At 46.6% G+C, this 43,569-nt stretch carries 44 protein-coding genes, 2 tRNA genes and 1 pseudogene; 30 read left to right on the top strand and 17 right to left on the bottom strand.

The window, feature by feature from the left end; translation table 11 throughout:
- Nucleotides 1–86: 86 nt before the first annotated feature.
- Nucleotides 87–1,766 (bottom strand): Mu transposase C-terminal domain-containing protein, encoded by a 1,680-nt coding sequence (locus ACEW9I_RS08545; protein ID WP_373539925.1) that lies wholly within the window; start codon nucleotides 1,764–1,766, stop codon nucleotides 87–89.
- A gap of 263 nt (nucleotides 1,767–2,029) precedes the next feature.
- On the opposite strand from ACEW9I_RS08545, the gene ACEW9I_RS08540 reads away from it, so the two are divergent.
- Nucleotides 2,030–2,818, top strand: coding sequence for an ABC transporter permease (locus tag ACEW9I_RS08540; protein ID WP_373539924.1), 789 nt, complete (start codon nucleotides 2,030–2,032; stop codon nucleotides 2,816–2,818).
- A gap of 109 nt (nucleotides 2,819–2,927) precedes the next feature.
- The gene (locus tag ACEW9I_RS08535; protein ID WP_373539923.1) at nucleotides 2,928–3,710 is read left to right on the top strand and encodes an ABC transporter permease; all 783 of its coding nucleotides are present in this window, start codon (nucleotides 2,928–2,930) and stop codon (nucleotides 3,708–3,710) included.
- A 115-nt stretch (nucleotides 3,711–3,825) separates the two neighbouring features.
- On the opposite strand, the gene ACEW9I_RS08530 is transcribed toward ACEW9I_RS08535, so the two are convergent.
- On the bottom strand, nucleotides 3,826–4,185 hold the full coding sequence (locus ACEW9I_RS08530) for a 4a-hydroxytetrahydrobiopterin dehydratase (protein WP_373539922.1): 360 nt from the start codon (nucleotides 4,183–4,185) through the stop codon (nucleotides 3,826–3,828).
- 121 nt (nucleotides 4,186–4,306) lie between these two features.
- Complete coding sequence (locus ACEW9I_RS08525) at nucleotides 4,307–5,182, bottom strand: polysaccharide deacetylase family protein (protein ID WP_373539921.1); 876 nt, start codon at nucleotides 5,180–5,182, stop codon at nucleotides 4,307–4,309.
- A 465-nt stretch (nucleotides 5,183–5,647) separates the two neighbouring features.
- On the opposite strand from ACEW9I_RS08525, the gene ACEW9I_RS08520 reads away from it, so the two are divergent.
- Together ACEW9I_RS08520 and ACEW9I_RS08515 are read left to right on the top strand one after the other, a co-directional pair.
- Entirely contained in the window at nucleotides 5,648–6,394 is a 747-nt protein-coding gene (locus ACEW9I_RS08520; RefSeq protein ID WP_373539920.1) for a dienelactone hydrolase family protein, read from the top strand.
- Between the two features lie 88 nt (nucleotides 6,395–6,482).
- The gene (locus ACEW9I_RS08515) at nucleotides 6,483–7,376 is read left to right on the top strand and encodes a S1 RNA-binding domain-containing protein (RefSeq protein ID WP_373539919.1); all 894 of its coding nucleotides are present in this window, start codon (nucleotides 6,483–6,485) and stop codon (nucleotides 7,374–7,376) included.
- 832 nt (nucleotides 7,377–8,208) lie between these two features.
- Here the strand turns inward: ACEW9I_RS08515 and hflX are convergent.
- The 3 genes from hflX to ACEW9I_RS08500 form a co-directional block, all read right to left on the bottom strand.
- Entirely contained in the window at nucleotides 8,209–9,894 is a 1,686-nt protein-coding gene (hflX, locus tag ACEW9I_RS08510; protein WP_373539927.1) for a GTPase HflX, read from the bottom strand.
- A 112-nt stretch (nucleotides 9,895–10,006) separates the two neighbouring features.
- A complete protein-coding gene (locus ACEW9I_RS08505; RefSeq protein ID WP_373539918.1) occupies nucleotides 10,007–10,402 on the bottom strand; it encodes a type II toxin-antitoxin system VapC family toxin in 396 nt (131 codons plus the stop codon).
- On the bottom strand, nucleotides 10,399–10,629 hold the full coding sequence (locus ACEW9I_RS08500) for a DUF2281 domain-containing protein (RefSeq protein ID WP_373539917.1): 231 nt from the start codon (nucleotides 10,627–10,629) through the stop codon (nucleotides 10,399–10,401). Before ACEW9I_RS08500 ends, ACEW9I_RS08505 begins: the two co-directional genes overlap by 4 nt.
- A 203-nt stretch (nucleotides 10,630–10,832) precedes the next feature.
- Between ACEW9I_RS08500 and ACEW9I_RS08495 the strand changes: the two genes are divergently transcribed.
- From ACEW9I_RS08495 to ACEW9I_RS08475, 5 genes are all read left to right on the top strand, one after another.
- Complete coding sequence (locus tag ACEW9I_RS08495) at nucleotides 10,833–11,258, top strand: hypothetical protein (RefSeq protein ID WP_373539916.1); 426 nt, start codon at nucleotides 10,833–10,835, stop codon at nucleotides 11,256–11,258.
- A gap of 97 nt (nucleotides 11,259–11,355) precedes the next feature.
- Entirely contained in the window at nucleotides 11,356–11,790 is a 435-nt protein-coding gene (locus ACEW9I_RS08490) for a hypothetical protein (RefSeq protein WP_373539915.1), read from the top strand.
- An 86-nt stretch (nucleotides 11,791–11,876) separates the two neighbouring features.
- A complete protein-coding gene (locus tag ACEW9I_RS08485) occupies nucleotides 11,877–12,128 on the top strand; it encodes a hypothetical protein (RefSeq protein ID WP_373539914.1) in 252 nt (83 codons plus the stop codon).
- Between the two features lie 5 nt (nucleotides 12,129–12,133).
- On the top strand, nucleotides 12,134–13,618 hold the full coding sequence (gltD, locus tag ACEW9I_RS08480) for a glutamate synthase small subunit (RefSeq protein ID WP_373539913.1): 1,485 nt from the start codon (nucleotides 12,134–12,136) through the stop codon (nucleotides 13,616–13,618).
- Nucleotides 13,619–13,684: 66 nt separating this feature from the next.
- Nucleotides 13,685–13,894: a hypothetical protein gene (locus ACEW9I_RS08475; protein WP_373539912.1), complete on the top strand. Its 210-nt coding sequence runs from the start codon at nucleotides 13,685–13,687 to the stop codon at nucleotides 13,892–13,894.
- Nucleotides 13,895–14,079: 185 nt separating this feature from the next.
- Here the strand turns inward: ACEW9I_RS08475 and ACEW9I_RS08470 are convergent, their stop codons facing one another.
- Entirely contained in the window at nucleotides 14,080–14,763 is a 684-nt protein-coding gene (locus ACEW9I_RS08470) for a Uma2 family endonuclease (RefSeq protein WP_373539911.1), read from the bottom strand.
- Nucleotides 14,764–14,875: 112 nt separating this feature from the next.
- Between ACEW9I_RS08470 and ACEW9I_RS08465 the strand changes: the two genes are divergently transcribed.
- From ACEW9I_RS08465 to ACEW9I_RS08415, 11 genes are all read left to right on the top strand, one after another.
- On the top strand, nucleotides 14,876–15,250 hold the full coding sequence (locus ACEW9I_RS08465; RefSeq protein WP_373539910.1) for an SDR family NAD(P)-dependent oxidoreductase: 375 nt from the start codon (nucleotides 14,876–14,878) through the stop codon (nucleotides 15,248–15,250).
- Between the two features lie 219 nt (nucleotides 15,251–15,469).
- On the top strand, nucleotides 15,470–16,036 hold the full coding sequence (locus tag ACEW9I_RS08460; RefSeq protein WP_373539909.1) for an SDR family oxidoreductase: 567 nt from the start codon (nucleotides 15,470–15,472) through the stop codon (nucleotides 16,034–16,036).
- 145 nt (nucleotides 16,037–16,181) lie between these two features.
- A complete protein-coding gene (locus tag ACEW9I_RS08455) occupies nucleotides 16,182–17,489 on the top strand; it encodes a leucine-rich repeat domain-containing protein (RefSeq protein ID WP_373539926.1) in 1,308 nt (435 codons plus the stop codon).
- 4 nt (nucleotides 17,490–17,493) lie between these two features.
- Nucleotides 17,494–17,634, top strand: a complete 141-nt coding sequence (locus ACEW9I_RS08450) for a hypothetical protein (RefSeq protein WP_373539908.1) — start codon at nucleotides 17,494–17,496, stop codon at nucleotides 17,632–17,634.
- A 51-nt stretch (nucleotides 17,635–17,685) separates the two neighbouring features.
- A tRNA-Ser gene (locus tag ACEW9I_RS08445) sits at nucleotides 17,686–17,758 on the top strand.
- A gap of 202 nt (nucleotides 17,759–17,960) precedes the next feature.
- Nucleotides 17,961–18,326, top strand: coding sequence for a transposase family protein (locus tag ACEW9I_RS08440; RefSeq protein WP_373539907.1), 366 nt, complete (start codon nucleotides 17,961–17,963; stop codon nucleotides 18,324–18,326).
- Nucleotides 18,221–19,021: a hypothetical protein gene (locus ACEW9I_RS08435; protein WP_373539906.1), complete on the top strand. Its 801-nt coding sequence runs from the start codon at nucleotides 18,221–18,223 to the stop codon at nucleotides 19,019–19,021. Before ACEW9I_RS08440 ends, ACEW9I_RS08435 begins: the two co-directional genes overlap by 106 nt.
- 393 nt (nucleotides 19,022–19,414) lie before the next feature.
- Nucleotides 19,415–19,942, top strand: coding sequence for a PIN domain-containing protein (locus ACEW9I_RS08430; RefSeq protein WP_373539905.1), 528 nt, complete (start codon nucleotides 19,415–19,417; stop codon nucleotides 19,940–19,942).
- Between the two features lie 130 nt (nucleotides 19,943–20,072).
- Nucleotides 20,073–20,759, top strand: coding sequence for a hypothetical protein (locus ACEW9I_RS08425; protein WP_373539904.1), 687 nt, complete (start codon nucleotides 20,073–20,075; stop codon nucleotides 20,757–20,759).
- A 104-nt stretch (nucleotides 20,760–20,863) separates the two neighbouring features.
- The gene (locus ACEW9I_RS08420) at nucleotides 20,864–21,286 is read left to right on the top strand and encodes a putative toxin-antitoxin system toxin component, PIN family (RefSeq protein ID WP_373539903.1); all 423 of its coding nucleotides are present in this window, start codon (nucleotides 20,864–20,866) and stop codon (nucleotides 21,284–21,286) included.
- Nucleotides 21,287–21,290: 4 nt separating this feature from the next.
- Entirely contained in the window at nucleotides 21,291–21,512 is a 222-nt protein-coding gene (locus tag ACEW9I_RS08415; protein ID WP_373539902.1) for a toxin-antitoxin system HicB family antitoxin, read from the top strand.
- Between the two features lie 94 nt (nucleotides 21,513–21,606).
- Here the strand turns inward: ACEW9I_RS08415 and rsmG are convergent, their stop codons facing one another.
- Nucleotides 21,607–22,350 carry a 16S rRNA (guanine(527)-N(7))-methyltransferase RsmG gene (gene rsmG, locus ACEW9I_RS08410; RefSeq protein ID WP_373539901.1) on the bottom strand — a complete coding sequence of 248 codons (744 nt, stop codon included), beginning with the start codon at nucleotides 22,348–22,350 and terminating at the stop codon, nucleotides 21,607–21,609.
- Between the two features lie 134 nt (nucleotides 22,351–22,484).
- On the bottom strand, nucleotides 22,485–23,123 hold the full coding sequence (locus ACEW9I_RS08405; protein ID WP_373539900.1) for an ABC transporter ATP-binding protein: 639 nt from the start codon (nucleotides 23,121–23,123) through the stop codon (nucleotides 22,485–22,487).
- Between the two features lie 331 nt (nucleotides 23,124–23,454).
- On the opposite strand from ACEW9I_RS08405, the gene ACEW9I_RS08400 reads away from it, so the two are divergent.
- Nucleotides 23,455–24,501, top strand: coding sequence for a Sll0314/Alr1548 family TPR repeat-containing protein (locus ACEW9I_RS08400; RefSeq protein ID WP_373539899.1), 1,047 nt, complete (start codon nucleotides 23,455–23,457; stop codon nucleotides 24,499–24,501).
- A gap of 78 nt (nucleotides 24,502–24,579) precedes the next feature.
- Here ACEW9I_RS08400 and ACEW9I_RS08395 read toward each other — a convergent pair whose 3' ends face one another.
- The 3 genes from ACEW9I_RS08395 to ACEW9I_RS08385 all read right to left on the bottom strand — a co-directional run bounded on the left by ACEW9I_RS08395 (nucleotide 24,580) and on the right by ACEW9I_RS08385 (nucleotide 27,680).
- Entirely contained in the window at nucleotides 24,580–25,923 is a 1,344-nt protein-coding gene (locus tag ACEW9I_RS08395; protein ID WP_373539898.1) for a helix-turn-helix domain-containing protein, read from the bottom strand.
- A gap of 2 nt (nucleotides 25,924–25,925) precedes the next feature.
- Nucleotides 25,926–26,924, bottom strand: a complete 999-nt coding sequence (locus tag ACEW9I_RS08390) for a hypothetical protein (protein ID WP_373539897.1) — start codon at nucleotides 26,922–26,924, stop codon at nucleotides 25,926–25,928.
- 72 nt (nucleotides 26,925–26,996) lie between these two features.
- Complete coding sequence (locus tag ACEW9I_RS08385) at nucleotides 26,997–27,680, bottom strand: hypothetical protein (protein ID WP_373539896.1); 684 nt, start codon at nucleotides 27,678–27,680, stop codon at nucleotides 26,997–26,999.
- 196 nt (nucleotides 27,681–27,876) lie between these two features.
- Here ACEW9I_RS08385 and ACEW9I_RS08380 point away from each other — a divergent pair.
- The 4 genes and pseudogenes from ACEW9I_RS08380 (at nucleotide 27,877) to ACEW9I_RS08365 (ending at nucleotide 31,170) form a co-directional block, all read left to right on the top strand.
- Nucleotides 27,877–27,950: transfer RNA gene (locus ACEW9I_RS08380), tRNA-Arg, on the top strand.
- 295 nt (nucleotides 27,951–28,245) lie between these two features.
- Nucleotides 28,246–28,398, top strand: a pseudogene (locus ACEW9I_RS08375) (papain fold toxin domain-containing protein); the annotation flags it as partial.
- Between the two features lie 5 nt (nucleotides 28,399–28,403).
- Complete coding sequence (locus ACEW9I_RS08370; protein ID WP_373539895.1) at nucleotides 28,404–28,760, top strand: hypothetical protein; 357 nt, start codon at nucleotides 28,404–28,406, stop codon at nucleotides 28,758–28,760.
- A gap of 154 nt (nucleotides 28,761–28,914) precedes the next feature.
- Nucleotides 28,915–31,170 carry a ComEC/Rec2 family competence protein gene (locus ACEW9I_RS08365; RefSeq protein WP_373539894.1) on the top strand — a complete coding sequence of 752 codons (2,256 nt, stop codon included), beginning with the start codon at nucleotides 28,915–28,917 and terminating at the stop codon, nucleotides 31,168–31,170.
- 126 nt (nucleotides 31,171–31,296) lie between these two features.
- On the opposite strand, the gene ACEW9I_RS08360 is transcribed toward ACEW9I_RS08365, so the two are convergent.
- The 3 genes from ACEW9I_RS08360 to ACEW9I_RS08350 all read right to left on the bottom strand — a co-directional run bounded on the left by ACEW9I_RS08360 (nucleotide 31,297) and on the right by ACEW9I_RS08350 (nucleotide 33,611).
- The gene (locus ACEW9I_RS08360) at nucleotides 31,297–31,797 is read right to left on the bottom strand and encodes a DUF1622 domain-containing protein (protein ID WP_373539893.1); all 501 of its coding nucleotides are present in this window, start codon (nucleotides 31,795–31,797) and stop codon (nucleotides 31,297–31,299) included.
- On the bottom strand, nucleotides 31,794–32,702 hold the full coding sequence (locus ACEW9I_RS08355) for an alpha/beta fold hydrolase (RefSeq protein ID WP_373539892.1): 909 nt from the start codon (nucleotides 32,700–32,702) through the stop codon (nucleotides 31,794–31,796). The genes ACEW9I_RS08360 and ACEW9I_RS08355 overlap by 4 nt, the downstream gene beginning before the upstream one ends.
- A 336-nt stretch (nucleotides 32,703–33,038) precedes the next feature.
- Nucleotides 33,039–33,611, bottom strand: a complete 573-nt coding sequence (locus ACEW9I_RS08350; protein WP_373539891.1) for a cytochrome b — start codon at nucleotides 33,609–33,611, stop codon at nucleotides 33,039–33,041.
- A gap of 214 nt (nucleotides 33,612–33,825) precedes the next feature.
- Here ACEW9I_RS08350 and ACEW9I_RS08345 point away from each other — a divergent pair, with 214 nt between their 5' ends.
- Nucleotides 33,826–35,442: a DUF3352 domain-containing protein gene (locus ACEW9I_RS08345; protein WP_373539890.1), complete on the top strand. Its 1,617-nt coding sequence runs from the start codon at nucleotides 33,826–33,828 to the stop codon at nucleotides 35,440–35,442.
- Between the two features lie 324 nt (nucleotides 35,443–35,766).
- Here ACEW9I_RS08345 and htpG read toward each other — a convergent pair whose 3' ends face one another.
- Entirely contained in the window at nucleotides 35,767–37,755 is a 1,989-nt protein-coding gene (gene htpG / locus ACEW9I_RS08340) for a molecular chaperone HtpG (RefSeq protein WP_373539889.1), read from the bottom strand.
- Between the two features lie 235 nt (nucleotides 37,756–37,990).
- Here htpG and ACEW9I_RS08335 point away from each other — a divergent pair, with 235 nt between their 5' ends.
- The 4 genes from ACEW9I_RS08335 to ACEW9I_RS08320 all read left to right on the top strand — a co-directional run bounded on the left by ACEW9I_RS08335 (nucleotide 37,991) and on the right by ACEW9I_RS08320 (nucleotide 42,270).
- Entirely contained in the window at nucleotides 37,991–38,248 is a 258-nt protein-coding gene (locus ACEW9I_RS08335; RefSeq protein WP_373539888.1) for a hypothetical protein, read from the top strand.
- 98 nt (nucleotides 38,249–38,346) lie between these two features.
- On the top strand, nucleotides 38,347–39,969 hold the full coding sequence (locus ACEW9I_RS08330) for an HD domain-containing protein (RefSeq protein ID WP_373539887.1): 1,623 nt from the start codon (nucleotides 38,347–38,349) through the stop codon (nucleotides 39,967–39,969).
- Nucleotides 39,970–40,107: 138 nt separating this feature from the next.
- Nucleotides 40,108–41,250 carry an alanine racemase gene (alr, locus tag ACEW9I_RS08325; RefSeq protein ID WP_373539886.1) on the top strand — a complete coding sequence of 381 codons (1,143 nt, stop codon included), beginning with the start codon at nucleotides 40,108–40,110 and terminating at the stop codon, nucleotides 41,248–41,250.
- A 234-nt stretch (nucleotides 41,251–41,484) separates the two neighbouring features.
- Nucleotides 41,485–42,270, top strand: coding sequence for a DUF1868 domain-containing protein (locus ACEW9I_RS08320; protein ID WP_373539885.1), 786 nt, complete (start codon nucleotides 41,485–41,487; stop codon nucleotides 42,268–42,270).
- 65 nt (nucleotides 42,271–42,335) lie between these two features.
- On the opposite strand, the gene ACEW9I_RS08315 is transcribed toward ACEW9I_RS08320, so the two are convergent.
- Entirely contained in the window at nucleotides 42,336–43,184 is an 849-nt protein-coding gene (locus tag ACEW9I_RS08315; RefSeq protein WP_373539884.1) for a HEAT repeat domain-containing protein, read from the bottom strand.
- Between the last annotated feature and the right edge of the window lie 385 nt (nucleotides 43,185–43,569).

Below are 43,569 nucleotides of genomic sequence, written 5' to 3'. Positions count from 1 at the left end.
AGCTCTAACAGCGTGTAGAGTATTAATTGGGCGTAAGGGAGAATGGTGTTCACTGTTCTCATCAATGTTTTTCCACGCCCTTTTTCTCATATTTTCAACCCCTTGAATAGTAGAGCTAATATACTAGTGCAAGATGTGAGTTTTCTTATTTGTTTTTCCCGTTCCTTCCATTCTCTCAATGAAAGCCGAGATTCCTTTAAATCTCTGGAACGAATAACTCCTAAATACCTCGATGGTTGACCATCCTGTTCGAGAGTATAGACTAGTACTTTGACAATGTTGCTCGGATCGTACCTGATCGTTACTTTGCCATCATATTTGTCCAGGAAATTAATACTTTTATCATTGTATTGATAGCCATTCTCATCACGTTTAAACCCAGCACCATATATCAAATTTTCAAAGACAATACATCCATGTTGGTGAACTGTTTTCTCTTTGCCCTTCATCAGGCAAACATCTAACTTTCGATCATCTTCTATGCGTCGAGGTTCACCACCAGGAAGCCCATTCCACCACCGATTTAGGGATGTTTGATTTTTAATTCTCGGATACAAATGTTGGTTATGATTATCGACAAAAAAGCGTACTAATTTTCGATCGTATTCCTCATACATCATGCAGGCATATTTTTCAGCATTTTCTGGACGCTCCTTAATGGTGCCACCTTTGTATCCTGGCAGTAGTGATGAGAATTCATCCTTAATTCCACGAAAAAGTCTCTCAACAATCCCACCCTGTTCCTTATGTAAGCGCAACCGAAGTTTAAACCCTAGCTCCATCGCAACTCGTCTGAAATGCCCAGAATTAAATTCCTTGGCTCGATCGGTCACAATATATTCTGGTAAGCCACAAACTTCCCATTCCTTTTGGAGTTCATACTCAGCTCCATATTGTTTCGGTAAAATAGCATGACGCAAAGCTAAAGCCACCTCATGAGAACCTGCCGACATAAAACTGAGATAGTAACCCATGATGCAACTGGAGTAGCTATCAATTACAGAAGTAATCCAGACACAGCCCACAACATTATCATCAGCGTCTACTAGTAAGTTGTCTAATTTGGTATGGTCTATTTGCCAAACTTGATTGCTTCGCTCAACTACAATATCTTCTTGAACATTATCCTTATCGATAGTTTTGATAACGATACCTGGCCCTTGTCCTAGATTCTTTTTCGGCTTTTTCTTCTCTACTAAAGGATTGAGAACACTGTATACGAATCCGATCGATGGATATTCACCCTTATCCTTTGCCAATCCTAGCTCGTCCACCGCATGACCCTTCACCTGATTGAATGTCTGGCTACGACTCATTCGTCTGCCATTTTTATTGCCGCGCTTATAGGTCGTAAGAATGAAGTCAGTCCATTCAGCAACACTTTTCCCCTGCCACTGCTTAGATCCTCTCTGCTCACCTGCATCAATGCGTGTAAATCTAACTAATGAAGCTAATCCTTCTTGCTCCACTCGTTCGAGCAGTCGTGTCACTGTGCGCGGATGCACTTCTAATCGATCGGCCCAGAGTTTGATTTTCTCCCTACGTTTGTGTGTCGGAGCTTGTTTAATATCCTCGACGGCCTGGACGCGCCGCATTATTTTCTCTCGATCTTCTAAATCTTCTAACAGACTCTCAAGAATGAGTCGCTCCGGTGTATTGGCTGACTCGATCGCAATTGCATCGCTGCTTTTGGAATACCGCTCAACGGAGGTTTGTTCTTTACTAGGAAATTCATCCTGTGCTTCTGGTGTATGCTGTAATGACATAGCAGTTTGCAGGGAAAAGGCATTTATCTATGTTAGAACTTTTCCATCACTTTTGGGAAAAAGGCAAATATCTATTTAATTTTCTAAGTAGAGAAACAGGCGATCTTCAATCGCTACAATCCTTTGCTGACTTGTCTTTGAGCCATTATTTATGGCGTGGCAGTAATTATGTAATGTGGACAAATAGCTCTGAAATGTACAGATGTTCATCATCATCTCTTGACATCAAAACTGTGCCGCTGAGGATTTGTATAATTGGAGTTATGAAACGATTATTTAAAATCTCCAGATCGCTCCTAGTGACCTACTACGCCTACATGTTAGAGTATCGGGCGGAATTGCTGTTGTGGGCACTTTCAGGGTCGTTACCGTTCATTCTGATGGGCGTGTGGACTGAAGCTGCACAGCAGGCTGACTTTGGGTTGTCTTCGATCGAGTTTGCTCGGTATTTTCTCGCTGTCTATTTAGTGCGACAACTTACTGTTGTCTGGGTAATTTGGGACTTTGAGCGCGAGATTGTCGATGGGAAGCTGTCATTTCGATTGTTGCAACCGTTAGATCCAGTTTGGCATCATATTTGGTCGCATGTTGGCGAACGGTTTGCCCGCTTGCCATTTATTTTTGGATTGGTTGCTTTATTTTTCTGCTTGTATCCAAGTGCCTTTTGGTTGCCAAGTTTGGGTACTTTAGGACTATTTACAATCGCGAGTGTTTGTGCATTTGCGCTGACTTTTCTGATTCAATATACTTTAGCGATGTTTGCATTCTGGACTGAAAAAGCTAGCTCGATTCAGGAGGTAGTATTTTTAGTCAATCTCTTTTTGTCAGGGGCAATCGCTCCACTGGAACTATTTCCCCCAGAAATTAGATCGATCGCCTTTTGGACGCCATTTCCCTATATTATCAACTTCCCCGCTAGTATTTTGACTGGGCTAAAAGTCGATATCACTCAAAACTTTGCAGTGATATTTGGGTGGATGGTAGTCTTGGCGATCGTCAATCGCTGGCTATGGCGCAAGGGTTTGCGACAGTATTCAGGAATGGGAGCATGATAGTTGATAGTTGATAGTTGATAGTTGATAGTTGATAGTTGACTAAATAAGTGTCGATCTCAAAAAGCCTAAAACCTCAAGCCTAAAACCTCAAACCTCAAGCCTAATTATGTATAGATATGTAAATATAGTTCAGCTTTTTTGGAGAACGGCGATCGCGGCAGAGTTGGAGTACCGACTCAATTTTGTCTTTGCAGCGTTGAGTAGTTTGGGTGGGCTGGCTGGTAGTTTATTCAGTCTGTTTTTGTTTTATCAAAAAGGCTATAACTTTCGAGGCTGGACATGGCAGGAAGCATTAATTGTAGTGGGGATTTTCACGTTTTTAGAGGGGTTTTCTAGCACGTTTTTAGCTAGCAATCTCAATCGAATTGTCAAGCACGTTCAGGATGGAACGCTGGATTTTGTGTTGCTCAAGCCGATTAGTTCCCAATTTTGGCTCTCTTTCCATAGTTTCTCATTGTGGGGACTGCCAGATATGCTGTTTGGCTTAGCGATTGTCTTATATGCTGGCAGTCTGCTGGGTGTCGGGGTAGGTGCTTATCTATTGAGCGCGATTCCGATCCTATTTGGCGTGACGATTATTTACAGCCTGTGGTTTATTCTGGGTGCCACAAGTATTTGGTTTACCAAGATTTATAATATCACTGAGGTATTGCGGGGTTTGCTGGCGGCGGGACGGTTTCCGATCGGGGCTTATCCAGCGACGTACCGCTTCTTTTTTACATTTGTGATTCCGGTGGCATTTTTGACAACGGTGCCAGCGCAGACGCTGCTCGGACGGGGAGAGCTGGTGTGGATTGCGGCTGGAGGCTGTTTGGCGGTGGTGTTGTTGGTGGTGTCCAATTACTTTTGGCGATTTGCACTCAGGTTTTATACCAGTGCTTCTAGTTAAATTAATTGATAATTGATAATTGGGTTTTTAGGATGAGGATTCAAGCCCCCATCCCAAAAATCTCGCTCTCTTGATTCGCTAAACCCTCGGCAGAGCCGAGGAGCGCGAATCGCTGTCAACTGTCAACTGTCAACTGTTTAAAGATCGCGTCGGTCTTGGTTGCCATAATGAGATCGTTAAGATGCAAACCACCGACGGTATGCGTCCACCATGTCACCGTTACTTTGCCCCATTCTGTCAAGATGGCGGGGTGATGTGATTGGGCTTCGGCTAGCTCACCGATAGCGTTAGTAAATGCAAGTGCAGTCTGAAAATCTTTAAATTGATACAGTCTTTCGATCCGTTGTTCGCCGTTGACTTCAAACTGACACCAATCGGGAATTTGGGGTTGGAAGGCGTCGATTTCTGATTGAGAAATCGCCACTTCGCCGCCACCGCAGGGGACACACTTTTGTTGAGTTAAATCGGTCGCCATCAAACTCTCCCTAATGCTTTTACTATATGATAGTCGATCGATTTAGCGGCTGTTTGATAGGATTGTTATCTACTCTCCCCGCCGCCTCGATCCTCATCGCCACTAGCAATCGGGACGATGCTCAACTAGCGGCTAGGGGTGCTGAGACGGCTGATGACAGTACTAGTAGTTCGGGGACTGTTACAAACTGATAGCCTTGGGCGCGAAGTTGGGCGATGATTTGTGGGACGGCTCGGGCGGTATTGGCGTGAGAGCCACCACCATCGTGCATGAGGACGATGCCCCCAGGGGTTGCCCCCGCCAGGATGGTTTTGACCATGGCTTCTGGCGATGGACGCTGAGGGTGACTATCACCGGAATCGACAGACCACATATTAATCGACTTATTTTGTGTTTGGGCGTATGCTACCAGACCGTTGGTGAGGACGCCACCTGGTGGTCTGAAGTAGTCAGTTTCGACATTGAGCACTTCTTTGATGATTTTGGCGGTATCTTCGATTTCGCGTTGAGCCACTAGAGGACTCATCTGTTTGTACCAATGGTGGAGCGTATGGTTGGCGATGACATGACCGTCAGCCAACACCTTTTTCCCGATTTCAGGGAAAGATTTGAGCGGCTGACCGACCATATAAAAAGTTGCTTTGACGTTTTCTTGCTTGAGAGTTGCTAAGATTTGCTCGGTAGTCTCGGGCCAGGGACCGTCATCGAAGGTCAGCGCAATTACTTTTTCAGCACCAGGCATCGCCGCAGCTTTAATTGTCTTGGCTTGAAAGTTTTTGGGGACATCAAAATTCAGCGGAATGCTAGTAGCAATCGCTGCTGTCACATCGACAGTTTGGGCAATGCCTGTACTAGCAACCAATGTCGTCATGGATATACTACTAAGAATAGTATGTAGTAACAAAAATCCGGCGCAAGAGACTGCGGCAATCGCCACCCACAACACATTCCCCGCTAGTAGTCGCTTCGTGCGATCGAAATACTCACCGTTAGCCAATTTAATAACTCCTGAAATCTATAAAAGGGTCAAAGCTGAATTTGTAATGCTCAGATCGGGACTATCCAGCAGCTCGAATAGTGAATCGGATCTAATTCTCGCGCATCTAGAGTCGCAATATTTGCAGGTACTAAAAATTTCTATTTATGCAAGAGTTATTATGCCCCCGGCGGCTAAATTTAGCTCACTTGTCCTCAGCGATGCCAACTATAGCAATAGCCTAGACAGTTGAGACACTCTGCATTTTAGTCTGCGGCGGCAGACTTGGCACCACGAGCGACGACTTCCAGTCGTTGTCATCTCCTAAGCACTGTGGCGGTTGCTATACATATCAGCCCCAGAGTGTAACTAAAGGCGATCGCTCAAATTGACGATCGGGGGTCGCTCGGCTCAAAGTATCTAGAATAGATGTATGTATTATTATTATTCTTTAGTTCCCGATCGCCAATAGCTAGCTTAATCAAGATGGATCTACTCCCAGTTGTCACCCAACAAGTCCAGATCGAGTCCCAATCCGCCGAAATCTCTGCTTATCTAGCTATCCCTGCTAGAGCTGGTCGATTTCCCGGTATCATAGTACTTCAAGAAATATTTGGGGTCAATACCCATATTCGCGCGGTCACCGAGCGCATCGCCAGCCTGGGCTATGTGGCGATTGCACCTGCTGTGTTCGATCGGACAGCACCAGACCTCAATCTCGGCTACACGGCTGCTGAGGTAGAATTAGGACGTACCTATGCTGGGCAAACTAGTGCGCCACAATTGTTGTCAGACATCCAAGCCGCAATCGACCACCTCAAGACTTTGCCCCAAATTACACCCCATTTTGGCTGTATCGGCTTTTGTTTTGGCGGACATGTTGCCTATTTAGCGGCGACCTTGCCCGATATCGCGGTGACGGCTTCCTTTTATGGGGCGGGGATTACTACCTACACTCCAGGCGGCGGCGAGCCATCTGTGAGTCGGACAGGCGCGATCGCAGGTACGATGTATATGTTCTTTGGTATGGATGATGCTAGTATTCCCCCCGCACAAATCGCCCAAATTGATGCTGCTCTGACCCAAAATAATATTCCCCATCAGATTTGGCAGTATCCAGATGCCCAACATGGCTTCAATTGCGATTTGCGGGAGAGCTACAACTCCACTGCTGCTGAGTCAGCTTGGCAACATGTCGAAGAATTATTTCAACAACTAACTGCGACTCAGTAGATAAATTCAACAAGATCTCCTGAAACTTCGCTGGTGAGCAATTTTTGCCAATGCAACTCACCTTAAACCTATCTCCCTCTCAACTCAAATGAATAAGACTACAAGTACCTCAGCCGAAATTTTTTCAATGGACGACTTCGCCAAAGCTCTAGATGCTGAGGTGGTCAGTTTTGAAAAAGACCAATTAGTGCGAGGTAAAATTCATAGTTATGATAGCGATGGTGTCTATGTAGATATCAATGGTAAGTCGCTAGCATTTGTCCCAGCGGCGGAAGTTGCCGCCGATGAATCAGCAGATTTATCGACATTATTACCCATCGGTGACGACCAGGAATTTCTGATCATTCGCGAACAAAATGCTGACGGCCAAGTTACTTTGTCTAAGCTCCAATTGCAGATGAAATATGCCTGGAACCAAGTTGACGACCTCCAAAGCAATAAAGAATCAATCCAACTCCGAGTCACAGGTATCAATAAAGGTGGTGTAACTGTGAACTTCCAAGGGATTCGCGGTTTTGTGCCGCGATCGCAATTAGTCGAAAAAGATTTAGAGTCGCTAGTTGGCACCAGCATTCCAGGGATTATTATCGAAGCCGACAAGGATAAAAACAAGCTCGTCTTTTCTCAGCGTCAAGCTACACGGACAGCTAATTTTAGTCAACTCGAACGCGGACAGTTAGTAACAGGTACGATCGTCGGCATCAAACCCTTTGGTGCTTTCGTGGAATTTGATGGTAATACTGGGTTGATTTATATCAAACAAATCAGTCAAAATCGGGTAGAAGCCTGTGAGAAGCTATTCGCGATCGGTCAAGAAATTAAAGCGATGATTATCGATTTGGATGAAGGTAATGGTAAGATTTCTCTATCCACCAGAGTGCTCGAAAATCACCCTGGCGAAATGTTGGAAAACATGCCGGAAGTGATGGCATCTGCTGAAGCCAGAAGCGAACGTGCTGCTAAGAAGTTGTTTGGTAATTAAACAGTTGACAGTTGACAGTTGACAGTTGACAGTTGCGGATGCAATCACGCGGAGGATACCTGGCGCATGTGTTGCACCAGCGGCTCGCGCTCCTCGGCTCTGCCGAGGGTTTAGCGAGACAAGACAAGCAGACAGTTGACAGCACGCGACTAAACACATAGTGATTACAATACTTCTCGATTAATCTAAAAACTAGTTAGTCCGCGTAGGCGGACTTTGCACCACTAGCGGCGACTTCAGTCGCTAGCAGTTCTTAAACGAGAAGTATTGATAGCGATTATTCAGATAAAAATACCAGCAGACCGATCTGCTGGTAAATGAGCTGTGTTGGGAGGAGAAAACTCGTTCCTTAGACTCTGACAAAAACTGGTGCCGGGTCGCAATCGACCTCTGTAATGGCGGTTAGTGCTGGATTTAAAGCTTGTTGTTGTTCTCTTATTAAGAATTGTAACAAACATCTTGCGAAAACGCAACAAATTTCCCCTAAACTTAATTTAGGCGATCGGGAATGGTGGATGGTGGATGGTGGATGGTGGATGGTGGTGAGAACGGAGCATCATCGCTCAGATCGGCACCGCCTGAAATTTAGAAATACTTATTTATAGTAAAAAAGTAGAGGAGTCGATTGTCAAACTTCTATGCTTACCGACTCCTACACTCTCAAAGAAACCACCCTGTATGCTCTTCGGAAACTACATGAATTAGTGTCCTGTCAAGTACAGATGACAATAGCTTAACCTTTATGGTCATCATTCCAAAGCGTAAAAGGTAACTAAAAAGTTAGCTTTCAAGGTGTGTAGCTAGTGTATCTGCGGGGGGTACTGACAACTCTTCAACCAGGTACCGTATAGGCGATTAACTGTCCGAGCCGTTGGCGTAGTGTCTCTAGACTCAGCCGCTCGGAGGCAGAGATAAACACCGCATTGGGAAATTCTTCCGCAGCTTGAGTGAGTCTGTCACTATCCACTCGATCGATCTTATTAAACACGATCAGGGATGGTCCTGGGGCGATCGGCATCTCACTCAATATCCCCATTACCGAGCGAATGTGGCTGTGCCAAGCAGGATGGGAAAGATCGATCAGATGAATCAGCGCATCGGCTTCGGTCACTTCCTCTAGTGTGGCACGGAAGGCATCCATCAACGGCGGTGGTAACTCATGGATAAAACCAACCGTATCGGTGAGTAATATTTGCCGCAAGTCTCCACTATTACTCGCTGGTACCTGGAAGCGACGAGTCGTCGGATCGAGGGTCGCGAATAGTTGGTCGGCGATGTAGACTTCGGAATTAGTCAGCGTATTGAGCAGGGTAGATTTGCCCGCATTTGTATAACCAACTAGTGCAACAGATGGGACATCATGATGCTGACGTTGGAGCCGCAGCCGCGAACGATGCGCTTGGAGCTGGTTCACGTCCTGCTGTAGCCGCGAAATCCGCTTTTGGATCGTCCGGCGTTCGGTCTCCAATTTGGTCTCTCCAGGACCTCTAGTGCCGATCCCACCACCTTGCCGAGACATGGCTTGACCCCGCCCAGTTAGACGCGGCATCATGTATTCTAGTTGGGCGAGTTCGACTTGCAATTTACCCGCTCCAGATTGAGCGCGTTGAGCGAAGATATCGAGGATTACTTCAGTTCGATCTACTACTCGAATCCCGATTTGAGTTTCGAGATTTCGCCCTTGACTGGGGGAGAGATTGCAATCAAAGACGATCAGATTTGCGCCGATTTTTTGAGCGGCGAGGGCGATTTCTTGGATTTTACCTTCCCCGACAACGGTTTGGGGATGGGGTTTCGATCGTTTTTGTTGGACGGTTTGGAGGACTTCCCCGCCAGCGGTTTGGACTAGTTTGACGATTTCTTCCAATCCATCGTTAAATCGCTGAGTAGTCACATAGTCGGTTTTGACACCAACTAATAATACGCGATCGGTTTCATCAGCGACATTTTGATTCGCGACATCTCGCTCGTATTCCCGCTCGATCCCATCGACCAGATCGAGAAAATCCTGGTCGCTAATGGCATCGAGGCTCAAAGGTGGCGAAATCGTCCAATTAATCTCTGGATGCGGTACCAAGTGAGCGAGATAGGTATCTTGAATATATCCCGTCGCACCACCACCACGCTTTTGAAAGCCGCTACCAGTAATATTCAAAATGACCAGCGCATCCAGTCGCTGGATCGCCATCGCGGTGAGCGCGCTCTCACTGGGGATTTCTGATTTGAGCTGAGTCGAAATACACCGAATCCCACTCAACCGTTCTGCACCATAACGGGGTAATTCTAACGGTGGAATTTGAGTTTGACCAGGGGTACCCACACCCAAACGGATAATCTGACCGCGCCGATTGACGTAGACGCTAACTGGGTCGCGGATTTCCGCACTAATTGCCGCTAACTTTTGAGCGAATTCTGGCGTAGTCAGTCGATCGCCTGGAAGCCTCTCATTATATAGCTTCCGCAGTTGTTTGATCTGATTGGATTTTAATCCTTGTAAGTTGCCGTAAATTGTCTCGATATGCTCTATTCCTAACGCATTATCTCTAGTGTAGTAGTTGGCACAGGGGTTTGACAGTGCTAGCTTGTAAAACTTTGTTAATCACCTAATCTGACGCTGGCAATTGTTGAGATTACCAAATGGTTTTTACATGAGCATATTTCAGAATATTATGGTCACAAGTAATCAGCGGGATATCATATCTTCTCGCCATAGCGACAATAATTCTGTCTGCGGGATCTTTATGAAAATCTCCAGGTAGTTGGGTACTAGAGATTGCATCTTCTGGATTTAGAGCTGCGATTACTATCCCTGAATGGCATTTAGCTAGAGCATACCAATCATCGATCGGCAATGGTAATGATAATTTACCAATGCTATATTTGACAGCTATCTCCCATACCGAAATAGCTGAAACTAAAATACCATTTTGAGGTTCTTCTCGATCGATATACTCTCGCGCAGCATTAGATAAGTGACTTGGTTCGTGCAATAGCCATAACCACACATGGGTATCGATAACAATCATTCACCCAAAGCCGTCCACAAGTCGGTCATCGGCTCGTCAAAATCAGACGCGATCTGAATCGGCATTCCTCGCAAAGGATAACTTTTTGTGGTTGTCTCAGTTACTTTCGCCGCTTGGCTAGCTGCTGAATCTTTACGATCGAGGGAACGAATAAAATCTAAAACGCTTAGTTGCAATGGTTCGGGGATCTTTTCTAGTTCCCGAACGATTGTATCGATCGTACTCATAAGTCTAGCTATCTGGATTAACGTAATTCAATTTTAACACTCTCACAGATGGGCGACTAGAGCTAAAATAACGCCAGCATTGACGATGGTAATTCGGCGTCGAGATTGTTACGGGGATTGAATTCGATCGCAGCAGGTATAATAAGGTAATCACTATTGTTGGTTCAGACAAATAGACTCGATCGATCCCCTATAGGTGCATTATGACTTTCACTCTATTTGGTCGCTGGCAAATTCGAGTTTTGTTATTAGCTACAGTTGGGCTACTATTAACCGTCCTGATGGTAGTCAAATCTAGTCCCGCGATCGCCGGACAAACTTTGCTAACCTTCATCTATCTGGGCTTATTCGGACTAGTCTGGGATTTTGGCTATCATCAGTCACAACGCTGGCGGTGGGATGGCGACTGGAACGGTTTGTTACAGTTTGGGGGTGCAGTGTGGGAAGGGCTGTTTTTGATAACGATTGTTAAGACAATCGGTTTACCTGGTATCGATCGAGCTAGCTTTAATATTCCTGGGTTCATCGGGTTTTATACTAGCTTCAGTCTACTTAGTGCGATCGTCACTCATTCACTCCTGCGGATTTTCTCACCCTATTCGCGCTTCAATGGGGGACAATGGTTTTAGATTAGGTCTTAGGCTTTAGGCTTTAGGCTTTAGGGGTGAAAACTGCGCTCTTAATTCTCACTCCCCGTCTTACCCTTCCTAACTTCCCCTCCTCCTCATGTTAATTCATACTTTTATCACATTTGCCACTGCGATCGTTTTATCGGTGTCTACGTTACTTTTTGCCCCCGCAGCATTAGCGGTTACGCCTATTCCCTTGACGGAGATCGGCTACAAAAATTGTTCGGCAGAAATGTCTAAAGGTGCGGTCAGTAGCGGTGGTGTGACACAAGATGCTGCTTGTTTTTTGATTACTGGTAAAGCTGAAAACAAGTCGGGTAAGACTGTCTACGATGCAGATGTCTACGGACGGATTTATGATGCGGACAATAATAATGTCTTGCCAAATCGGGGACGGGTAGGCTTAATCGAGCAGGTACCACCAGGAATTAATGATTTTGAGATGCGAATTACAGTGCCATCGAGTGCGACGCTGCCACTGCAATTAAAAAAATTTAAAGCTTCGGGATTTACAACTAAAATTAGACAGTAATTAAATTAATTGATAATTGATAATTGATAATTGGGTTGTTAGGGTCATTTTGAAATACCCACCCTAACAACAATCACCTAAAAGCGGTGAAATCCACCGCATGTCCTTCGTTAAAAGTAGCGATGGGGTTGATGACTGCGAGTGGCGATCGCACAGAGCGGCTCCAGTCTCCACAAGAATTATTACAGATCGGTACCTTTTACCAACCCTCATCGCTCGATCGGCTTAAAATTGTGAGCGGCAGTAACTTAAAGATCGCCGTAGTAAAACAGCCCGAGCCAGTTAAATTTCACGATCCAAACCAACCGACACAGATTATTCGATCGACTAGATCTTAACCCCTATGGGAAAACCAACCGGATTTATTGAATACCTGCGCGAAGTCGAAGGTGAACTCGCGCCACTCGATCGCATTCACAACTGGGACGAATTCCACCTCCCGCTGCACGATGAGCAGCTCCGCAACCAAGGGGCTAGGTGCATGGACTGTGGTACGCCCTTCTGCCACACTGGAAACATGGTCGCAGGCATGGCAAGCGGTTGCCCGATTGGCAATCTCATCCCCGAATGGAACGACCTCGTGTATCGCGGACTCTGGCGCGAAGCCCTCGACAGGCTGCACAAAACCAATAACTTCCCCGAATTCACAGGTAGAGTCTGCCCTGCACCCTGCGAAGGCTCCTGCGTACTGGGCATCCACAAAGACCCTGTGACCATCAAAAGCATCGAACACTCGATCGTCGATAAAGGCTGGGAAGAGGGCTGGATCGTCCCCCAACCCCCCGCCAACCGCACGGGTAAGCAGATCGCGATCGTCGGTTCTGGCCCCGCTGGACTCTGTGCCGCCGCCCAACTAAATCAAGCTGGGCACTGGGTAACAGTATTGGAACGTGCAGATCGTCCAGGTGGATTGCTGATGTACGGCATCCCCAATATGAAGCTCGAAAAAGAACAAGTCGTCCTCCGCCGGATCGAGCTACTCGAAGCCGAAGGCATCACCTTCAAATGCAACGTCGAAGTCGGTAAAGATCTCTCCACCGCCGACCTCTTAAACGACTACGATGCCGTCGTCCTCTGCACTGGAGCCACCAAACCCCGCGATTTACCGATCGCCGGACGCGAATTCAAGGGCATCCACTTTGCGATGGACTTCCTCACCGCCAATACCCAAGCGGTATTAGACGGTCAAGAAAATAGCAAATTCATCTCCGCCGCAGGCAAAGATGTCATCATCATCGGTGGTGGCGATACGGGTACAGATTGCGTGGGCACCTCCATCCGCCACGGCTGCAATAGCGTCGAGCAACTGGAAATCATGCCCACACCCCCACTCAAACGCGCCGCTGACAATCCTTGGCCGGAATGGCCCAAGGTCTACAAACTCGACTACGGACAAGCAGAAGCCGCCGCCAAATTTGGGCACGATCCCCGCGCCTATCTCACCACCGCCACCAAATTTGAAGGCGACGAAAACGGCAACGTCACCGCCGTACATACCGTTCAAGTCCAGTGGGAGCGCAACGAACAGGGACAATTTGCCCTCAAACATGTCCCTGGCACCGAGCAAGTCAATCCCGCCCAGCTCGTCCTCCTGGCAATGGGTTTCCTCGGCCCCGAACAGCCGCTCATCGATGCGCTGGGACTAGCGCAAGATCCGCGCAGCAATATCAAAGCCGAGCACGAAAAATACACCACCAATATTCCTGGTGTCTTCGCCGCTGGCGACTGTCGGCGCGGTCAAAGTCTAGTAGTCTGGGCGTTTAATGAAGGTCGCGGTGTAGCGCGTGAGTGCGATCTATATCTGATGGGAAGTACCAATCTGCCGTAGATATTGGATTGTTGTTACAGCAATAGTTATAAACGATCGATCGATAAATACATTGAGGTAAAAAATATGCAAATCTCACTGGAAACTGTGTACGATAATCTAGAAAAGATCGATCGAGTCGATCCGACTACTAGTGCGGTATATCGTCAATCAGCACAGGAAGTATTAGCAGATCCCACCATTAGTTTGGAGTGGCGCAAAGCAATATCCGATCGACTCAATCAAGTCAATCACGAGCTGACAGTTCACGCTCATGTTGATGATGATAGCTATTGAATTAATTGATAATTGATAATTGATAATTGATAATTAAATGTAGTAGCTTGTAGATTGGGTAGAGCGAAGTGAAACCCAACAGCACTAATATTTAAAATCAATAATATTATGCGATTGTTTGCGATCCTCGATCTTTGTGCTTCAGCCCAATCTATTATACTTCTAGAAGATCTACCTTGATGCTTTTAAAAAGACGCTAGACGATCGATTAACTCCTGATGCGCTGGTATGTTAAATTGAGACTGCAAAACCGTTAACACCCGTCCCAAATCTAGATCGATAGTTGCCTCTATATCCAATGCTAACCCAGGAAATATACAACTCTCAATAGTGCCCTGCTCATCTGGAGAGAGTTCGATATATTCCCCTTCTTCGAGACTGAACCAACTAATTCGGCGATCGTAAACTTGCCAGATAATATACTCTTGCACACCATTCCGGCGATAGACTCTTTTCTTTTCATAGAGATCGTAAGCCGCACTACTAGCGGCAATTTCGATAACTAATTCTGGCGCACCTTCTAGATAGTCATCGTCACTAATACTCGACTGTCCACCACGCGATCGATCGATCCTCAATACTGCATCTGGTTGAGGTTGATTATCTAGATCTAATCTCACTGTCGGATTATCTACAAATTCTACACCAGGAGTAGCCGACGCATAAACCCCCAACCACCCCATCATAATTCCATGCGGTTGAGCGTGAGAATGATATCTTACATCTGCTGCTAAGTAGACAACTCCTTCAATTAGTTCTACTTTCTGTGATTCTGGCAGCAAAGCCGAGCGTCGCTCGAATTCTGCGCTAGAAAGCCTATCGCCATTTTCCAAAAATAACGGGATCGATCGAGTTGGGGTCTTAACCATAGTTTTTTCCAGCAACACAATTCAATTGTACATGGACGCTAATGAAAAAACACGCGACAATTCATGCCCAGCTTATAATAAATGAACGATCGCCGCATATCTCAAAAAGTTAATGAGCAATAAATCCCCGCGTTGCGTTGTTTGTAAACAGATATTTAACGATCGACACTGGTATTATCATCAACTTTGCCAATCCTGCGGCGAATTCAATCATCACAAGCAACAAGCAACAGCCGATCTCAGTGGCAAAATTGCGGTAGTTACCGGAGCCAGAATGAATATCGGTTATGGCGTGTGTTTGCGATTATTGCGATCGGGTGCCACAGTAATTGCTACTACGAGATTTCCCTATCATGCAGCGCAGAAATATAGTCAGGAAATTGACTTTGAGGCGTGGCGCGATCGGTTACAGCTCTATCCCCTCGATCTGCGAGATTTAGCGAGAGTAGAAGCATTTACACAGTATCTGATTTGTGTGTATTCCTAGATAGATATTATCGTCAATAACGCCGCTCAAACTATCCGCCGTCCTCCCGCTTATTATCGACATTTAATCGAGCTAGAATCTCAACCTATAGCCAAATTAGCACCACAATTACAATCTCTAATCGCCACTCCCGAATCTAGTTTAGTTAGATCGAATATCGATACTAGTTTAGTACCAATCCAATCGATCGAGCTGGTAGCTGGATTATCTCAAATTTCGATGCTGCCTGAAGATGAGGTAGATCCAGCATTGTTTCCGATCGATAAATACGATCGCGATGGCAACCAAATCGACTTGCGATCGATTAATAGTTGGTTGCTTCGAGATGATGAAGTAAGTATCGTCGAATTATTGAAAGTTCATGTCGTCAATGCGATCGCACCATTCGTAATTAATAGTAGGTTGAAAGCAATGATGAATAGGCGATCGAATACTAATAAGTATATTATCAATGTATCATCCCAAGCAGGCAGATTTGAAGGTGTAGATAAACCCTGGCGATATCCACATACGAATATGGCAAAAGCCGCGCTCAATCAAATGACGCGCACCTGTGCCAAAGAATACGCCAAACATCGCATTTTTATGAACGCCGTCGATCCAGGTTGGGTTAGTTTTCAACATCCACATCCGATCTCTACTGAAATGATCGATCGAGGTACGGAGCCACCATTTACAATTATCGATGCTGCCGCCCGAATTTGCGACCCGATTTGGACAGGATTACATACAGGAAATAATCAGTTTGGGCGGCTATTTAAAGATTATCAAATTGTTCAATGGTGATTGAATAAATTAAAAATCTGTAGGGGCGGGTTTATGCTAGCAATACCTGTAACTCAGCCATGATATTAAAACAAACTCGCCCAACCCCACTAGTAATTAACAAAGATCGCAGGAGCTATAAATAATGACACCAACAGAATTATAAATAATAATCGATCGAGCCACTCAAGATCGATCGACTCATCTAGATCTCTACCAAAAACAACTATATGAGCTACCAAGATCGATCGGCAATCTTACCGATTTAGTCAGCCTCCGATTGACTGACAATCGCCTAATTACTCTACCAGACTCGATCGGCAATCTCACCAAATTACGCGAATTGCGACTATACAAAAATCAGCTTCGCAATTTACCAGATAGCATCGCCAATCTCCAGAATTTAACCTGGCTGAGTTTGAGCCTCAATCGACTGACTGTATTCCCTGAAAGTATTACCGCGCTGACTAATTTGACAGGATTGCTATTGAATGGTAATCAAATGGTAGTATTGCCGCAAAGTATTAAAAAGCTGACTAATCTCACCCATCTAGACATTACTGGTAATCCACTGATGGATCTATCGGTACTGCATAGTCTACCAAATCTAAGAACGGTTAAATTCTGGGGTATAAATTTACCTCGCAAATATTGGATCGAGATAAGGTTGCTACCTTCAGCTTTAAGAATAGTCGATCGCGAGGTCGTCAAACTTGAAATTAAAAATGATAAGCTCAACGAGCTTGTTGGTAAATCACTGATTAAACTACCTAGAGATTTACAAAAATGTTTGCTAATAGAAATTAATAAACATATCTCACAATCTCATCTTCACTTATCAAAAAACAACTTAACTTCTCTTCCCTTCGAGATCGGTAAATTGACCCAGTTGACTTGTATAGAGTTAAGCACAAATAAATTAACCTCTCTCCCTGCAAGTATCGGAAACCTAACTAAGCTGAGTCATCTGGATTTACGGGGTAATCAATTAACTTTCTTGCCTAGTAGTATCGACAATTTAACCAATCTCACCCATCTGTATCTTGGCGGCAATCTCTTTGATTTTTTACCAGATGCGATCGGTGAAATGAGCAAACTAACTCATCTACACCTCAATGCCAATTATTTGATATCATTGCCAGAAAGTTTCGCGAAACTTTCTGGGCTGATAGAATTAAATCTTAGTAGTAACAATCTCAGCAGTCTGCCGCTCCATCTCGATACATTGACTAAACTGAAGAGACTAGACTTGTCTCAGAACACACTTACTGAGTTACCAAGTAATATTGGTCAGTCGATCGATCTAGTTCATCTCAATTTAAGCGGTAATCAATTGACTTCACTACCGAACAGTATCAGACTACTACGCGAGTTGACAAGTTTGGACTTATCAGGAAATCCGCTTACCGATCTATCAATTCTCCAGCATCTACCCAAATTACACTGGATACATTTTCTGGGGAGATATTTATGAGTCGATGGTATTACTAAAAATGACTTGTCCATCTACTGGACATATTCACGTCTTGCGCGTACCGCCAGAGATGACAAGTGCGGAGGCGGCGATTACCTGGGTAAATCATGGCATTCATCCTGACAAATTTATAATCCAGACATGAATCGATCGATTTGACAGCTCGAACTACCACCCTCTGTTAGGATCGATTTGTGATGGTATAGCTTAATTGGTGAAAGCGTCTGTCTGCTAAGCAGGTGATGATAGTTCGAGTCCATCTGCTGTCACACTAACAACGTAGTTTAATTGCCAAAACGCTGTGGAGTATACCCAGTCATGCAGGTGCGAATCCTGCCGTTGTTGTCTTCTGCTAAAATCTATATTGTGGCAGCATAGTTTAATCATCGGTGAAAATACCTCCCTCTCACGGGCAGGGCTGATTCATTCCCAAGGGAGGTAAAATAGCAAGTGGGAAGGGGATAGAAAAAAATGACCACAAATTTAATCGAACAACTCAAGCTTGTAGAAGATTTTAGAACAACAGATGGACGGAGGCATCCATTATGGTTGGTATTACTATTTGTAATCATGGAGACAATGAATGGAGCATCAGGATATAGAGCATGTGGAGATTTTGTGAAAAGACATCAACAAGAACTAATTGAGACATTTGGAATTTCCCGACATGGAGTACCGTCATATTCAACGATTCGACGGGTGATGATGGGAGTAAATATTGTTCTCCACCCTTGGGGTCAACCCCAGATGATAGCCACCCCGATACAATTTGGGAATCTGCACAGAAAGGGAACCCCACACCTGCCTGTACAACTGAGGGTGTTGACAATATTCTAAAAGCCTGGAACAAAAAGGCTAAAAAAGATAAAAGTGCTATCCCAACCGAGCAGAAGGAACGGGAATCTGCTAGTGGCAAACTGTTAGAAATTGCCAAAATAGCTACTTACTTCCATACCTCAGACAAGATAGCCTACGCTGATGTCTCGATCGATGGCAACCGACACACCTATTCTGTTCGCTCCAAGGCTTTCAGACTATCGCTATCTGGTGAATATCTCGATCGCACTGAGAAAGGAATCGGATCGCAGACACTTCAAGATACACTCTCGACCTTAGAAGCGATCGCCATTTTCCGAGGTGAAACCCGCGAGGTTCATCTAAGAACAGCCGAATACCAAGGGAAAATTTATCTCGACTTGGGTACTGATGACTGGAAAGCGATCGAAGTCGATTCATCTGGTTGGCGGTTGTTATCCGACCCGCCTGTTCGGTTTTGGCGACCCGATTCGCTACTACTCCTACCCATTCCGGTTACTGGTGGAAATCTCGATGAGTTGAAGGATTTGCTCAATGTGGATGGTTCATCATGGACGCTAATCGTCACATTCCTACTCTTCTGTTTCTGTCACGATAAAACATACCCCGTACTGGTTCTATCCGCCCACAGGGGGAGCGGGAAAACAGCAGCAGCAGAAATCATCAAAGGGCTAATCGATCCCAATACTTCTCGTTTAAGAACTGCTAGCGACTGAAGTCGCCGCTAGTGGTGCAAAGTCCGCCTACGCGGACTACGCGGACTAACTAGTTTTTAGATTAACCGAGAAGTATTGTAATCGATCCTGGTAAGGCGGCTCTAATCAAGCTTCAGAACGACACCCATAAGTTAGCTGCAGCAGCTACCTGCCGTCATCTGATGGTCTATGACAACGTGAGTCATATTAGCCCCGACCAATGCGATGACTTATGCCGAATTGCGACGGGATTCGGCTTCAGCACTCGGACTCTGCACACCACCGATGAGGAAACTACCTTCGAGTTAACCCGACCTCAAATCATTACCTCGATCTATTCTCAGAATTCTTACAAGCCGAAGGATTCTACGAAGACGAATACATCCAGGAATGTATGACCGAGATCGCAAATAAATGATTACAGCCGTCATTGATTCCTGCATAATTTTCGGGATGCCTTTGTGTGACACCATGCTCAGAGCCGCAGAAGCAAATCTATATCAAATAGTCCTCTCTCAAAAAATAGTTGAAGATGCCACCCGAAATATGGTGCTCAAGGGTAGATTGAAACCAGAGAAAGAAGCATATTATCAACGACAAATTCAAAATGCTTTCCCTGACAATTTTTTTGATGCCCTATTAGAAATTGTTGCAGCCATGACTAACGCCGAAACCGATCGCCACGTTGCAGCCACAGCCATTGTTAGCCAATCGCAATATATTGTGACCTTCAATCTCAAAGATTTCCCTGCGAAATCCCTGCTTGCCTACAATATTGAAGCGATTCACCCAGACCAATTTCTAGAGCTGTTGTGCGATGATTGGGGCGAGAGCCGTTTGTATGACATTATTTACCAACAATCGCTCGTACTGAAAAATCCCAAGATTTCTCCTGGCTTGCGGTTGGCTTTTCCGTTTCCATACCTACATACTATCCGATAATTAATCCGAGTACATATCCGATAGATTAAATTATCCGGTATGTAATCCGACAAATGATAGCTATCCGATATTTGTCGGACAAATAACCGATAACGTGTTATCGTATAAGTATCGAAACATTATCGGATACATGATAGAAGATACTCAAACCAAGAAAACCAGACAGAGCGATAGCCGTATTGACGTTAGGTTTCCCGATGAAATCTATGCAGCGATTAAATTCATCGCGCAGAAAGACGGGGCTAAAATCCACCATCGATCGGGTGAAATTATCCTCACTCCCACCGTCGTCAAATTGATCCGCATTGGCATATCTCACTTATCCGATGATTATCAGATAAGCCTATCTGGTACTAATTTATCGGATAATTTAACCTCTAGAGTAGTCGCGATCGAGCAAGAGTTATCCGACTTGAAAAAGTTGGTGATTACCCTATCCGATCGCTTACCGGACAAGTCAGCCGATAAAGAATCGGATACCGTATCGGATGAATCTTCTTCGATATCGAACGCGAAGCGCGCCGAGGCGGTCGATCGATCGCAACCCTCTCAAGTCGCCACTATCGCCAAAAAACAAAAGCCTGAAGATGAACCCGATTGGGTCAATAACGACAATCGGCGGTTTTATACCAAGCTAATAAACGATCCCGATCTGTTGGCTAAAGTAACTGAATCGATCGAGCTTCACCCGAAAGATAACGCCGATCTAGCCCGATCTCTAGTAAGTATCGGTTTCCAAAAAACAGACGGGACAGCCTTAGAGTCTGCTTCCATGAGTCGAATCAAGAAAGTAGCCAGCCAATTAAAGACCCCATAATCCCTCTAAAACATCCATGTCAGGGTAACTCCGAGATATTAGGCTGACTTGCCTATATAATCGAAATAGCCCCAAATTGACATCACATAGACTATCATTTTAGTATGAGCGTAAAAATAGTAGTAGACACCAATGTGTTTATTGGGGCGATCCTCAGTTCTCAAGGACTAAACCGCGAACTGATTCGACTTTGCTTACTCGGTGAATATCAGCCGCTCATGAGTAATGCTCTGTATCTAGAGTACGAATCAGCGATCGAGCGGGAAGAGATAATCGCCAAATGTCAACTAGATCGGAGTAAGGTCAACGAGCTACTAGACGGCTTTCTGAGTGTGTCTAAGTGGGTCTATATATACTATTCATGGCGACCTAATTTGAGAGATGAGGGTGATAACCACGTCATCGAATTAGCGATCGCGGGGAATGCTCGGATCGTGGCTACTAACAATCTCAAGGATTTTAGAGGTTCCGAACTAACATTCCCCCAATTGCAAATTCTCAGCCCATACCAAATTATCGGAGAATAACTTTATGGCAGTTTTAACAGTAAGGATGCCAGACGATCGACATTCGAGATTAAAGGCACTAGCCGCGAGTCAAGGCGTAAGTGTCAATAAAATGATTGAAGAGCTTACAACAGCCGCGTTAGTTGAGTTTGACACCCACAATCGATTCAAGGCGAGAGCCGATAAAGGATCGGCGGCTAGAGGCTTGGAAATACTCGACGAACTCGACAGACTAGAATCGAAATAGCCCCCACCAGTTAAGATGAGGGCTAGATCGATCGATGGACTGTTACTAGCAGCGCGATCGACATCAACCAAGTTAACTACTCATAGTAATCCTCTTACAGTGGCTTCAGGGTAGGAATACCGACAGCGCGGGGATAATAGGGATGTGTATCGGTAATTTTAGATAGCCAAATACAGTGGCGAATGCTATTACTAATGGGCGTCATAAATCGATCGACCTTCGCAATCTCACCACCGAGTTTAGCTACTGCTAATTCCAAACTCTCGGCTTCTTCAGTCGTCCAATTACCACGATAAAGGATTGCAGTCCCACCGACTTTTACCAATGGTAGTGCATATTCAGCACAAACATTTGCCGCTGATACCGCGCGAATGAGGGCGAGATCGTATTGATGACGGTGCTGTCTTGCTTGTCCCAAAGCTTCGATCCGACTGACTAAAGTACGTACATTAGTCAAGCCGAGTAATGGCGCGATCGCTTCAATAAATCCGACCTTTTTGGCAGTAGAATCAACTAGGGTCAGTTGCCAATCCGGTCTAGCGATCGCGAGTGGCAATCCTGGAAACCCTGCACCAGTACCGATGTCAACTACCTGCAATGCTGAGGAAACGATTAAGTCCCCTACACCTCGTAGGGAATCCCACAAATGTTTTTCCCAAAAATCTTCAGGTGTGGTAATTCTAGTTAGGTTTAATTTGTGGTTGGCACCAACTACTTCTGAGTACAAAAGTTGGAGCTGCAATTGCTGTGCTGCGGTGGGACACCAATTAAGCGTTTCTTGCCACATCGCATCCATTTCTGGCAAGCAGTTGGGACTAGAAATTGATGATAAATCCATATACTTGAGTAATTGTGATGAAAAATATCTAAATTAACTATCAACTCTTTAACGAATAACAGGGATTGAAATCCCCACCCCAATAGCCCAATAACCCAATAACCCAGTTATCAATAACCCAATTATCAATTAATCTAACGATCGATCTGAGTCTGAGTCAATACCCCTTGCTCGATCTGCCAACATTTGTCGGCAATTGCTAACAAATCCCCCGCATCGTGAGTAACGATCAGTAGCGTCCATTCCTGCTTGAGTTGAGCGAGTAGATTGACCAACTGCTGTCGCATCGACCAATCCAAGCCTGCTGTCGGTTCGTCCAAGAGTAGTAGGGGGGGTTGCCTGATCAGTTGCACTGCGAGGGCTAGACGTCGCTGCTGTCCACCACTGAGGGCATGAGGGGATGTGTACAAAGGTAGAGCCGCCAAGCCTACAGAGCTGAGAGCTTGCTCTACCCGTTCGGCTCCCAGTTCTGGATGTCCCAGTCGCAATTCATCTAAGATCGAGTTGGTGCAAAAATGCCGCTCGGGAAACTGAAATACGAGTCCCCCTAATTGTTGGCGTAGATCGGAGTCTAACACGCGATCGCGCCAACAGACACTACCACTAGTACCACTTGCCAATCCTGCCAAAATTTCGAGTAGGGTACTTTTGCCCGAACCGCTGGCACCGATAATTAGTCCCAATTGCTGGGGTGCCAATTCTAAGTTAAGATCTTTGAGGATCGGTCGATCGCTGGCTGGTGGATGATAGGACAGATGTTTGAGTTTGAGCATCGAGCTAGAGAGTTATCGATCGGGGGTAGTAGGCAGCATCTCTGGGTTTGAGACAATTTCGCCAAACTCAAGCTGCGGCGAGTTTCGATTCGAGACTATCTTGTTAGCATAACTGCTCAGAATACCAATTGAAAACGCGATCGAGCTAATTTCGAGACGACTCTAGCGACACCAATAATCTTGTAGTATTAAATCGGAACAATCGATCTACACTCACGTCCAGACAGTACAGTATACAACGATCGATGGCTAGATCGATCGTTGTAACCGCACCGCTTTTGCTCTATTTTTAAAACCCCGTTCGTATCTATAGTTACCAGCGACTAATTTCATGAAATTCAAGCTTTCCGTTCGGACTCTATTGGCTATAGCTACTACTACTCTCACCCAATCAGCAATCATCGCATCAACTATTCACTTTAACTCCATCATTGCCCCCGCATTCGCCAATCCCAAACCAGCAGCAAAACCCAATAGTAATATGATATTGCCCGCAGCAGGGAGTCGCATCCGCAAGGGTTCTAATGTCGAGAGAGCTAAGGAAGCGATGTTTCGAGATGGTGACTATGCCAAGGCGAGAACGTACCTCAACCTCGCCCTCAAAACCGAGCCAAATGAGCCACTTACTTATGCAATGAGTACTCTTTATCCGTTTAGTGCTGGGGATTTTGAGCAGGTGAAGATCTATGGAGATCGGACTGTCAAAGCCGCCGCACAATTGATGTCAACCAATCCGATGCGCGGAAACTTGTATCAGGGTGTCGGTTTGGCAATTTTGGCGGTTTATGAAATGAAGAAGGAAAATGGTGGTGCGCTGGGTGCTTTGAGCAAGCTTCAGATGGTGTTTGAATACATCGATAAAGCCAAAACACTCGCTCCCAATAATTCTGAATTAAATCTAATCAAAGGCTATATGGATCTACTCTTGGCTGTAAATGTACCATTTTCTGATGCCAACCAAGCGATCGAGCAATTAAAAAATGCCGAACCTAAATATCTGGCTCTGCGCGGGATGTATATCGGTCATCGGGATTTGAAGGAGTATGATAAAGCCAATACAGCTATTGATGCTGCGCGCAAACTCGCGCCTCAAAATCCTGAATTGACCTATTATAAAGCCCAACTCCTCGGTATTCGCGGACGAGAACAGCGCAGCGAAACCGATCTGCGTGCAGCGATTAAATTATTTGAAACTGCTTACCAAAAACGCGATCGATTGTTGCTATCTACCATCGCACAAATCCTCTCCGAACGCTGTCAGGCGCAAAGTTCGCTAGCCAAAACAAGTAGTGATAGTTGTTACGGATTTGAAGCGCAACTCAAGCAAGATAATCCCAATCTGGTTGTTGGACTGACTAAGTTACCCGTTTTGAATTAGGTTTTAGGCTTTAGGCTTTAGAGATAAGCATTTAGATTGACTTTTAACACCTAACACCTAATACCCAACACCTAATACCTAGTTCAAAGAATAGATATTCCCATCCACCAATAAACAAGTAATTCCTTTCGATCGCAAGTGTTGAGTAGTTTTGTGAAAAACTCGACTATCTGGTACCTTGATCACTCTTTGAGTACGTTGATTGGAGAATCGTTTGGCGATGCGATGATTATCAAAAACTGGTAACGTGCGTTGTTGGATCTCTTCACCAGAAATTTGTCCGAGATCGGCAAAATCTTTGAGTGGACGCACGATCAACTCAGCAAACTTATCAATCACGATATAGCAAGTCCGTGGCAAAGTAGCTTTGGAAAGCGGCGTAACTTGGATATGAAGGCGATCTTCGGTGAGAAATTGATTTTGATTGAGTTGTTGAGCGGCAGATTCAGGTTCCTCATCCCAATCTTCCTCCGCAAATTCTTCATCATCTTCGTTATCGGCAACCTCTTCGCCAAACATCGCCGCTAGCGCATTGACATCCTCTGGCTGTGAATCTGGATCTTCATCGCTATCCTCTGGTGCAGTTTCTACCAATATTACAGGTGCAGGCGGCGGGGAATAGCGATCCTTTGAGTCGGAAAGTATGGCTTGCAAGACTGGTGGACGCGGAATTGGTGGCTCTACGAGCCGTGGTGAAGTAGTCGGGGTGGGAACAATCCGTGGACTATCGGTAAGTGGCTCTGCCACAATCGCTGCTGTGGGTGTAGCATCTGTCACTGGTTGATGGGGATCTGCAACAGTTGCTGACAGATTCGCTGTCGTTATTGGCTCCTCTGGATGCTTTGTCACAGGTGCTGAGGAGCGACGGCGCACTCGGCGACTCTGATTCGCATTACTGTCTTCCTCGGTGTCACTAGTTGGTGGCAATGTGCGATCTCGCTCCAGTGTCACCACCAATGCCTCACCATCTGCAAAATTGGGAGTAAATGAGTCATCTGGTGGACTCGCACTAGCTGCGAGATTGGGAGTCAATGACTCATCTGGTTGAACGATGTCGTCTACGAAATTGGGAGGAAATGAGCCATCTGGTTGACTCTTACTAGCTGTGATGGGGGTAAACGACTCATCTGGTTGACTCACCTTGTGTTCGATCTGTGGCTGGGATCGGACTGTCATTGGCGTTACCACATTTGACTCTTCCATTGTTGCCGAGCTGTCCTCTTCTAGTCCCACTTTAGATCCCCGTTTTTGTTGGATCAGGATCTCATATTCAGCTTCAGGAATACTAGTTTTGAGAAGGCGACTAATAGTAGAATTGCTGACTCCATAACGACTGGCTAGAGATGCCGTGGTATCTCCAGCCTGACGGTAGAGACGGGCGATCTCCAACTTATCTGCATCGGTAATTTTTTTAGAACTCATGTTTACTTAATAGCAGTTCGTCGGCGAGCGAGACGGCGAGCACGAATGGAGTTATCAAATTCTAACGCAGCGGCAACACCAAACTGGACAATGCCAAAAATCCAGAACACTTCCATAATAAAGCCACTTTCGTATCCTTGCACCTGATTATGAGCATAAGCAAACCAAGTATCGGCGATATAGAAACATAATACAGCCTGCGCGGTCATCCGCCATGGTAATCCCAATCGACCACCCCAAAATCCTAAAAATAGAATTGTGGCAAAAGTCAGGAGGACTAAATCGCACAGCACATAAAATGAATTGAAGGTACTCACGAGTGGTTGCATCGATCGATCGATCGCTAGTACCCAGTCAGGCGCGCGGTTTGGGGAGGGGATGGTGTTGAGGCTCATTAGCTGAAGGGGAATTGTCGGTGCAGTAGCGATGGAGATCGTCTGGTGACTGGCAGCAATTGTCGCGGCTGGTGCTGGGAGGATCGCTCTGGCTGGGAGCGTAGTCAGCCAGCACCCCATTGTCAAACCGAGCATCGCCACACCAGCAACCAGCACCCATTGCCCGATCGCCAACCGAACATCGCGATCGAGGATTGCCAGTCTCATCCCCGCAATCAACATCAGATAAAATAACGCAAAAAACAGATTTCCGATTGAAGCGGCTGGCTCCAATCCCCACCACATTTCCCACAAACAAAACCAGAGATTGCCCACAAAAAAAGCAAACATCGCGATCGCAAATAATAACCACACCGCTCTACCGCCAGCAATATAAGCACTGCGCCAGTTGCGTAAACACAAGCACCCAGCGACAATCAACCCAACTTCTTCCAATCCAGTAGTCGCCACTTTAAACCAGACGGGACGGGTAGCCTGCGGATCGACAACGCTAAAGTTGAGATATAACAGTGCGGCAATCGTCGCCCAAATCAATGCCCAATAAATCACATATTCCCCACTCAGCCAATTGCGTCGATCTGATTTTTGGGGCGATGATTTAGTCATGTGTAGGCAGGAGGGAATAGATAATAGTGTTGAAAGAGTAGCTACAACCGATCGCTAGAGCTTGGTAATTTGTCAAATCTCTAAAATATCTAATAAGATTGCTCTGGATGAATCCGGCATCGCTTCAATAATATCGATCGTTAATTTAGTACCAAATTGATGACCGAGTTTTTGCTGAGTAAGATGATAGATCTGACGATCGAATGCTTGAAAATCTAATTCTGACCAAGATCCTAATTTATCTAAAGCAAGCGGATCGAGCATCAATAAGCGATCGAGATCTACCCACGTTTGCAGTTGGGGACTTACAGAGAGTAACTCTTTGGCAAATACTTTTAATTGCCCCTCTCCTAGCAAATCTTGCCACTGCAACCACAGTTCCTGAAACAACCAAATACTTGCTTGTTGCAGCTCCAGCACAGCATCGCGATCGTCATCAGCCTCTGAGTCGCCTAGACTTGAGACTAGCTCCACAGTCAATCGATTTAGTTCCCATAATGAGTAATAATCAACTTCGCGCACTAATAAATACCGATTTGGGCTGGCACTGGGGACAGACTCATTAAGTCTGGTGGTGCAGCTGCTAGGCACGAGTAGCGATTGTTGCAATTGCTGGGCGCGATCGAGTTTGTGACTGGCAAAAGCTTGACGCAGATCGTAGCTCTGTCCTTGATAGTTGAGGCTCAGTCTAGACTGTGGATCGTCAGGGAGAGTAGATATCTCAATCTTGACTAATTGTGCATCGATGATTGACATATCCGATCGGGCATCGCTCATACTGGGCGAATGACAAAATAGCTACTATCATTTAATACCGAATGTCGATCTATTACCTAGAGTAATATTGCCGATCTCTGTGACTGTTGCGATCGCACCTCTGCAAACTTTTCAGATATTTAGCACTTGACATCACTTCAAGATTTCAAAGTATGTTATGATATAGGGCGGATGTGGGTGAATAGCTCAGTTGGATAGAGCAACTACCTTCTAAGTAGTCGGTCGGGGGTTCGAGTCCCTCTTCACCCATTTTTGCGCGCCTACCTACGCCATTCTTAGCACCACTATCACACCGTATCTTTGCATCAATGCCTCACTCAAACACATACACAGTATAACATTCAGACATTGCTGGGGACAGATTGGGAATAAAATCAACTACATAAACCGCCAAGGCTCACCACTTTGACGGTAATTTTTTGCGCACCCACAAGCTACATCCACTGCGACACGGCGATCCTACGGTATAAATCGCTACTAAATACTACAGACAACAGCTAGGACGTAGTGAGTGTAACAGTTTTGCGATAGAGTAGGCGGTGACACGTCGATATCTACCAACGGCAAGCATTACGGGGTCAGAGTGCGGGGACTGATTTTCGACAACCTTTCAGCTCAATGCATGACAGAAACAGACTGGATCGCCGATTTCCACTGCCCCAGTGATGAATTCACGATCGCTGAATTAGGAGCATAAATAACATGGAATCTCAAGGCGGATTATTTGAAATTTTAGCGAAGATTAAAGCCAGACCAGGCATGTACATCGGTCATCCATCATTGTCGGATTTATTCGTCTTTCTAGCTGGTTATAAAACAGCAAGACGCGAGTTAGGAATTAAACCAACAGACAGAGAGTTAGAATTTTATGATAACTTTCATGAATTTGTTCAGAATCATTACCAAATTTATAGTTCTAGTTCGTGGGCTAAAATAATTGGCTGTTACTGTCAAGGCGAGATCCAAGGATTCGATCGATTCTTTGAACTATTAGCAGAATTTGAAACTCGGTCAAAGAACTTACAGCAACCTACCTGTCAGCAGCACTCCGCCAGTTAGTCAGTCAGCGGGGATCGGAAGCTGGTGAATATTGCCGTTACCAGGGATTTTGGATCTGGTGTGAGTCTATACTATCATGTGGGTGGTTTGACGCGGCTCTGTAACTACTGCGCCGCAATCGATCGCTCAATCACTTATCACGTCCAATTGCCAGATGAAGAATCACCAAGCTGCGATCGTTCTTTGTCTGGCTTATGTAGTGGGTTTAGTTGTCACCTTCAATCCGTGGGTGCGATGGGGATTACTGGGAACAGGGCTAGTGATGGTTTTGCTCTTGCCGAAAATTTGGAAAAAGAGTCCGAGTTGGCGATATTTATTGGTGGCGATCGCGATCGCGGGATGTGCTAGCTTTTATTTAGAATTACGCGTCCCCAAACTTGCTAGCAACGATATCAGTAAATATATCTCCGCCACTGCCGAACGTGGCGCAGCGCAATTTACGATCGTCCAAGGCATCGTTGATAGTTACCCACACATCACTCGCAGTCAGAATAGTCAATTTTGGCTCAAGGCTACTCAACTAAATGAGATTCAGGGCAACAATTTGCGCCCAGCAGACGTGAGCAAAGCCGTTAATGGTCGCTTGTACGTGACGGTGCCGTTGCAGAGCGGTACGGGGCTGCATCCAGGGGTAGGGGTGTCGATTACGGGGACGTTGTATCTACCACAACCCAACCCCAATCCGGGCGGGTTTAGCTTTCGTGATTATCTCAGTCAAGGAGGTGGATTTGCGGGGATGCGCGGGGTACAGTTGCGGGTACCGGATGAAAGTCAGACGCAGCGATGGAGCTGGGGCAAGTTACGCGCTCGGATTGCCGCAGCGCAGGTGAGGTGGTTGGATGTGCCTGCTGGGCCATTAGTAACCGCAATGGTATTAGGATCGGATGCGGTAGATGTGCCATTTGATTTGCGCGATCGATTTGTGCGAGTTGGCTTGGCTCATGCGCTGGCGGCGTCTGGGTTTCAAGTCTCGCTGATCCTCAATGCGATCTTGTCGCTCACACGCAGGCGATTATCAGTGGTAGGACAGTCCAATGTGGGGGCGGTGGCTTTACTCATTTTTCTAGGTTTGACTGGCTTCCAGCCTGCGGTGGTGCGATCGGTGGTGATGGGGATGGCGGTACTGGTGGGGTTGCGAACCAAGCGCAAAATCGCTCCTCTCAATGCACTGGTTATTGCTGGCACGTTTTTACTGCTTCTCAATCCATTATGGATTTGGGATGTCGGATTTGAATTGAGTTTTTTGGCGACATTGGGATTGATTGTGAGTGTCCCACCCTTGCAAGCAAAGTTGGATTGGTTGCCACCAACGATCGCCGATCTGATTACTGTCCCGCTAGCAGCATCGATCTGGACTTTACCAATTCAATTATATGTATTTAAGGTGTTTCCGCTCTATAGTTTACCTGCCAATATTCTAACGGCTCCACTGATTAGTATTATTAGTATTGGCGGTACAATTGGGGCGTTAGTTGGTGCGGTCATCCCGATCGCGGGGAGTGCTATTTCCTGGCTGCTGTATTTGCCTACTCGACTGTTAATTGGTATCGTCGATCTGTTTAATTATCTCCCAGGTACATCCTTTGCCGTCGGACAGATTGCCCTATGGCAGTTATTTGGTCTATATGCAATTATTTTGGGGGTGTGGGCAGTACCTAAATTTCAAAAAAAATGGAAACTACCAACATTGTGCGGCATTTTATTAGTCATCATTCCATTAGCAATCTGGAAAACAACCGAACTGCAAATCACTGCATTGGCGAGTAAGGATCGCCAAATATTGGTCATTCAGGATCGCGGACGCACAACTCTAATAAATAGTGGAAATGAGAGTATTGTCAGGTTTGTTGTCCTACCCTTCCTGCAACAACAAGCGATCGGACGGATCGATCGAGCTATCGATTTCAACCCCGATCTACCAGGATTAAATAACTGGCAAACCTTAACACAGAATATCCCAGTCGCAAATTTTTATGGTATTTCTGGAACAGGCAATAATCGAGCAATTAAATTTGACCCATTACCAATTAACAAACTGCATCAATTCGATCGCCTAGCAATTACTACCATCAAAACTAGTCCCACGGTCTTCCAAATCAACATCCCTGAATTCAAACAAAAGTGGCTGGCGATCGGTAACGATACTGGAGATCGGGCACAACAAGCGATCGATCTCGAACAACTTACCCCCGCCCAAACTCTCTATTGGCATGGGGGCAAATTAACCGAAAGTGCGATCGCCAAAATCAATCCCCAAGTCGCGATCGCTGCTACTGCCAATCCCGATCCAGAAACAGTTAAAATCTTAGAAAAAAATAAAATTCGGGTTTATTATACTGGTCGCGATGGCGCGATTCAATGGACGCCAACTGATGGATTTAAGCCTTATTTGGAAGGAGAGCGATCGTGATAATTAGCAGCGTATACTCATAGATCGGACAGACTTTTCACTAGCTAGATCCAATGCTTTTGTCGGCAGATGTTTGAATTGAGTATCGCCCAATCTAGTTTGGCTAGTATTTATACATCACACCCTCTAAGCTCCTCGATTGGGTACTTCATCAACAGGGCTGCTTTGTTCGCCCTGTCTGATTTCCCGCTCTAGAAAGTAATTTAATAACGTTCTCAATAACACGATTGCACCTAAATTTAGGATGTCTTGGCGAGTTGGCGCAATTGCCGTGCGGAGAATATCACTGGCAACGGTAAATTCTAACCCCAAAGCCAATCCGCGCCCCAATTGAAAGCGAATTTTTTCAGTGGCATCGATATGTTGTTTTTGGATAAAGAGTTGCCGAATGTAGCGGATAAATGCCTGAATTACCGATACCCCGATTACCAATGCCGCTGCAATTTCTGCGCCGCTTTCCAGATAACCAATTAGCAACTTCAGCCCTGACTCTGGCGGACTCGCCGTCGCTGTTGCTCCTACTGATGGTTGCCCACCACTCAAGTTGAGCAAGAGTACCAAACCTAAGATGAGTGCTAACGGCAACAGCAAATTGAGGAGGGAATCCAGCGATGACGAGCGTTTCATACGTTTAAAGTCAGGAATGGCAAAATGACATCATGCAATTCAGAGGGATATTCTTCATGCATTCCTAAAGTGCCAGGTAGTGTGCAACTGGTGACATTGGGAAGTGCTGCGAGGGCAGACATTTCGGCTTTGGATTTGGGTGGGCTATCTTGACCGATCGCGACCAGCACAGGTATGTTTAGGGACTGAAGATCGGCAATCGCTGACATGCGATCGAGATAGGGATCTAGTCCCCCAGTTACAAACGCCGCTGCACCATATCTGGCTCCTGACTGTTGGGTGATTTGGCGTTTTTGTGCCAATAAAGCGGGAGTCAATGTACTCGCATCCGCATACACATGTCGCCGATACATGAAGCTCAGAAAGTTCGATGTAGTAGTTAATTGGTACAAAAATTGACCGAGCAGCGGCGTACGAATCAGTTCGCGTACATTCTTCAGCCACGGCTGTTGTCCCCGCGCCATCGTCGGCAATGGCCCCCGCCAAGTCGGGGCGACCAAAATCAACTTGGAGACGCGATCGGGTACCGTAGCGGCGAGATTTAGGGCATATCCGGCTGCATGTCCAGCCGCAACGATCGTCACTGGAGCGGCAAGAATATCTCGCACAAAGTCTGCTAAAAACTGCCGATACAGCGGCGGCGCATAGTCGAGACGCGGACGCGCAGAATCCCCAAAGCCTGGAAAGTCCACCGTTGTCACCTGAAACTGCGATCGCAACTGAGCCGCCAATCCAGACATCTCAGTGCGACTAGAAACGGTGCTAAAGGCAGGTAACAGCAGGATCGGCTCTCCCGCTCCCATAGTTTCATAAGCGATGCTCAATGTTTGTCCTTGCCAGTTCCAGTGATATGTAGCTGTAGGATCTATGACAATGGGATCTGTGGGACTAGTCAGAATAGACATAGACGATGCCTCAAAATTTAGAAACCCGCGATCGAGACTATGTTTAGATATAGCAGTCCTAAATGAACAGCTAGGTTGATGTAGGATATGTTCGCGAGAGCGTAACACACCAGTATTTGATACCAGCTATCTGATTTAGAATCGTTATCGTTATAATATTAACTATCGATCGAGTGCTATTGATGCTATTTTAACAATACTCTGACGTTTGGTTTGGCGATCGAGCTTGGTATTAAATACCCGATTAGCTGGTGCGATCGCGCTCTCGCTAACACACCGTACAATTTGAGATATTATTTCGCGATAACTCTACCCTCTAACCTCTACCCCTAAAGCCTAAAGCCTAAAACCTAATGTCCCCACCCAGGTAGATAGTCTGCGCCAGTTGGCAGTGACAACTCGATGCTGTGCGATCGAGTGAATGACAATCAGGATCGCAAATACTTGGGATGTGCGGCTATGTGCTGCACCAGCAACAGCCAAACCTGCGGCATTTACTGGAAATAGATCTGGCATCGGCAGCCCAAACAAGCTGATATTATTAGCGCGATAAGCATTGGATAGCCAATAACCACTCAGCGGTACTGCCAACATCAGCACGTACAGCAAAGTATGTAAGCCTGTTTTGAAATACCAGTTGCTAGTTAGTTTGGGTAGGTGCTTGCTGTACTTACGCCCCCAAACTCTCACCAATAAGTAACCACGCCCAGCTAGGAGCAGTAGTACTAGCACTCCAAAGGATTTGTGAGTGGCGTATAGTAACCCTCGCCCGCTGCCTTCAGTTGGTGCTCCCAGCATCACTCTGGCACCGACAAACAAAATTAAGTAACAACCCGCCATCCACCAGTGAATAGACATCAGTTGCTTGAAGACATTATTTAGCCTAGGTTTTGGTGTTGCTGTTGACATCTGAGCTGGAAGATGAGGATGCTAAATTGTGACTAGATCGAGGGTAGCATGGTGAAAATTTTGACCGATCGTGAAGCCGAGCAGTGCCGTTAGATCTCCTAAGTTATCACAAAGCTTCCGGAATTACAGAGCGATCGATTGAATCGTACTTCCATATCCTCGCGTTTTTTCCGTGACAGCGGCTTGGCGATCTCAAACTACAAACCTAAATTATATGGCGAACAAAGGTATTGGCATAGCAGCAGCATTAGTTGTGGCTGCTGGAGCGGGATTTGCAGGGTATAAGTATATCCACAGTGGCGAGAGCAACCCTAGCGATCTGGCGGCGGTGATTCCCGCAAATGCCTATATGGCGGCTTATATTTCCAACGAACCGGAAACTTGGGCGAAGTTACAAAAATTTGGGACACCAGCAGCGCAAAGAATTATTACCGCCCAAATCAAGGAAGCCGAACAAAAGTTTCTGAGTGCGAGCAAAATGGATTTTAACCAAGATATTCAGCCTTGGCTGGGGAATACAATGGTAGCGATCCTGCCAGATGCTAGCGGTGCGATCGATAAACCTCATCTGTTGATGGCGATCGGGATTAAGGATAAACTCAAGGCTCTAGACTTTGCGAACAAGCTCAAAGCTCAAAGTAAAGAACCTACTAAAAAATTGGATTACAAAGGGATCGAAATCACTGACTCTAGTCAGGGTCGTCAGGAGACTTTTAGTGCGCTAGTAAACGATCGATTGGTCGTCTCATCCAAACGACAGACCCTAGAACTGGCAATCGATACCGCCCAAGGGCAACCTTCCCTCGCCAGCACCGCAGGTAGTGAGTGGTTTAAAGGCGATACCCTAGGACTCAAACAACCGATTGCAGCCTTTTATATTCCCAACTATGCTCGCTCTGTGGAACAATTTCTCAGTAGCAATCGCAAAATCCCCATCGATGCCACGACTCTAGCTCAGTTGAAAAAACTTCAATCCATCGGCGGTGGCATGGCGATCGATGATACTGGTATTAGAATGAAATTGGTTGCCAAAACTGATGGTACGACGCTAAATCTACCCCAGACATCAGCGCAAGCGATCGCTAATTTCCCCGCTGATACCTTTACTTTGATTGGTGGTACTGGCTTGAGTCAGATTTGGACGGAGGTAAATCAGATCGTGGCGACTCAACCGGAAACTCAGCAAGCTATTGCTCAACTCCGGCAAAGTTTTACGCAGTCTACCCAGTTGGATCTAGATCGGGACGTATTTGGCTGGATGGGTGGTGAATATGCAATCGGGATGATGCCTGTAAGTACGGGATTGACTGCCGCTGCGGGCTTTGGTGGTGCCTTGACGATCGATAGTACCGATCGCAGCATTACCGACAATACCATGGCTAAATTGACCGATCTCGCCAAGCAGTCGGGCATCAGTGCCGAACGACGCCAAGTCGGTAATAGTCAGTTTGTCGATCTCAAGGCTCCAGGGGGACAAGGAACGGTGCTGACTTATGGCTGGCTCTCCGACAAAACGCTGGTGATGGGCGTCGGCGATGGCTTGGTAGACAAAATTGTCACTCGCTCTGGTGAGTCGATCGATCGTCAACCCAACTTTATCACGGCGATGGGGGCGATGTCTGCCCAAAAGCAGAGCTACGCTTATATTGATATCGAAAAGGTATTCGGTTTATTTAATAGTAAAGTGGGCGCAACGATGGGCAGAGATATCCCGCCAGATGTGAATGCGGTGCTGACTTCGATTCAGGGATTGGGGATGAGTTCGGCGCAACCTGACAAGAATACTAGTCAGTTTGAGGCTTTGCTGACGCTCAAACCTGCTAGTAAGTAACCTAGTTGCTACCCATACTCAAAGTGGTTTTAACCACTGTCTTGATGCGCTGTCTTGACTCAAACGCACGAGTCAGGGAGACCGTCCGAGCGACACGTCTGGGCCTACAGCAGGCTTACGCCAACGCCTACAGCGCGATTTGGGGCAGCTTCACCGTCGGGCACCAGAGGCGTGCGCGAATCGCTACGCGGACTAACATAATATGTCAGTCCGCGCAGCGGCTTGCGCTCCTCGGCTTTGCCGAGGGTTTAGCAAGACAAGACAGGCGGACTTTGCAACATGAGCCACGATTTCAATCGTAGGCTGTCATTGGCATCACGATCTTTATCTTTCGGTTAACTTAGTTAGCACCTGATTGGAGCGTTCGACAAAGGCATTCATGCCGTCAGCATTTATCCCTTTCTGCGCCATTAACGCCAGATCGTAAATATGATGACAAACCAGATTCACTAAATCTTGATTCGGTGAAGTTCCTTGAGCTTGGACGATCGATCCGCGATCGATATTTGCCAAGTTTTGAATCAGCGGGTGAGCGGTATTTACCACTAAAATGTGATCGTCAGGAAATTCAGCGACTTGTTGTTGCATCATCGCCATCATATCTCGCATTCGGCGCGTAGACTCTGGTAATAATACCATCGCAGGTGGTGTGGATTGAGTGTTATCACCTTTGAGCGATTCGGTGCGAATGGTGACTTTCGGTTTGTCGAGCGCAGCGGTAAAGATCTCTTGGATCTGTTCGCTGCGAGTTTTATTGGTAGTGGGATCGATGATTTCGGGTGTGTCGTCTGCTTGAATTAGGCTACTATCTAATTCAGCATCGACGCGTGAGAATTTGATATCGCTGTGTTCGCGTTCGAGAAAGCTGACAAAGTGGGTATCGATGTAAGAATCGAGGAACAGAACTTCTAAACCTTGACTTTTGTGAAGTTGGATATAGGGGGCTTGACTGGCTTCATCGGTTGCGTAAAAGACGCGATTCTCGTATTTAGGTTCATCTGCTTCGGTGGTTGCTGGTTCCGATTTGGCGTGACGCTCTTTGTTGCGCTCTAGATACTCATCGAGCGTCGTATAGGGCAAGCTTGGTTGTGCTGATTTCCAGGCATCTTCTTCACCTTCAGTGATGACTTCAGGGGTGACTACAGGGCTGACGAAGGTGGTGCGATAGATGATAATGTCTTCAATTTGCTTTTTGAATTTATCATCGTTAAGACAGCCAAATTTGATGAAGGTGCTGAGATCTTCCCACCCGTTGGTATAGGCGGCGCGATCGTCATGATAGAGTTCTTTGAGCCTGTCACCGACTTTTTTGGAGATATAATCAGAGATGCGACGGACGGTGCGATCGCTCGTCAAAGCACTCCGCGAAACATTGAGTGGGATATCGGTACTATCGATGACACCCCGCAATGGTAACAGGAATTTGGGAATCACTTCATCGCAGCGATCGCTCACAAATACCTGATTGCAAAATAGTTTCGCTTGTCCCTTAGTTAGATCCAGATCTGGGCGGAGTTTGGGGAAGTAAAGGATACCATTGAGGGTAAACGGATAGTCGGTATTGAGATGTACCCACAGCAATGGCTCTTCTTCAAATGGATACAGATAGCGATAGAATTCGAGATAGTCTTCTTTGGTTAAATTCTGGGGCGATTCTTTCCAGGGTGCTTTCTGTTTATTGATGACTTCGCCATCGAGTGAGATGGGAACGGGCATGAAGTCACAATAAGTTTTTACTAATTGCTTGATGCGGGCTGGTTCGAGATATTCGGTTTCTTCATCTTGGAGGGTGAGTGTAATCGTCGTGCCGCGATCGGTGCGGCTCGATTCGCTGATTTCAAAGCTGGGCGAACCATCACAAGACCAATGTACAGCCGTCGATCCATCGCGACAAGAGAGAGTATCGATCTCGACGAGACTCGCCACCATAAATGAGGAATAAAAGCCTAAACCAAAGTGTCCGATAATCTGTTGGTCGCTGCTCTTCTGATATTTTTCGATAAATTCTTCGGCACTCGAAAAAGCGACTTGGTTGATATATTTTTTGACCTCATCCAAACTCATCCCAATCCCATTGTCAGAGATCGAGAGCGTTTTTTTGTCTTTATCGATCGAGATATTAACCGCAGGTGCGCCGATTTCGCCACTAAATTCGCCAGCGAAGGAAACCATTTTGAGTTTACCGATCGCATCAACAGAGTTGGAAATCAGTTCGCGCAAGAAAATTTCATGGTCGGTATACAGAGATTTCTTGATGATTGGAAAGATATTCTCGGTATGGATGGTAATATTACCTTGTTCTAGCACTGTCATAAGGCTATGCGATCGCAAATGATGTTTGGTTACCAGCATTGTAGGTCGATCGGTGATGTTGAGCTTTTCGGGATTTCCGTACCTGGGGTTAGAGGGTAGAGAGTAGAGGGTAGAGAGTAGGGGGTAGAGGGTAGGGGGTAGAAGGTAGCTGGTGGATGGTGGATGGTAAGGGGTAGGGGGTAGATGGTGGATAATGGATGGTGGATGATGCGATCGTCATTGGGTAGCTGTATTGGTGCGAGATCTCAGCAAAGCTTGTATCGACACCCAGCATCAAGGTAAATTAGAGCTAACTAATACTGTTTTGTCGAGCGACTTATCAGCTACCTATTTCTTGCCTGCGACTTCAGTCGCGGCTAATGCTGCGAAGTCCGCCTGTCTTGTCGCGCTAAACCTGGAGGTTCCCTCCAGAGCGCGCGCCGCGACGCGGACTAAATTTCGTAGTCCGCGTCGGCGGACTTTGCACCACTCACAGCGGTTTCAACCGCTGTGAGTGTAAGTAGCAACTTAGGTTAATTAATCGCGCCATGTGGGCTGCCAATCGACTGATCCGTAATGACCCAAATTCTCTCACTCTAGCTGGAAATTGTTATGGTAAATGCGGTACTGGAATCTTCAAGCCCGATCGATCGTCGAGTCGCTACCGATCCGATTGTCGCCGCGATCGATATTGGTACCAACTCGGTGCATATGGTCGTAGTGCGGATTGTGACAAGTCTACCAGCCTTCACCATCATCGCGCGTGAGAAGGAAACGGTACGTTTGGGCGATCGCGACCCGCAGACGGGCAATCTCACCCCAGCGGCGATTGAGCGTGCCATTAGTGCGCTCAAACGGTGTCAGGAAGTCGCCAAAAGCTTGAATGCTCAACAGATCTTGGCAGTGGCTACCAGCGCGGTGCGCGAAGCTCCCAATGGCAATGAATTCGTCAGATCGATCGAGACGGAACTCGGTTTGGCGGTGAATATCATTTCGGGACAAGAGGAAGCACGGCGCATTTATCTAGGGGTGTTGTCGGGAGTCGAGTTTAATAATACCCCCCATCTGATTATCGATATCGGCGGTGGCTCGACCGAGCTGATCCTCGGCGATAGTGACGAACCCCGCACCCTCAGCAGTACCAAAATCGGTGCGGTGCGACTCACGTCCGAGTTCGTCCCCAAAAACCCCGTCAGCGATCGCGACTTGATGTATCTGCAAGCCTTTGTGCGCGGACAACTCGAACGCGCTACCGATGAGATCGAAGCCAATCTGCGATCGGGTGAAGCTCCCAAAATGGTCGGTACCTCCGGGACGATCGAAACCCTCGCCGCCATCCTCAACTTGGATAAAAATGGTCAGATTCCCGAGCGGATTCATGGTTTTGCGATCCAGCTATCTGAATTACGCAACCTCATCCAGCGGCTGCGGCGGATGACAGTCGCCGAACGCACGACAATTGAGGGGATGTCCGAGCGGCGCGCCGAAATCATCATCGCAGGTGCCGTCATCCTCCAAGAAGCAATGACGATGCTGGGGATGCCATCACTCTCCGTCTGCGAACGCTCTCTCCGCGAGGGGGTAATTGTAGACTGGATGCTGACACAGGGAATGATCGAAGATCGGCTCAAATATCAAGGTTCGATCCGCGAACGTAGTACCCTCAAGATTGCTGGTAAATACGGCGTCGATCTCCCCCACTCCGAGCGCGTCGCCGAACTCGCCTTGAGTCTGTTCGACCAAACCCACGGACAATTGCACACCTGGGATAAATCGGTACGACAACTACTCTGGAGCGCGGCTATATTGCACAATAGCGGTCATTTTGTCAGTCACGACGCCCATCACAAACATTCCTACTATCTGATTCGGTACGGTGAGTTGCTCGGCTACACCGAAGCCGAAATCGATACGATCGCCAATATCGCCCGCTACCACCGCAAAAGTGCCCCCAAAAAGAAACACCAAAATCTCCAGAATCTCTCCAAAGAGCAAAAATCGATCGTCTCCCAATTGAGTGCGCTGTTACGAGTAGCTGTCGCCCTCGACAGGCGCAGAATCGGCGCGATAAAAGATGTAACTCTCAATTGCAATCCAACTAGCCATGAGTGTCATCTCACATTTTATCCAGCCGATCCTACTGACGCTTGCGTCCTCGAATGTTGGAGCTTGGACTATAAGAAGCCCGTTTTTGAAACTGAGTTCAATCTCAAGTTGTCAACTACTAGAGGCTAAATGGTGGATGGTGGATGGTGGATGGTGGATGGTGAAGCGCGATTGTCTATTCTTGAGTAGAAAGGGAGTCGGTTAGTGTAGGGTGCGTTACGGCTAACGCCTAACACACCAGAGTGAAAGCTAGTTGAGGATTGCTATATGGACGATCGCCAAGATTGGGAACAGCAACGCGCTTGGGTCGAAATCGATTTATCCGCATTGACGCATAATGTCCGCCAAATTCACAGCTTATTGGCACCAACTACCGCCATCATGGCAGTAGTCAAAGCTGATGCCTACGGACATGGCGCGATCGAGATCGCCCGCACTGTCATCGCTGCGGGTGTCAAGTGGCTAGCAGTCGCCACAGTCAACGAAGGGATCGAACTGCGATCGGCAGGTATAGTCGCCCCAATTTTGATTCTCGGTGCCATCAATACTGACGCGCAGGTACAGGCGATCGTCAACTGGGATCTCCACCCCACGATCTGCTCGATCGCTCAAGCCACCGTTATCTCCAAAGCTGCTGCCAGCCTAGATCCACATCCCGATCTACACGTCCATCTCAAACTCGATACGGGAATGTCTAGATTGGGGACAGATTGGCAGCAGGCGGTTGATTTTTATCGTGAGGTCATCGCACTCCCCTACTTACAGATCGCTAGCTTATACTCGCATTTAGCCACCGCTGATGAACTCGATCCGACCGTGATGGAGATGCAGATCGATCGCTTCGATCGATCGATCGCGGCAATTGGCGCGGCTGGATATGTACTACCCCTGCTCCATCTGGCCAATTCTGCTGGGTTACTAGTGAGCGATCGCCTCCACTACCAATTAGTCCGCCCTGGGCTGATTTTATATGGACTCTGCCCAGCACCGCACTTGCACTCAGCGATCGATCTTCAGCCAGTATTGAGCGTTAGAGCCAGAATTACCCAAGTCAAAGACATCTGTGCCGGGACGGGGGTAAGTTATGGCTATCGATTTATTGCCGAGCGAGACATGCAGATTGCGATCGTCGAAATTGGCTACGCTGATGGCATTCCCCGCCGCTTGTCCGATCGAATGCAGGCGATCGTCAGGGGTCAGCTCGTCTCCCAAATCGGCGCGATTACAATGGATCGGATCGTGCTCGATGTCAGTCAGATCCCCGAGCTTCAGGTCGGCGAAATCGTGACAATTTTGGGCGCAGACGGGAACGTCAGCATTAGTGCCGATGAGTGGGCGACCACGCTCGGGACGATCGCTTGGGAAATCCTGTGCGGGTTCAAACACCGATTGCCACGGGTGAGTAAGTGATGTACGCGAAATTATCTTTGCAAGTAATCATATTTGCAAGTAATAATTAACAGGATCGAGTGTTAAACTGATAAAGTGACTCTAAACCATACACTCCAATCGATCTCAACTCGACCCTCGGGTCAAGAATTGCCAGAAATTGCAATCGGAGGTGTCGAAAGTAGTGTATGTGAATTTAAATAAGTAACATTATTACAATGTTCATAACCATCAACGGCAAGGAGGCGATCGCGAGTGGACGAGTCCTATCACACTTATCTCAATCGCGTGGCAAAGATGACCCTACCTGCCACCTACGAATCTCAGGTCAAAAATCTCCAAGAATCACCAAAATTTAAGGTTGCAGCAGACGGTACTCGCCAGCCAGTATCATTTCCAGGCTACTCAGCGATCACGCCACCAGGAGCGGAAGATGCTGATAATAGTGCAGTATTTAAGGAATTGGCAGCCTGTCAGCAACAGTTATTCGAGAAACTGGAACCAGATTTACTAGTGCTAGTCGATCCAGCTAGCTTTCACTTTACCCTCGCTGATTTGATCTGGGACAGTGCTTACCGGACGGCAATCGACACGAATCCTGACTTTGAAAGTAAGTTAATCGATCGGATTGCTGATTGTTTCAAAATCTATCAAGACTCGATCGTCGAAACTGCCCCGATTCGTTGGCAAATCATGGGATTGACCGTCAGACCCCGCGCGATCGAAGTAAGTCTAGTCCCCAAAGATGAGTATAGTTACGATCGGATTATTGCGTTTCGGCGGGCGATTTACCAAAGTTCGAGTTTGATTTCTCTCGGGATCGAGCAGCAGTATTATTTTACCGCTCATACAACATTGGCATATTTTGCAAACGTCCATCAAGAGATCGATCGCGATCGACTCAGCGATACTTTGCAAGCCTACAATATGCACTGGCTCGACCATCCGCAAGAGATTATTTTGGCTCAAGGGCAATTACGCAAGTTTACTGACATGTACACTTACGCACGCGAACCGAATTTCCCGATCGTCCAATTGTAGGTAATAACTCACAATTTTAGCTAATGAAAAAACGATAACCACCATGGTTATCGTTTTTTTAGATGTTAGCGATCTCCTTTGAGAATCGCCGCAGCGACCGCGCGAAACTTGTGCGGGTCGCCTTCAGGATATGGCTGCTCTTGCCGTTTGCGGGCATAAAGCTTGGCTAGCGTTGTTTGCCAATCAATGGCGAGCTGCGGCTCCAATTCGGGTTGTTGACTCAACAACGCGGTAATGTAGGTCTGAATCTCTTTTTGTGCTAGCCAGATTCTCGCAATCACAGTGAGATCTTCATCCCGATCTACCAATCGATCGAAATGTCCCAAAATCTGACGTGTCAAATCGGGATTGGAAATGGTACTCGCGATCGCCAGTTCCTGCAATCCGGTAATCGCTGCATACCGCACCACCCACTCATGATCTTGAGATACTGTTAGCAATACTTCAATAACTCTAGCTTGATTTGGGGCGATCGATTCGACGGGCAACTCATCCCAATTAATTGTCCCCAATCCCCGCGCGGCGGCACGTCTGACACTCAGCGCAAAGTCATTTTTGGCCGCATCTAACAATAGCTCCAGTGCCCGCGCATCACCAATTCCAGCTAATGCGCGCAGTGCCCACGCTCTGGCTCCATAATTATACCCATCCAACAACTCCAGCAACGGTGCTACCGCGGGCTTCCCGATGGCGATCAACCCTTCCACAGCGGCCACGGCTGCCCCAGGATTGTTATACCCCAAAACGGCGATCAGATTGGGTACAGCAGCTTCTAGACGTGCTTGGGCTAAGTTCTCGACAGCATCCACCATCTTAGTAGCCGAATCTGCCACCGCGATCGCGGTCAATAGTGTTGTGAGTGAGTCAGGATCGGTCATAATTGTTTGGTTCGTAAATTGGGTAGCAGACCTCATCCAACATCAACCTGTAGGGGCTTTGTTGCTGCGACTAATGTCATTTGGGTCAGAGATTCCCCACAAAACCCGCCCTCTCCGCTACCGAAAAGCGAGGTATAGCAATAGCCAAGACAGTTAAGACGCTCTGCCTTTTAGTCTGCGGAGGCAGACTTTGCACCATAAGCGACGACTTCCAGTCGTTGTCATGTCCTCAGCACTGTGGCGGTTGCTATAACATTCCCTAATTTTACATACATGTAGACAAAAAAAGCCCCGCAGTCACTTCCCCTCGCCAACGCAATTGCTAACGGATGGAAATGACTGCGGGAAGCTGTGCCGAGTTTCTAGCTCAGTGCATTGATGGCATAGTCCAAGTAAGAATTGGCTTCAACCGCCGCATCAC

Source organism: Chamaesiphon sp., from assembly GCF_041738855.1.
Classification (GTDB): domain Bacteria; phylum Cyanobacteriota; class Cyanobacteriia; order Cyanobacteriales; family Chamaesiphonaceae; genus Chamaesiphon.
This window is presented reverse-complemented; position numbering and strand designations above follow the sequence as displayed.

Coding starts and splice junctions, on each gene's coding strand:
- ACEW9I_RS08545 (WP_373539925.1), bottom strand. CDS start 1,766: ATGTCATTACAGCATACACCAGAAGCACAGGATGAATTTCCTAGTAAA.
- ACEW9I_RS08540 (WP_373539924.1), top strand. CDS start 2,030: ATGAAACGATTATTTAAAATCTCCAGATCGCTCCTAGTGACCTACTAC.
- ACEW9I_RS08535 (WP_373539923.1), top strand. CDS start 2,928: ATGTATAGATATGTAAATATAGTTCAGCTTTTTTGGAGAACGGCGATC.
- ACEW9I_RS08530 (WP_373539922.1), bottom strand. CDS start 4,185: ATGGCGACCGATTTAACTCAACAAAAGTGTGTCCCCTGCGGTGGCGGC.
- ACEW9I_RS08520 (WP_373539920.1), top strand. CDS start 5,648: ATGGATCTACTCCCAGTTGTCACCCAACAAGTCCAGATCGAGTCCCAA.
- ACEW9I_RS08515 (WP_373539919.1), top strand. CDS start 6,483: ATGAATAAGACTACAAGTACCTCAGCCGAAATTTTTTCAATGGACGAC.
- ACEW9I_RS08505 (WP_373539918.1), bottom strand. CDS start 10,402: ATGATTGTTATCGATACCCATGTGTGGTTATGGCTATTGCACGAACCA.
- ACEW9I_RS08500 (WP_373539917.1), bottom strand. CDS start 10,629: ATGAGTACGATCGATACAATCGTTCGGGAACTAGAAAAGATCCCCGAA.
- ACEW9I_RS08495 (WP_373539916.1), top strand. CDS start 10,833: ATGACTTTCACTCTATTTGGTCGCTGGCAAATTCGAGTTTTGTTATTA.
- ACEW9I_RS08490 (WP_373539915.1), top strand. CDS start 11,356: ATGTTAATTCATACTTTTATCACATTTGCCACTGCGATCGTTTTATCG.
- gltD (WP_373539913.1), top strand. CDS start 12,134: ATGGGAAAACCAACCGGATTTATTGAATACCTGCGCGAAGTCGAAGGT.
- ACEW9I_RS08475 (WP_373539912.1), top strand. CDS start 13,685: ATGCAAATCTCACTGGAAACTGTGTACGATAATCTAGAAAAGATCGAT.
- ACEW9I_RS08470 (WP_373539911.1), bottom strand. CDS start 14,763: ATGGTTAAGACCCCAACTCGATCGATCCCGTTATTTTTGGAAAATGGC.
- ACEW9I_RS08465 (WP_373539910.1), top strand. CDS start 14,876: ATGAGCAATAAATCCCCGCGTTGCGTTGTTTGTAAACAGATATTTAAC.
- ACEW9I_RS08460 (WP_373539909.1), top strand. CDS start 15,470: ATGCTGCCTGAAGATGAGGTAGATCCAGCATTGTTTCCGATCGATAAA.
- ACEW9I_RS08450 (WP_373539908.1), top strand. CDS start 17,494: ATGGTATTACTAAAAATGACTTGTCCATCTACTGGACATATTCACGTC.
- ACEW9I_RS08440 (WP_373539907.1), top strand. CDS start 17,961: ATGACCACAAATTTAATCGAACAACTCAAGCTTGTAGAAGATTTTAGA.
- ACEW9I_RS08430 (WP_373539905.1), top strand. CDS start 19,415: ATGATTACAGCCGTCATTGATTCCTGCATAATTTTCGGGATGCCTTTG.
- ACEW9I_RS08425 (WP_373539904.1), top strand. CDS start 20,073: ATGATAGAAGATACTCAAACCAAGAAAACCAGACAGAGCGATAGCCGT.
- ACEW9I_RS08420 (WP_373539903.1), top strand. CDS start 20,864: ATGAGCGTAAAAATAGTAGTAGACACCAATGTGTTTATTGGGGCGATC.
- ACEW9I_RS08415 (WP_373539902.1), top strand. CDS start 21,291: ATGGCAGTTTTAACAGTAAGGATGCCAGACGATCGACATTCGAGATTA.
- rsmG (WP_373539901.1), bottom strand. CDS start 22,350: ATGGATTTATCATCAATTTCTAGTCCCAACTGCTTGCCAGAAATGGAT.
- ACEW9I_RS08405 (WP_373539900.1), bottom strand. CDS start 23,123: ATGCTCAAACTCAAACATCTGTCCTATCATCCACCAGCCAGCGATCGA.
- ACEW9I_RS08400 (WP_373539899.1), top strand. CDS start 23,455: ATGAAATTCAAGCTTTCCGTTCGGACTCTATTGGCTATAGCTACTACT.
- ACEW9I_RS08395 (WP_373539898.1), bottom strand. CDS start 25,923: ATGAGTTCTAAAAAAATTACCGATGCAGATAAGTTGGAGATCGCCCGT.
- ACEW9I_RS08390 (WP_373539897.1), bottom strand. CDS start 26,924: ATGACTAAATCATCGCCCCAAAAATCAGATCGACGCAATTGGCTGAGT.
- ACEW9I_RS08385 (WP_373539896.1), bottom strand. CDS start 27,680: ATGTCAATCATCGATGCACAATTAGTCAAGATTGAGATATCTACTCTC.
- ACEW9I_RS08370 (WP_373539895.1), top strand. CDS start 28,404: ATGGAATCTCAAGGCGGATTATTTGAAATTTTAGCGAAGATTAAAGCC.
- ACEW9I_RS08365 (WP_373539894.1), top strand. CDS start 28,915: ATGAAGAATCACCAAGCTGCGATCGTTCTTTGTCTGGCTTATGTAGTG.
- ACEW9I_RS08360 (WP_373539893.1), bottom strand. CDS start 31,797: ATGAAACGCTCGTCATCGCTGGATTCCCTCCTCAATTTGCTGTTGCCG.
- ACEW9I_RS08355 (WP_373539892.1), bottom strand. CDS start 32,702: ATGTCTATTCTGACTAGTCCCACAGATCCCATTGTCATAGATCCTACA.
- ACEW9I_RS08350 (WP_373539891.1), bottom strand. CDS start 33,611: ATGTCAACAGCAACACCAAAACCTAGGCTAAATAATGTCTTCAAGCAA.
- ACEW9I_RS08345 (WP_373539890.1), top strand. CDS start 33,826: ATGGCGAACAAAGGTATTGGCATAGCAGCAGCATTAGTTGTGGCTGCT.
- htpG (WP_373539889.1), bottom strand. CDS start 37,755: ATGACAGTGCTAGAACAAGGTAATATTACCATCCATACCGAGAATATC.
- ACEW9I_RS08330 (WP_373539887.1), top strand. CDS start 38,347: ATGGTAAATGCGGTACTGGAATCTTCAAGCCCGATCGATCGTCGAGTC.
- alr (WP_373539886.1), top strand. CDS start 40,108: ATGGACGATCGCCAAGATTGGGAACAGCAACGCGCTTGGGTCGAAATC.
- ACEW9I_RS08315 (WP_373539884.1), bottom strand. CDS start 43,184: ATGAGGTCTGCTACCCAATTTACGAACCAAACAATTATGACCGATCCT.